Genomic DNA, 57,671 nt, shown 5'->3' with positions numbered 1-57,671 from the left:
GCGCTCACCGCGCTGCGCCGAGGGGACACCGTGGTCGTCGTGGGACGCGACGAGCGGAAGGGGCAGGTGTTCCTCGACGCCGCGGCGTCCTCCGGGGCGGAGGGCAGGGCGTTCTTCCTCGGGGCGGACCTGAGCCTGGTCAGCGAGAACCGGCGGGTCGTCCGGCGGATCACGGAAGGGTTTCCCGTGGTGGACGCGCTGGTGCTGTGCGCGCGCCACTTCCGCTCCACGCGGCTGGTCACCGCCGAGGGACTGGAGAACACCTTCGCGTTGGAGTACCTGAGCCGCTTCCTGCTCAGCCACGGGCTGGTTCCGTCACTGCGCCGCGCGGACGCGCCGGTCGTCGTGAACGTCGCCGGCCCCGGCGTGCCCAAGCCCGAGATCCACTGGGATGACCCGGGGCTCGGCGGGAACTACCACGGCGTGACGGCGCAGCTCCAGGCCGGCAGGGCCAACGACCTGCTCGGTGTGGCCTTCGCCGGGGAGCACGCGTCGTCCGGCATCCGCTACGTGCTGCTCAACCCCGGCGGCGTGGCCACCAGCTTCTCCGGGGAGTACGACGCGGAGACCGCGGCGCACGTGGAGTCGCTGAAGCGGTTCGGCAAGCCGGTGGAGGAGGGCATCCGGCCGATCGTCGCGCGCGTCGACGACCCGCCCGCCGAACCGCTGAGCGCGTTCGTGGAGGACCGGCGGATCACCTTGGCGGACCACGGTTTCGACCCGGAGCCCGCCGCCAGGCTCCTCGCGCTGACCCGAACCCTGCTCGACGGCCGCTGAGGAACCCCGGGTCGCGCCGCGAGGGCTCACGGCGGCGGGATCATCGACATCAGACAGTCCCTTCAGGTCATACCCTTCAGAGCAGTCCCTTCAGGACAGTCGGTTGAGGACAGTCGGTTGAGGACAGTCGCGTGAGGGCAGGGCCTTCCGGGCGGTCCGCTTCGGGGAGTCGACGTCAGCGCGTGTCGGCGTTCGGGGCGAGCAGGTCCCGCAGCATCGCCTCGAACTCGTCGACCGTGGGTGGCTCGTCGGTCAGCAGCGCCTGGAGCAGCAGGCCGTCGAAGGCGCCCACGAAGACCTGGACCCGCACGGGGTCGTCGACGTAGCACCGCGCGAACGCGGCCAGCGCGTCCCGCCAGCGCCGGGTGGGCTCGCGCAACGCCGGGGAGCGGGCGGCGAGCAGGTACAGCTCGTACTCGGCGAGGAGTCGGCTCGGGTGCGGGGTGACGATCTCGCCCATCAGCTCGGCCAGGGCGCGCAGGCCGGCCTCGGTGCCGTCCGCGTTGGCCGCGATGACGCGCAGCCGGTCGGCGTCCTCGTCCATGCAGGTGCTGAGGGCCGCGGTGAGGAGGTCGTCGATGCCCTGGAAGTAGTAGGCGGCGGCGGTGGCGGGCAGGCCGGCCTCGCGGGCGACGGTGCGGTGGCTCACGCCGGAGACGCCCTGGCGGGCGACGACGCGGACCGTGGCGTCGATGAGTTCCTGTCGCCGGCGCTCCCCCTTCAGTCGACGACCGTCCGTCGTCACGTCGTGGGCCATGGGTCTCCCGTCTGTGTTCTCCGTGTTCTTCGTGTTTTCCGTGTTCTTCCGTCGTGCCCCAGAACGTTCCGCCCGCTGTCCCGCATCCGGTTCCGGGCACCGGAAGACGGTACCCGGTGGTCGCGCCCCGCCCGTTGCCACGAGGAGGGGCGCGACCACCGGGACCGCGTCGGCGTGCGAGGACCGCTCATCCCCGGTCCGCGACGGCCACCTCCTGCCGGCTGGCCTCGGCGCCCCGCATCGACCTGGCCAACACCCCCTGGCCGACCAGGGCGAGGGCCAGGGCGAGCGCGCCGGCGGCCACGGCCACGACGAACCCGCCGCGCGGGCCGAACGCGTCCACGGCCCGGCCGGAGACCGCCGCGCCCAGCGCGACGCCCGCGCTCAGCCCGGTGATGACCCAGGTCATGCCCTCGGTGAGCCGCGCGGCGGGGACGATCCGTTCGACCAGCCCCATGATGGTGATCATGGTGGGGGCGAAGAAGACCCCGGCGAGGAACACGGTGGCCGACAGGCCGACGACGCCGGTCACGAGCAGGAGCGGGAGCGTGGTCACGGCGGTTCCCGCGACGAACAGGACGAGCAGCCGGGGCAGCGGCACGCTGATCCGGAGCGCGCCGACGACCAGCCCGGACAGCGCCGAGCCGACCGCGTAGACGGACACGACCACGCCGGCCGAGGCGGTGTTGCCGAGGTGGTCGGCGAAGGCGACGCTGACCACGTCCACCGTGCCCACGATGACCCCGCCGGCGAGGAGGGTCGACACGAGCAGCACGAGCGCGCCGACCCGCATCGTCGCCCCGTCGCGGCTCTCCCGGTGGTCGCGGACCTCGGGCTCGGTGCTCCGCTGGAACGAGAACAGCACGACGCCGACGGCGAGCAGCGCCGCCGCCACCATCGGCCCCGCCTCGGGGAAGGCCATGGTGGACAGTGAGACGGCGAGGGCGGGGCCGATGACGAACGTGAGTTCGTCCACGACAGACTCGAAGGAGTACGCCGTGTGCAGGCGCGGCGACTCGCGGTAGATCTCGGTCCAGCGGGCGCGGACCATGGCGGACATGTTGGGCAGGCACCCCGCGACGGCCGCGAGCACGAACAAAGTCCACAGTGGAGCGTCAGCGCGGACGCAGAGCAGGAGCGCCACCAGGGCCGCCGCGCTGACCAGGGCGGTCGGCAGGATCACCCGCCGCTGGCCGACCCGATCGACCAGCCGGGAGACCTGCGGGCCGAGCAGGGCCGTGGACACCGTGAACGTGGCCGAGACCGCGCCGGCCAGACCGTAGGAGCCGTGCGACTGGGACACCATCGTGATGAGCCCGATGCCGGCCATGGCAGCCGGTAACCGGGCGACGAAGCCGGTGAGCGTGAAGGCGAGCGATCCCGGGGCGGAGAACAGCTCGCGGTACGGGTTAGCCATGGCGGGCGCCCCCGCCCGCCTCGACCAGGGGAACGTGGAACACGAGAAGCCTCCGGTGGGGCGACAACTTCTTGAACACTCGTAACAAATTGAACACTCGTTAGAGTTTCTAGGGCGAAGCCTCCCCGCATGCAAGATCGCGTAAGGCGGATCACAGGACGTTCAGGGCCGTTCGGCGCGCGCGACATGCCGTCGGCGGCGGGCGACTCACCGCGTTCGCGCTGGTCAGAGGCAGCGACGATCCGTGGGAACCAGAGCGAGGCGTCGGACAGGGCCTCCAGGGACCTCACCGTCCGACCCGGGGGCGGAGGGCGTGGATGGTGCCGGCGGTGGTGACGGTGATGGTGCCGGCGGAGTCAGGCGCGCCATCCGCTCCACGAGCCGGTCGACCCGAGCGCGGGTCGCGTGCCCGGCGAGGTTGAGGCAGGCGTACTCCTCGGCGACACCGCCCCTGTTCAGCCTGGTGGAGAGCAGGAGGCACTCGTCCATGACGTCCTGCGGCGGTTTCCTGAACCAGACGGCCAGGGACCACGGGGCGCGGTGGACCTCCCAGCCCGCCCCGAGCGCCCCGAGGCGGCGCTCGGCCTCCACGGCCAGCTCCCGCGCCACGAGGACCTCGTCGATCTGTTCCCGCTCGGACCGCCCCGCCAGGAAGTCCCACAGGACCAGGGGCGCCAGGGCGCTGCGGGAGCCGCCGAACGTCGTGTCGCCGACGCTGGTGGCGTCGGGGTGGCCGGGCGGAGTCATGTGCAGGTCGCGTCGGGTCACCAGGACCCCGCACGGGCACGGCGAACCGATGCGCTTGTGCACACTGGTGACGATCGAACAGACCTCGGGCACCGCGAAGTCGAACCTCGGGAGCGGGACGGGTGTTCCCGCGTCGTCCCGCTCCAGGACGCGGCCCTGGCTGATCGCCGTGTGGAGGAACGGGGCGTAGGTCGCGCCGAGCGCGCCGTCGACGTTGACCCAGCACCCCCGTCGCTGCGCGGTCAGCGGCCTCCCGCGCGCGTCCCGCCCGTACCGGACCGGCCGCCGGTCGAGGCCGTGGCGGGCGAGGACCGGCCGCAGCCGCGCGCAGATCCCCTCGACGTCGTCGTAGGCGCCCTTGAAGGCGGTGCAGTAGTTGAGGTTGAGCAGGATCGGGTGTCCCCTGCTGGCGAAGAACTCCACGAGGGTGAGCAGCGCGTCGACGTCGACGGCTCCGGGGCCGAGGTCGCCGCCCCGGCAGGGCGCCTCCTCCGGCCACGGCCGTCCCGGCCGGAGCGGGTTGTCCCGGGGGTAGCGCTGGGACCCGATCTCGTAGAACGTGGGGATCGCCAGCATGCGCGCGGCCTTGGCGACGGAGTAGTGGGTCTCCGAGGAGTAGAGGACGACCGGCGTGTAAGCGTTCGGGTTCCCGGCGGGCGGCTCGTCCTGGACCCACACCTGACGCGGGACACCTCCGTCCACTTCGGACACAAGAGACCTGCCGGACAGGTAGTCCCTCGCGACCCACAAGGCGTAGAGGAGCCCCTCGCTGGCGCCCAACGACAGGACGTAGCCCCAGTAGGCGTCCTCGGGCATCGGCCGGGATGACCGGGGACGGGCGTGCCACAGGCGGGCGTAGTAGCCCACCACGGCCCGCTCGACGGCCCGGAGGTGCGGGGCGTGCCGGACGTCCTCGAAGGGGTCGCCGACGTAGGCGACCGGGAAGCCGAGCATGGGCGAGAGGTCCGCCTGGTAGTCGACCCGAGGGGCCTCGGCTCCGGCGAGGAGCGCCCGCCACTTGGCCGAGAAGCAGGCCATCAGCGTCCCCAGGATCTCCTGTCCCCTGCCCTTGGGCAGGCCGGAGAGCGGGAGAGCGAAGAGGTCCTCCATCGACTCACCCGGCGCGTCGTCGGGTACGGCCGACGGCCCGTCCTCTCCGGCGCTCACCCGCTCGCCTCTCCCTCCGTCCCTCGGTCGGCCAGGGGCCGGAACTCGGGGGTGGAGGTGTCGACGGCGGCGGGCACGCCGAGCGCGAAGTTGGCCGTGTGCAGGAAGTCCTCGCGGTGCTCCCCGAGGAAGCTCGGGCTCGGGTCGGTCTCGATCGCGGCGGTCGCGCAGGGAGCCAGGCCCAGGTCGGTGGCCACCAGGTAGAGGGTCTGGAGGAGGCACCCCGTGTCCCGGTAGATGATGCTGAGGGTCATCGCCCCGTACTTGCACTGCACCCGCCGGAAGTAGGAGGCGAGGTAGAAGCTGACCGCCGGCGGGGTCTCCACGAGCATCGCCTCGCACAGGAGCCGGCGCTGGAGCCCGTCCAGCTCCGACGTCCACGGCTGGAGCTGTTCCAGCGCGTGGTCGAACGGGTCGTAGTGGTACGCGCCCGGTTCGAGTCCGTCCACGTTCCGCACCACCAGGTACAGCTCCAGGCTGTGCCGGCCGCCACCGGAGGCGCTGGGGCGTCGGGTGGTCTGCCACAGGTCAGGGCCGAGCCAGCCCCTGACCCTGGCCGCGCGGTGCAGGAAGGACGCGAGCTGGTCGAAGGTCAGCGGGGCGGTGTCGAAGTCCCGGATGCTGCGCCGGGCGCGCAGCACCTCGGCCAACGGCCGGCTCGGCAGCGCGGGCACGGGCAACCGGACCGTGCGGATCGCCTCGGGGTGGTTCAGGCGGGCGGGCGGGATGTCCCGCGCCCGCATCTTCGGCTTGCCGCCCCGGGACGCCTGCGCGTGCACGGCGAGTTCGCTGGGCGTCCACTCGTTCCGCCGCGCCGGGTCGTCGCCGTCCCCGTCCCCGTCGCCGTTCCCGGTGGTGACGGGTCGCACGACGCCGGCGTCGGCCATCTTGCGCAGCAGGTCGGCGAGCTGGTCCCGCGTGTAGCCGGGGACGTCGAGGTCGCCGAGCGACGCGGGCCGGGAGATCTGGTTGAGCATGGCCAGCAGGGCGGGGTCGATGCGGAACCTGCGCTGGGACCGGGAGTCCACGACAACGACCCGCTCCCCCTCGTCCCACTCCACGAGCAGCCAGGGGTTCCGTCGGTACCGGGTGGTGGACATGGCGACCTCCGACTCGTGGTTCGCGACGAACAGGCACCCCCGCAGCAGCACGGCCTCGGGCGGCCGGACCGGGAACGAGGGTCCATCCACTGTGGACAGAGGAAGGACGGCGAGCGGCTCGGAGCCGGCCTCGCCCAGCCCCCTGGCCACCGCGGCGGTCCGGTAGACCTCCATCCGGTCCAGTCCCGCCGCGACGAGCAGGTTCATCTCCTCCCACATGCTCAGCCCCGCGCGCAGGCCGGGATTGGGCGTGTCGCTGCCGATCACCCACCGCACGCCCGCGCGGTCCAGCTCCCCCACCGCCGCCGTCATCGCGGCGACGGCCCGGTGGCACCGCGCGATCTCCTCCTCGGTCCACGGCGTGGCCACGACGGGGACCTCGCGCCAGTACCGGACCATCGCGGGGTCGTGCCCGGGGAAGGCCCAGCCGCGTTCCGCCTCCTCGACGAGCCGGTGGTGGACTACCAGGGTGGGGCACAGCGCCGTGCCGGGTGGAGGCAGCGGCCACGTCTCGCCGGGCTCGCGCTCGGACCACCGCCGGTGCGCGGCGTGCGTGCCGTCGGCTCCCTCACCGGGAGGGACGAGGCAGGCGAGGTGTTCGAGTTCGTCCACGCCCGCGCGCACGGCCTCGGCCCACTCCCCCAGTCGTGGGTGGATGGCGACGCGCAGGCCACGAGCGTGGGCCTGCTCGACCGTCGTCCGGAACAGCGCGGGGGGAAACCGGGTGTACAGCTTGACCCACCGCGCTCCCCTGGCGACGGCGGCGTCGAGCAGCGCGGGAACGTCGTCCGGGTCGTTCCACTCCGACGCGATCGGCAGCCGGGGCCGTCCCGGCTGGTCCAGCAGCGGACCGCCCAGGACGATCTCGGGGACGGGGTCGGCGCAGTCCCGTGGGGTCGGGAGCGGTTGCCCGGCCCCGACCTGGGACCCGAGGTCGCGGACCTCGACGACGCCGTACGCGACGTAGTCGGCGACGTCGACGAAGGGGTGGAGGTGCACGTGGGCGTCGCGGAGCGCCGGAGCGACGAACGCGTCCGGGAAGCGCGCGGACGGCGGCTCCCCGGTCGACGGGGCGAGCGTCCACGAGGCGTCGGGGAGCACGGTGAGGGTGTGCGGCGCGCGCCGGAGTTCGGTCGGTGTCAGGACTCCGCCGACCTCGATCCGGTACGGCGCGTTCCTCCGGCACAGCCGGTGCGCGGCGCGCGGCGGCTCCATCGTCGCTATCCCATCGGGATCGGGTGGGGTGTCAGCTCGTCCTCACGGAGCGCCCTGTCCCGCAGCCCCATCCGGACGGGAGCCTCGAACAGCCTGCGACCGCCGAGGCGCCGGAACGTCGTGGAGAACCCGACAGGTTGGAGGCCGGGCACGACGCAGCGCACGACCACGACGCCGCACTCGGCGACGTCGACCGGGGTGAGGTCCACGACGACCGGGTGGTGGCCGGCGGCGGAGAGACGCCCGACCAGGAGGTCCACCGCCTCGGCGTCCGACACCGGGGCCGGAGGCGGTGGAGGGAGCGGGCGCACCGGCCCGTCCCGCACGAAGTCGAGGAGCGAGACCCGGCTCTCGTGGCAGTAGTACGTGGTGAAGTCCCAGATGTCCCGTGGCTCGTCCAGCGACGGCGCACCGCCGAGTTCGACCGAACGCCAGTACATGCGGAAGACGTGCTCCAGTTCCTCGGCCGCGCCCAACAGGCACCGGTGCGGGTCGACGTCGGCGCGGTAGCCGAACAGCGACACGGGCCGTTCCGGCGTGTCGAGACGGCCGAGCACCGCCATGGCGGGGACGCCGACGTCCGTGGTGACGTCCTTGACGAACAGCTCGATCCCGTCCTGCCGCATCCGGTCCAGGATGGCGCGCGTCGGGCAGGGAGGAAGCCCTGACCAGTCCACTGTGGGCAGAACGAGCTGGTTGTACCAGAAGATCGCGGCCGCGTCCCGCTCGACGACCTCCTGGAGGCCGCCGCGCACGGCCTGCGCCCACGTGCTCCCCGCCGCCAGTCCCGTGGAGTTGGGGTTGAGCAGCCACTCCCGCGCGTGCGGCGGCCGGTACGGGATGTGGACGGCGATCGCGGGGAGGTGGCGGCGCCGCCCGGTGTCGAGTTCCGCGCCCTCGACCCAGTCGATCACCAGATCGTCCTCGTAGGGCGAGACCTTCTCCTTCGTGGTTCGGTACTCGGTCGGCGAGCCGAGGGGGAGGTCCCTGGGGTCGACGGCCTCCGGGCCGAGATCGGACAGCGAGGCGCGCAGGAACCGGTCCGGCGAGTAGATCCCCGCCGCGTAGCGCTCCAGGATCTCCCCGACGGCGCTCACTTTGGCCGCCAACGGGTCGTGCTTGGTCGATCCGCCCACACAGGACGCGCGGACGGGAGAGAACCACGTGGTGTCGGTTCCGCCGCGCCCCCAGGCGACGGTGGCGTCGGCGGTGGAGCCGGGCTCGCCCGGCTCGTACACGCGGACACCGGACACGATGCCGGTGAGCGGGTCCACGGCCCGGCTCATCCGGTGCCAGCTCTCGGCGATCGTGACGGTGGTCGCGTCGTGGGCGACCGACCGCGCGGAGGGGACCAGGTTCGCGCAGACCGCGCAGTACGGGAGGTGGAGCACCGGGTGGCTGGTGCGGTCTCCCGTGTCGAGGTTGATGTCGATGAGGTCGGCGAGGTCGGCGCCCGCCGCCGCGGCAGCGCCACGGGACGGAGCGCTCGCGGCGCGGATGACGTGGTGGGCGACCAGGCCGGCGGCCGCCGTGGCGCTCGGCCAGTGCTCCTCGGACCACGCGCCCAGCAACATCTCCATCGGCATCCGGGCCAACGCCCGGTCCGGGCGGGTGGCCCTGATCCTGCGCTCCAGACACAGTGGACAGGCCGTCGCCGGCGGGCGCAGCAGTCCGAAGTAGACACGAGCGCCGGCGTGCGCGAAGACCATGACGGGTCTTCCTCCGTGCGCCGCCCAGCGCGCCACGTCGACGAGGCGTTCCTCGTCGGCGGTCAGGGGAAGCGCGACCAGCTCGGCCCGCAACGGGGTGTCGGGCTCGACGGGCACACCGGCGCGCTCCAACGCCGACATGACCGCCCGGCACAGGCCGTCCTCCCCCGCCACGTGGACGGGGCCGGCCGAGCCGGCGTGGAACGAGGGGTGGCGCCGCAACGGCTGGTCGGCCGGCACGAGCAGGCCCCTGGCGACCAGGCTCGCCACGGCGTCGGCCGGCAGGTCCCGCCACCCCGTGTCCCCGTTCCCCGGGACGGGTGACCGCAGGCGCAGCGGGGGGCCGTCGCTGCTGCACACGAACAGGACGTCCCCTGACCTCCGGAAACGCACATCGGCCCTGGGAACCAACGAGGACGGTTCGGTCATGTGTCCTCCAGAGCCCCGGCGGATCCGGGGACGGGAGCCATGCCCTTCGACGGCCGAGCGCCGAGGGCGCCGAGGGCACGGCGATGCGGGTCAGCTCAGGCTTCGCCCCCAGGCTTGTCCTCGGAGCGGCCAGGAAAACCGCCAGTCACACGAACGTGCCGGGCGACCGCACGACAGGGCGACACTCGGCTGTTGACACCACTGGTGACACCACGGCGCGGGCGGAGCTCGTCGGGTGTCGACACCACGGACGCGCGACAAGCCCCGCCCCTCCGTTGCGTGTCGAGCCACCACGACGCCGTGGCTCACTCCTCGGCCGAATCCTCGGCTCGCTCCTCGTCCACCTCGGCGGCGACCAGGCTCAGGCTCAGGCACACGGTCAGCGGCACGGTTTCCGGCTCACACGGCACGATCTCCTCGAAGGGCTCCACGGGACACACCTCCCCCCACCACTGCGAAAGCACCAGAAATGCCGTCACCGCCACACTGTCCGCGGTCCGCGGCCACCGTTGGACGGCCTACGGACTCCATTCTCCGGAGTGAAGCCACAGCGACGTCGCGGCTAACTCCTTTCCCGCGTCAGCCGTGACGAAGGACAACGCGCACAGGGACTCCGACACGAAGTCCGGCACGGTTTCCGGCTCACACCGGACGGTCTCCTCGAACGGCTCCACGGGACACACCTCCCCCACCGGGGGGAATTCAGGGAAAAGCGACATGGCCGAAAAGGCCGAGGGTCCGCAGGCCACCGTTCGGTGGCCTGCGGACCCCACTGTCGGTTGACGTCTGCCGCAACCGGACCTCAATCCTCGACGTCGGCGTCGACGAACGACACCGTCAACGACAGAGGCGCCTGTTCCGGCTCGAACGGAGTGATCTCCTCGAACGGCTCGAACGTGTCCATGACCTCATCCTTCCTCTGGTTTCACCTGAGGCTCCGCGCCTGTCTCCCGACTGGGGTTGACGGGAGCCTGGAGGCCCGTAGCTCACCCGCGGGGCGAGCTACGGACCTCGCCCGCCGCCCTCGGGGGCGGCGTGCCCTGGTCACTCGTCGTCCTCCACGTCGGCGGCAACGAAGCTGATGGTGAACGTCAGAGGCGTTGCCTCCGGCTCACGGGGCACAACCTCTTCGAACGGCTCGAACATGATGTGGAACCTCCTCATGAAGTGACGATCGAACATCGCACCGCCACGTCCAGAAAACCTGTCGCGTAAAAAACAACCCCGTCCCCAGCTTCCACATTCGGGGCACAGAAGGATCACCCTCGCATCGAGGACCAGGCCTGGCGCCGTACGCGGAAACGATGTGCCGAGGATCCGCGGAACATGCTCAAGTGACCTCAAAGCCTCTTCATCGCGGAGCGATCGCGCTCGACGTCACTCCTCGCCCTCGTCCTCGACGTCCACCGCGACCAGGGAGAGGGACAGCGACAGAGGCACCGTCTCCGGCTCGCGCGGGGTGATCTCGGTGATCTCGGTGAAAGGCTCAACCATGACGTGAACCTCCTCGTGCGGATGGCGATCATGTCGAGCACCGCCACGCCCAAAGTCTTTGCCCTGACGCGGCCGAGGGAACCACCCATCACACGAACGGGTTTCCCGAATCGCACGACCGAGGGACAGAACGCGGGCAAATGTCGACACCTCGCGTCTCACCCACCCGTTTTCGATCATCTGTCCGAGTGAGCGTCCCACGAACCGGGAGGTTGACGGAAGGTAGCCCGAGACAACTTTTTCCCTGCTCACCAACCTGGCGGCCACGCGGGGTGCAGGCTGAATCCCGGCGGTGGCACGGAAAGGACGACGCGATGGCGCACGCAGAGCACAGCACCGACTGCCCTTCGTCACTGATCCGGTTCGACCTGCACTTCCCACCCCGAACTCCGTTCACGAACGCGAAGAGCCAGGAGGAGGCGGGCCAGGGTTGGGAGCAGTTCCTGAACCTGGTGCGGCGACAGGGAATCCTCGACCCGCACCACCCGACGTTGCCGCTGGCGCCCACGCTGACCGGACTCGACCCCGTGGCCGAACGGACCCTGCTGGAACACCTCACCCACGTTCTGCGCGCCGTCGACCGCCTCGCCCGGCATTACGCGGAAAGCCGGGAACTCCAGCGTTTCCTTGGCCTGCCACCGTTCCTGCACGAGTGCGCGCTCAGCGAGCCGCCCCGCCGACGCCACGTCGACCACTGCCGGTTCGACCTGGGCGGGGCGCGGTTGGACCAGATGCGGGTGTTCGAGGTGGGCGGGGACTACCCCATCTCCAACCTCAGCGGCCTGCTCAACCGCTACTGGCGGCAGGCGGACGCGGTGCGGTGGCTGACCGACCAGTACCGGCCCGCGCGCTGTGAGGAGCCGGGATGGATGATGGCCGAGCTGCTGGACCTGGCCGCCGCGCGGGGGATCGACCCCGCCGACGCGCGCCGCGTCGCGGTGCTCTGCCCCGAGGAACTCCGTTCCACCAGCGAGATACGCCTGCTCGAAGCGCACGTGCGCCACCACCGGCGCACTCCGGTGTACGTCCTGCCGGAGCACTTCCAGGACGACGACGTGGTGCTCGGATTCCTGCCCCACATCACCCAACCGTTCGTCGAGGACCCCGACCGGTACGCCCCGATGCTCAAGCGCGTCGCGTCAGGGAACCTGGTCGTGTTCAACGGTGTTCTGGGCCGGTTGGTCGCGGGCAACAAGCTCGTCTCGGCGATGCTGTCGGACCCCCGGTTCCGGCACGTGTTCACTCCTGAGCAGAGGGCCAGCATCGACGCGCTCATCCCGTGGAGCCGGAAACTCGGCGACGGCATCACCGCCGACGAGGCGCTCGCGGCACGGGCCGACCTGGTCGTCAAGGCCCCGTTCGACGTGCTCAGCCGAAGCGTGTTCGTCGGCAGGGACCAGGAACCCGCCGCGTGGCGCGAGGTCGTGGAGACGGGGGCGCGGCAGGGCTGGCTGGCGCAGGAGTTCGCGCCCTCCCAGTACGTCAGCACCAGGGTCGGCCGGCGACGGCGGACGCTGGGGGTCGTCTTCTGCGGCGGGCGGCCGGTCGGGTACAACGGCCGCCTCACCACGTCGCTGGTGGACTTCCTGTCCGACGGCGGTTTGCACGCGGTGTTCGGCGACCACACCACCGGGACCGACGACGCGCTCACCGCATGAGAAGGGCGGTCACTCGCACGTGACGACGTCACGCTCACCCCGGCGGGTGTGAAGCCGACAAGGCGCGGGATCAGACCTGGCTGGGGTCGCCGAACTCGTAACGGAGGTACATCCCGAGGTCGCGCAGCGAACGAACGGGGCGGACGAGCCGGGCGAAGATCCTCGCTCCGAGGGGCAACCCGGCGGCGCTGGGCGCGAACAGCGCGCTCACGGCGTCGACACGGCGCAGCTTCGGATTGGCGCACTCCAGTTCGCGCGCGTCGTCGACGCCCCACCGCAGGAGCGGACTGCCCACGATCCGCGTGAGCCGCCGGTTCACCAGGCGGATCGCGAGCCGGTTGTGGACGTCGAAGGCGAGCACTCCCCACGGGAACCGGTCGGTGATCCGCCGGAACAGCTCGTGCCCCTCGGCCGGCCGCAGGTACATCGTGAGCCCCTCGGCCAGGACCAGGGTGGGGCGGTCGGCGGGAACCTGGTCCAACCACTCCGGCGAGGTCACGGGGCAGCCGATCATGCGGTAGTCCTCCCGTGGGGGGAAGAGCTTGCCCCGCACGTCGACCACCTCGGGGTAGTCGACGTCGAGCCAGGTCACCCCGGGGCCGGGGTCCACCCGCCACGGACGGGTGTCCAGCCCCGCCCCCAGGTGCACCACGGTGGCCCGCTCGTGCCCGCGGAGGAACTCCCTCGTCCAGTCGTCGAAGTGCTTCGCCCTGGCCGCCACGCTCGGCGCGAACCTCGCCGACATCGCCAGCCGCGCCTCGTCGTAGTCGATCCGGTCGAGGATCTCGGAGGACATGGTGTCGCCCAGGATGGACGGACTGCGCCGGGCGTCGACCGCCTTGCCACTCAGGGTGATCAGCGACGTCTCCATCGCCTCGCGCAGTTGGACCCTGACCTGAGCCATGCCACCGCTCCCTCGCCCCGCGCCGGTCACACCCGCGCTCGACGCCCGACGGGATGGACGCGTGCTGACCGTCTCGACGGGTTCTCGCCAGGGTGGCGCGCACTCCGGCGAGCCGTCAATGATCACGGCCTGGCTCCGACAGGGACTCGCGCCGAACTCCCCGACGCGTTGCCCATCCCGCAGGTGCGTCGCGACGTGCGTGACCCGGCTGGTGAGCAGGGCGGCGTCGACGAGCAGGCGCCCCTCGGGGTCCTTGGCGTTGTTCAGGATCTCCACCAGGGCGCGCAGGTGCGCGGGGTGGGCCTCGACCAGCTCGATGGTGGACTCGACGAAGGCGCGCGGTTTCGCCGCGTACCCGCTCACGGCCTCGATCCTGGGGCGCAGGAACGCCGCCAGGACCCGCGATGTCTCCTCGGCGCAGGCCCTGACCAGGTCGTCCTTGCCGGCGAAGTGGTAGGAGATCATGCCGGTGCCGCTCAGCCCCGCGCGCTTCGTGATCTTGGCGAAGGAGGTGCGGGCGTAGCCCAGCTCGGCGATGGTCGCGATCGCCGCCTCCACGATCTGCGCCCGCCGGGCAGTCTCGGTGAACGTCCGTTCCGCCCTGCCCGATGCTTTTGCTCCCACAAGGGGAAATGACCAGAGGCGAGCAGGAACGCCCTGGTCACGCCCGCTGTCCAGCCACGGCGCCCTACCACGGCGCCCTGTCACGGCGACCGGCCACCGGTGTCCGGTGCGGCCGAGGGAGTCGGCCACACCGGACACCCGGAAGCCGAGGCGTCAGGCCGGATCGCGCGTGTCGTCCGGGTCGAGGCCGAGCGCGCGGCGCAGGTGGGTGGCGGTGTGGGAGTCGGGCACGTCGAGCAGGGCGGACGGCGTGCCCTGGAACAGGAGCCGGCCGCCCGCGCTGCCCCCCTCCGGCCCGAGGTCGACCACCCAGTCCGCGTGGGCGACGACGTCCAGGTCGTGCTCGATCACGATGACCGTGCTCCCGCGCTCGTCGACCAGGTGGTCCAGCACCTCCAGCAGGCGCGCGACGTCGGACATGTGCAGACCCGTGGTCGGCTCGTCCATGACGTAGACCGCGCCCCTCCGGTGCAGGTGGGAGGCCAGCTTGATCCGTTGACACTCGCCGCCGGACAGGCTGGTGAGCGGCTGGCCGAGCTGGAGGTAGTCCAGCCCCACGTCCGCGAGCGCGCGCAGGATCGGCGCGACCGACCGGTTGCCGGCGAAGAACTCCAGCGCCCTGCCGACCGTCATCTCCAGCACGTCGCTGATCGACGCCCCGTCCAGCCGGTGGGCGAGCACGTCCTGGGTGAACCGCCGGCCCTCGCAGGTCTCGCAGGTCGAGGTCATGTCGTCCAGGAACGCCAGGTCCGTGACGACGACGCCGGTGCCCTCGCAGGCCGGGCACGCGCCGGCCGAGTTCGCGCTGAACAGCGCGGGGCTCACCCCGTTGGCCCTGGCGAACGCCCTGCGGATGGGGTCGAGCGCCCCGGTGTAGGTCGCGGCCGTCGACCGCCGGTTCGCGGTCGGGGCCGACTGGTCGACCACGACGACGTCCGGGTGCTGGGCGCGGAGGGCGCCGTGCACGAGGGAGGACTTGCCGGACCCCGCCACGCCGGAGACCACGGTGAGCACGCCGGTGGGGAACTCCACGCTGAGGTCGCGCAGGTTGTGCAGGGTCGCGCCGACCACCGGCAGCCACCCGGTCGGGCGGCGCACCTGGCCCTTGAGCCTGGTCCTCGCCCGCAGGTGCCGCCCGGTGAGCGTTCCCGACGAGGCCAGGGCCTCGACCTCCCCCGCGAACACGACCGTGCCGCCGTCGACGCCCGCCCCAGGGCCGATGTCGATGACGTGGTCCGCCGCGGCGATCACGTCCCTGTCGTGTTCGACGACCAGCACGGTGTTGCCGTTGTCCCGCAACCGGAACAGGAGGTCGGTGAGCCGCCGCACGTCCCTGGCGTGCAGGCCGGTGCTGGGCTCGTCGAAGACGTAGAGCAGGTCGGTGAGGGTGCTGGCCAGATGCCGGACGATCTTGACCCGCTGGGACTCCCCTCCGGAGAGGGTGTCCGTGGGGCGGTCCAGGCTCAGGTACCCGAGGCCGATGTCGACGAGGTGCCCGACCCTGGCCCTGAGCGCCTCGACGATGGGCGCGACGGCCGGCAGGTCGAACGTGGCCAGCACGTCGAGCAGGTGGGTCGCCTCCATCGCCGACAGCTCGGCGATGCCGTGGCCGAGGACCCGGCAGTCCAGCGCCGCGCGGGAGAGCCGGGCGCCCCCGCAGTCCGGGCAGGGCAGCGAGGTGGTGAACCGGGCGGCCGTCCGCCGGGCCCGGTCGCTCAGCTCCCCGCCGTCCTTGTGGACGTGGAGGCGCAGGAACTTGTCGACCGCGCCCTCGTAGGTCGCGTTGACCCGCTGTCCCCTGACCTCCAACGACACCGGGCCGGCGGTTCCGCGCAACAGGGTGTGGCGTTCCTCCTCGGAATAGTCGCGAATTGGTTTGTCGGGGTCGAACAACCCGGATTCGGCGTAGATCTGCCAGTGCCATGTGCCGACCTTGAACGTCGGCGCGAGCAGCGCGCCCTCGTTCAAGGAGCGGGAGTCGTCGAGAAAGGCGTCCATGTCGACGTCGGTGACGACGCCGATCCCCTCGCACGCCGGGCACATCCCCGCCGGCATGTTGAACGAGAACGCGTCGGAGGCCCCGATGTGCGGCGTCCCCGCCCTGGAGAACAGCAGGCGCAGCAGCGGCGCGATGTCGGTGGCCGTGCCGACCGTGGAGCGCGCGCCGCCGCCGAGACGTCGCTGGTCGATCAGGACCACGGCGGAGAGGTTCTCGATCATGTCGACGTCGGGGTGCCCGAAGCTGGGCAGGAAACCCCGGACGAACGCCGGCAACGTCTCGTGGAGCTGCCGTTGCGCCTCGGCCGCGACCGTGTCGAACACCAGCGAGGACTTGCCGGAGCCGGACACGCCGGTCACCACGGTGAGCCGTCGTTTGGGGATCTCCACGTCGATGTCGGCCAGGTTGTGCTCCCGCGCGCCGACGACGCGGATCCACTCGGTCACCGGGGTGTCGGTGGCCGGGCGCGAGCCCGTCGTCCGCGCGCCGCCTCGGGAGGCCGCGTACGGAAGCGCCATGTACGACAGCACTGTTCTCTTCCCTTCTTCCCGGCCGACCCCTCCCACGGGAAGGGAATCGCCGGAACTGCCTGAGGAAATCCTTCTGAGCCTCGATGGGTCCGGGCGGATCCGGACGCGCCAGAACCGTCGGCCCACCAGGGGCCGACCAGAAACAGTGATCGAAATTCCGGTACGAACTCCGGAAACCGAGAGCCTCAGCCGAGTTCCGGCGGGCTCGCGGTGAAGAGCGGGCCGAGCGCGGCCCTCGGCGTCACCGCCGGGTGGTCACCGGCGCGCCCGGTCCCTGAGCCGACGCGCACGGAGGTGGGTCGCGGCGAGGTCGCGGTTGGCCTGCGCGCGCATGTGGTCGGGCAGGTCGTCGAGGTTGTGGTACAGCACGAGCACGTGTTGGACGTACCCCAGGAGCCCGGCGACGTCGGCGCCGAGGCGGTCGGGCCGGCCGTGGGCGTCCACGGCCAGCGCGACCGGGCACTCCCGCACGGCCTGGTGCAGCGACGCGTGGTGCTCGGCGAGTTCCTCGCGCACCTCGCTCATCGGGTACGCGCCCTGGCCGCGGAGCGGGTGGCGGTCGAGCACGTCGGCGATCCGGGTGGCCGCCTCGACCGCGACGGAGAGGAGGCGGGTTCGGGGATCGGTGGGCGAGTCTGGTTCGTGGTCGCTGTGCCCAGATGTCATAGCTTCAAGTTTATCGTTGAAGTACCGTGTTGAAGCTTTGCGCGATCTGCGCGAGCACATGCTCGGAGAAGGGTCCGCGAACCCTCAAATCGGGGTGCAGACTCAGGACGAGGGGGCGCTGTGGCTGGGAGGGACTCGGGGTACCGCCCCGTCGACCTGGCACGCATGATCGGGGTCTCGGCGCAGCAGATCCGCAACTACGTGGACGCGGGCATCCTGCCGCCGGCCGAGCGCACGCCCGCCGGCTATCGGCGGTTCGACGAGCGGCACCGTGCCGCTCTGCTGGCCTACCGGGCCCTCGCGCGGGGATACGGGTGGAACACCGCCCGCGAGATCCTGCGGGAGGTCCACGCCGGGGACGTTCCCCGGGCGCTCGCGCTCGTCGACGCCAGTCACGCCGCGCTGCACGAGGAACGGCGTTCCCTCCGGTCGGCGGGTGAGGCCGTCGAAGCCGTCGCGCGGCGGGAACCGGACACCTCGGCGGTGCCCAGGACCGGGCTGCGGGTCGGCGAGCTGGCCGCCCTCCTCGGCGTGCGCGCCTCCACCCTGCGGGTCTGGGACGCCGCCGGCCTGTTGACCCCGCGCCGCGAGCCGGGGACCGGGTACCGCCGCTACGGCTCGGCGGACCTGAGGGACGCGCAGATGATCAAGATGCTCCGGCGGGGTCGACACCCCCTCGCCCAGATCAGGACCATCCTCGACGGCCTGCGCCGGACCGGGAGCGTCGAGACCCTGCGCGCGGCGATCGCCCAACGCCAGGCGGCGCTGACCCAGCGGTCGAGGGCGATGCTGGACGGGGCCGGCCATCTGCACCGCTACCTCGACCTCGTCGGGTCGCCCACCAGCGGACCGGGGGACGAACCGGGTCGGGACGACCAGGGCGGCCGCTAGCCGGCCCTGGTCCGCCCCGGCGGCCGTCAGTCGGCGAAGACGAGCAGGAAGGTCTTCAGGTAGGCGAACGAGGCGGGCCTCGGCCAGTCGAGCCGGCGGACCGCGTCGGTGAGGTCCTCGCGCACCGTGCCGTTCACCCGGACCTCGACGATCTCCTCGCCCGCTCCCGCGCCGAAGATGACCTTGACCCCGTTGATCGCCTGGTCGAGGTGGGGCGGCAGGAGCTCCCGCAGCGCGGGCACCAGCGGCCGCTCGACCACCCAGTCCAGCAGCGCCTCCCTGTCGGCCCCCATCGGCAGGACGGGGCCGTGGATGACGTGGAAGCCCGGCATGCCCTCGGGGTCGTCGGACCCGAGGTGGGTGGCCAGCTCACCGCGTTGGACCAGCAGTTCGAGCATGGTCTTCCCGGTGGTCGCCAGCCACATCGCGGCGGCGGTCTCCGCGACCTCGGCCGGCGTGCTCCCGAAACCCACGGCGCAGTCCCACAGCACCGGAGCCTCCGGGTGCTCGGGGTTGAAGGCGAAGCCCACGTCGACGTGCCGGGGGTCCTGGGCTCCCCCGTGCAGGTCCGTCACGAGGATGACCGGGGTCCCCTCGCTGCGGATCACTCCACTGTCGACCGTCCAGGTGCCGGCGATCTCGCTGATCCGCTCGGCGAGCGCGCGCATCATGTGGTCCCGGTCGAGCGCGATGACGTCCATTCCGCAAGCCTAGAGGTTGACCTCCTGAGGTGTGACCGGTTGGCGCGGGAACCCTCTGGTGATCACTGGGCGTGTCGGTGGGCACGTGTCCCACACTGATGTGGACACCCCTTGGTCGCCAGCCGATCTCTCGCCGTGGTCGGCTCCGTCCCTGGGCCGAGTCCCGTGCGGCCCTACGGGGGCGACGAACGTCCTCTTTCTGTCCACTATGGACAGTTTCCTTGCGCGCCACGGGCGTTCTGGGTCCTGCCGGTCGCGGTCCCCAGAGGGCCGAGAGGCCACGGAAGCGGCGAACGATCGTCCACAAGGAACGGACGTGCGGGCCCCACGGCGCTGGCGTGGCCACGCGCGACGCGGCCGAGGCGGCCGAGGCCGGCCGTGCTGAGCCCGACCGGGGGCGCGCAGCACCGGAACGGCGGGACGCGGCGCGAACGACAGCGGACAGCCGGACCGGGAGGTCGATCCACCGGGGGACGGGACTTGTCTGCCATGGTGGCACGTGCTGATGCTGTCGCGGTGAGTTCCGCTGTGATCATCACCTGCCCCGACACCGCTCCCGCCGACCCCGTGTCCCCGCACCCCGCGTCAGCCCCCGAGCACCCCGTCCCGCGCGGACAGGGGTGCGGCAACGGTCCCCTCGTCCCCAGCGGCCTCGCCGTCATCGCGGTGACGGCGTTCTGGGTGGTCCGCCGCCTGTGGCGGCTGGCGGGGCGCCTCGGACGGCGGGCCGCGCGGCGGTGAGGGCCAGCGGCGTCGCGCAGAGCGCCCCGAGGGCCAACAGCGTGAGGGGGAGCCCGTAGCCGCCGGCGAGGGGGCTCGCCAGCACGAGGAGCACGTTGAACGACGTGTGGCCCACGACCACGGGCAGCAGGCACCGGGTCCGCCGGTACAGCGCCACGGTGAGGTACGCCCACGGCACCAACGCGAGCAGGTAGAGGCCGTAGTAGGCGTGGTAGCTCAGCCGCAGGGCGACGAGCACGGCGGTCGCCCAGCCGGTGGCGGCGAAGGTCCGCCCGTCGCGCCAGGGCAGGCGCTCCAGCGCGCGGAACGCCAGCGCCAACACGATGATCTCCTCGGCCACCCCGCCGTACGCGGCGTGCAGGAGCACCATCCACAGCGGGAACGCGGTGGTGCAGGCGTAGGTGACGCCGAAGTGCGCGCCCAGCCACGGCCACACCCGACCGACCGACGCCACGACGTCCTGCGGGATGGTCAGTGCCACCAGCAGGATCACCAGGTAGGCGGCCAGCACCGTCGCCTGCGTGCGCCAGGGGCGGCGCGCCAACCCCACCGCCGCCGGCCCCTCCGCCGCGCGGGCGCAGGACAACGCGCCCACGGCGAGTCCGATCACGACCACCTGCCGCCACGCGACCCGCGCCCGCTCCGCCGGAGAGGTGTCGAGGCGCCGCACTCCCCCGCCATGCCGGCCGTCGACCACCGCCCACACCTCGCCCCACGCGGAGCTGATCCACCACGCCAGGACGCCGCCCGCGACCAGGGCGCTCGTCGCGCGCAACGTCCACTCCACCCAGCTCCGGCGACGCTGCCGCCGAGGCCGTGAGGGCGGTGGAGGCACCAGGGACGACCACGCCGACGTGAGGCGCGTGAACAGTGACCCTCGCTTCACCACGGCGCCCGAGGACCGTTCCCCGCCCCAGGAAGGGCTGACGGCGCCACCGAGCGCGCACCCGAGCGAGGCGAGCCCACGCCCGAGGCGTGCTGGCGGCTGGTCGCCGGTTCCCCGCATCACGACGCTTCCCGGAGGTTGATCACGTGTGGCTGGCGTAGTGGTGCCCGGATCTTCCTCGTCCCGAACGGCCGACGGCGGGGAACCGCACGTTCGAGTGGGGGAGTGACCGTGGCGCGGGTGACGTGCGGGGCCGGAGAGTGCGTCAACCTGTTTGCCACGAACGAAAACCACGCGACAGCGCGCTCGCAGCTCGCACGTCCCGTGCATTCGCCGCGAACATCCCTGGCAAACCAGGCCAAGATCACCCAACCGGCTCATGGTTGGCGTACAACATGCGTGACCACCGACGGGTTCCGACCAGCCTCCCGAAGGGAATCCGGGGTCGCCGCAGGCCGGGGCGCACGCCGTGGGTTCGGCGTGGCTCCGGCACGAGGGGAACGCATGCGCGACGAGGACATCCTGGACGCGGCACGGGCGATCCGGCCGCGCCTATCCGGCGCGCTCGCCGACGAGATCGACCAGTTGCTGGCGCGGGCGGACGGGGGCGAGGACGTCGCCGACGCGCTCCTGGAGGTGTTGACCGGCGACGACGCGCTCCGGGACGAGGCACGGCGGCTGCTCGACCGTCAGGTGGACACCAGTCGTGGCGCGGACTCCGGCGGCTACGGCATGGCGGACTCGGCCGGCTACGCCGCCCTGCCCGGCTACGCGGTGCCCTCCGCGGAGATCATGTACGGATGCGGGGAGTGCGACTACGAGTACCCCGTGTTCGAGGTCGGTGAGCCCGTCCCCCACTGTCCCCACGGGCACGGCGCGCTGGGGCGGGTGGGCGGCCGGTGATCGCCTCGCTGTGGTCGGGACTCGGGGGCAAGGTCGCGGAGCGCTGGGCGACACTGCTGATCTCACCCGCGCTGCTGTTCTGGCTCGGCGGCCTGCTGGCCTGGGTGCACGGCCACGGCGGCCTCACCGGAGCCCGGTCGGGGTGGCAGGCGCTCGACCGGGAGTGGACGCGGGCGTTCGGCTCGCCCACCCCGACGGCGCAGGGCGTGTTCGTGGTGGTCGCGCTGCTGGTCGTGGCCGGGTCGGCGCGGCTGGCGGAGACCTCCACCCTGGGCGTCGTGCGGCTGCTGGAGGGCTACTGGCCGCGCTGGGCGCGACCGCTGCGGGCGGCCATGCTCGCCGCACGGGGGTTCGTCATCGACCGCCGGACGCGGGCCTGGCGCGACCTCGCCCGACGGCGGACGTCGCTGACGGCCCCGGAACGGGCGCGCTACGCGGCGTTGAACGCCTGGCGCTCGACCGTGCCGCCCGCCCGCGAGGACCGGATGCCCACCCGGCTCGGCGACGTGCTGCGCGCCTCGGAGTCCCGGCCCCGGCACCGGTACGGGCTGGACGCCGTGGTGTGCTGGCCGCACCTGTGGCTCGTGCTGCCCGACCAGGCCAGGGCGGAGCTGGCCGTCGTCCGCGCGCGACTGGACGAGGGCGCGCGGTGGTGGCTGTGGGGCCTGCTCTTCTGCGTGTGGACCCCGTTCACCTGGTGGGCGGTCCCGGTGGGACTGGCGGGCATGGTCGCGGGGTCCCGGCTGGCGCTGGCGGCGGCGGTGGTCTACGGCCGGCTGGTGCAGGCCAGTTTCGACCTGTACCGGGGAAGGCTCTACGAGGAGCTGGGGCGTGAGCGGCCCACCGACCCGGACGGGGAACGCGCCGCGGGACGGGAACTGACCAGCTTCCTGGAGCGCGGCCCCGTCCTCGACCACCCGGAGGCCTGAGATGGACCGCGTGAGAGCCGCCGAGGAGTGGCTGGGATGGCGGCCCCTCCCCCCACCGCCGCGGCGGTTCCGTCGGCCGCTGGCCAGGGCTGGCGCGGCGCTGGCCGACTACGTGCTGGACGCCGACCGCTCCGCCCTGCCCAGGATGGCCACGGCCATGGACGCGGTCGTGGGCTCCTCCCGGTTCGACGACAGCCCCGTGGCCTTCCGGATCGCCTGCCTGAACCGGGCGGGCATCGCGCACAACTGGCTGGGCGTCGGCGCCAGCGACAACGCCGAGCTGGTCACCGCGCACGACCTGTTGGCGGAGGGCCTGCGCCTCGCGCCGCCCGGGAGTCACGACCAGGCCAGGCTGGACTACAACCTCGGCAACACGCTGCTCAACCTCTACCAGCGCACCGGGACGACCGAGCTGCTCACCCGCGCGGAGTGGCACTGTCGCCGCGCGGTCCGGCGGGCGGTGGGCGACCGGCGGCTGGAGGCGTTGTGCCGCACCGGTCTCGCCTCGGCGCTGCGGACGCGGGTCCGGGTGGACGGTGACGTCTCGGCGCTGCGGGAGGCGATCGACCTCGCGCGGCACGCGGTGGACATCGCCGGGGAAACCCCGATGGGCCACCGGTTCAAGTACGTCCTGGCCGAGCTGCTGAGCGCGCGCAACGAGATGCACGGCGGACTCGACGATCTTGACGAGGCCATCGCCGTGCTGTCCGAGGCGGCCCAGGCGCGCGACCACATGATGTCGCCGGGCACGGCCGACCCGATCACCGGCACGCTCGGGGCGCTGCTGCGGCGCCGGTTCCTGCGGACCCGCGACCCTCGGGACCTGGACGTCGCGATCCAGCTCATGCGCGGGATGGTGGAGGGCGTGCCCGACCCGGTCGCCGCCGCCCTGACCAACCTGGGCAACGCGCTGCTGACGCGGTTCGAGCACGGCGGCGACCCCGAGGACCTCCGGCAGGCCCTCGACATGCAGTTGCGCGCCGTCGCCGCCACCCGCCCCGGCGACTGGCAGGCCGCGTCGCGGCACAACAACGCGGGCAACTCGTTGACGGCGATGTGGCGCGTCACCGGCGACTCCCGCTTCGGGGAGCTGGCCGTGCGGGAGTACCGGGCGGCGCTCGACCTCACGGCGGAGGACGCGCCGGAGCGGGCCTCCCGCGAGTACAACCTGGCCCGCACCCTGCACGCGCGCGGCGAGGAGACCGGTGATCCCGCGCTCGTCCCCCAGGCCGTCGACGCGTACGCGCGGGCCGTGCGCCACGGCCTGGACGCCGCGCACGAGTGGGCGCTGGCCGCCGCCCAGCACTGGGGGGCGTGGGCGTCGACCCGGGGAGAGTGGGCCGAGGCCTGCACGGCCTACGCCGGAGCCACCGAGGCCACGCGGCGGCTGTTCCGCACCCAGCTCCTGCGCAGGAACAAGGAACTCTGGCTCACCGAGTCGCAGGGCCTGCCCGCGGCGGCGGCCTACGCGCTGTTCCGCACCGGGGCGCTGGAGGACGCGGTCGTGACCCTGGAGGCCGGTCGGGGCATGCTGCTGTCCGAGGCGCTGGACCAGGACCGCGCGCGGCTGGACGACCTCGCCGGGACCGAGCACGGGCCACTGCTCGAGCGGTACCGCGCGGCCGTCGCCGCACTGGACGAGGCCACCCTCGGGAGCGCGCCGACCGAGGCGCGACGTGCCCGACGGGAGGCCGTGGACCGGGCGATCGAGGACATCCGGGGGATACCGGGCTACGAGCGTTTCCTGCACCGGCCCGACATCGCCGACGTCCGCCGCGCGGTGCCGCCCGACACGGTGGTGCTGTACCTGGTGGCGGCCGAGGACAGCGGGGTGGCGTTCGCCGTGGACGCCGAGGGGGAGGTGCGGGCCGCGCCCGTCCCGGCCACCGTGGCGGCCGTGGGGCAGCGGGTGTGGAGCCTGCTCACCCGGGGCGAACGGTGGGAGGGGACGCTGGACGCGGTCACGCGGTGGGCGTGGTCGGCCGTGGTGGAGCCCGCCCTGTCCGTGGCGGGGACCGCGCGCCGGGTCGTGCTGATCCCGTTCGGCTTCCTGGCGATGGTGCCGCTGCACGCGGCGTGGCGGCCGGGCGCGGACGGCACGCGGCGCTACCTGCTGGACGACCGGGTCGTCGGGTACGCGCCGAACATCCGCGCGCTGGAGGTCGCCACGCGCGCCGCCGGCCGGGTGCCGGCGGACCGGCTCTCGGTCGTGGCGAACCCGGACGCCGCGGCGTGGCCGTCGATCGGGTACGCCGACGAGGAGGCCGCGTGGGTGCGGCGCTGGTTCGTCAACCCCGGGGTGCTGCGCGGGGCGGCGGCCGACCGGCCGGCGGTGCTCGCGGCCCTGGCCGACGCCCGGGTGCACCACTTCATCTGCCACGGGGTCGCCCGGCCCGACGACCCGACGCGGAGCGCGTTGGTCCTCTCCGGACACGACGAGCTGACCCTGGCCGAGATCCTGTCCCTGCGCCTGACCGGGTTGAGCGTGCGGCTGGCGGTGTTGTCGGCGTGCGACACCGACCGGCCGGGGACGGCGCTGCCCGACGAGGTGATCTCCTTCCCCAGCGGGCTGATCCAGGCCGGGTTCCCCGGGGTGGTCGCCACCCAGTGGACGATCAGGGGCGAGGCGACCAGCCTGGTGATGGCCCGCTTCTACCAGCTCTGGCGGGTCGGGGGCGTGCCGCCGCACGAGGCGTTGGGCGCCGCCCAGCGCTGGTTGCGGGACACCACCAACGCGGAGAAGGTCAGGGACCTCTCCCCCGACGCGGACACCCCCGGCACCCGCGCCCTGGTGCGGGCGCTCCGCCTGCGTGATCCCAACGCCCGCTCGTACGTCCATCCCGTGCACTGGGCGGCCTTCAGCTTCCACGGGTGTTGAGCGGCCCGGCGCGCGCGATGGCGCCGCGAGGTGGTCGTTCCGGACACCCGGTCGGACGCGACCACCTCGTGGAGCGCCATCCTCGCGACGGCGCGGCCGAGGGGAGGTGTCGTCAGCCATCGCGGTCATACTCCGGCCCGAACAGCACGACCTCATCCAGCCTGCGCCGCAGGGACGCCCGCTCCGGGTCGGTGCCCGCGAGGCCGAGCGCGACGCGGTAGGCCGCCGCGGCCTCCGCCGGACGGCCCGCCCGCCGCAGCAGGTCGCCCCGCGCCGCGTGGTACGGCCGGTGAGCGCGCAGCTTCGGCTCGTCGGCCATCGCGTCGAGCAGCGCCAGGCCCGCCTCCGGCGTGTCCCGCATCGCCACCGCGACGGCCCGGTTCATCGCGACGACGGGCGAGGGCGCGAGGGCGAGCAGCACGTCGTAGAGCGCGACGATCTGCGGCCAGTCGGTGCTGGCGGCGTCCGGGGCCTCGTCGTGCAGCGCGGCGATCGCGGCCTGCACCCCGTAGGGGCCGGGCGGGCCGCCGGTCAACGCGCGGACCACCAGGTCCCGGCCCTCCGCGATCATCTCGTGGTCCCACCGCCCCCGGTCCTGCTCGTCCAGCGGCACCGGCTCCCCGGTCGGCCCGACGCGGGCCGCGCGGCGGGCGTGGGTCAGCAGCATCAGCGCGAGCAGGCCGGCGACCTCGCGCCCGGCGGGCATCAGCCGGCGCAGCACCCGCGCCAGCCGGATGGCCTCCTCGGCGAGGTCCAGCCGCTGCGCGTGCGGCCCCGAGCTGGCCGCGTAGCCCTCGGTGAAGATCGAGTAGAGGACCTGGAGCACCCCGGGCAGGCGTTCCGGCAGCTCGTCGGACCCCGGCACGCGGAACGGGACGCGGGCCTGACTGATCTTCTTCTTCGCCCGCACGATCCGCTGCGCCATCGTCGCGGTCGGCACGAGGAAGGCCCGCGCGACCTCGGGCGTCGTCAGGCCGGCCAGGCACCGCAGCGTCAGCGCCACCCGGTCCTCGGCGGCCAGCGCCGGGTGCGCGCAGGTGAAGAACAGGGCCAGCCGCTCGTCCGGCAGGTCGCCGTCGGCGTCGGCGGGCGGAGCGGGCAGGGCCCGCTCCGCCTCCACCTGGAGGACGGCCAGCCGGGCGGCGTACGCCTGGTCCCGTCGCAGCCGGCCCACGGCCCTCCGCCGGGCCGTGGTCAGCAGCCACGCCCCCGGCCTGGCCGGCACACCGTCGACCGGCCAGCGGGCCAGCGCCGCCTCGACCGCCTCGGACGTGACCTCCTCGGCCAGGTCGAGATCGCCGAACCGGCGGACGAGGGCGGCGAGCAGCCGTCCGCGTTCCTCGCGGAACACCGCCTCCACCAGCGCCGCCGCCGTCTTCCACTCCCTCGGCCCTCCGGACCCGCCGGCCGCCGGGGAGGCCACGTCCCCCATGGTCAGGCCCCGAAGTCCGCGACCGGGCGCACCACGACGGAGCCGCCGCCCCGCGCCCCCGGGCAGCGGGCGGCCCAGTCGATCGCGACGTCCAGGTCGGGCACGTCGATCACGTAGAAGCCGCCGAGGACCTCGCGCGTCTCGGCGAACGGCCCGTCGGTGACGATCCGCTCGCCGTCCCGGCCCACGCGCACCCTGGTGGCCGCCACCAGGTCCGCCAGCGACTCGCCGGACACCAGGATCCCCGCCTCCCGCACCTCCTTGTCGTAGGCCATCCACTCCGTGACGTCGCAGCCCTCGGCCGCCCCGTTCTCGTCAACGGCACCGGCGTTGATCAGCAGCAGGTACTTCATGTGCCACCCCAGTCAGCTCGTCGTCCTCGTACGGCGGGTCGCCGTACAGCATGACGACGATCGGGACGGCTCCGGATCGACACGCACCCCGAACATTTTTTGCCCCAGGGTCTGCCGACCCTCTCCGTCCACCGAGAACCACGCTCTGATCAGCCCAGAACGAGCTGGGGTGCCGGCTCCACCGGGGCCGCACGGCATCCGAAGGTCATGATGTCTGGGAGGAGGTCCTGATCAACGAGCTGTGGGCACGACGGGAATCGCTGACCCGGCACGTCCGAGTCGCTGCTGCCCGCCTCCCACGCGAAAGGACACCCACGGGAGGACGAGGCATCGCGTGATCAACGAGACGCTTGCGCCCACCAGCACGCCGCGCAGGCCTGGCACCGTGAGCCAGGTGATCACGCCACCGGCCGCCCCCGGCTTTCGACCCCGTCGCCTCCCCATGCCACAACGCGGTCGAACCCTGCTTCACCGGCTCACGCAGCACCGCGCGACCGCCACCCGCCACGACAAAACCGCCATCCCCTACCGAGAGATGACCGACCTGGCAACCCTGCTCATCCGGCTTCGAGGACAGAACCTAGCTAGGCGGCGTCCTGTAAGTCGGTGATCAGGGTGTCTGCTAGTTCTGGCGCAGGGTTGGCCGTGGTGAACTGACCGACCGGGCGTGGGCGGCGATCCAGCCGCTGTGACCGGTGTCGGGGCGTGGCCGCGGATGGCGGGATCACCGACAGGTGATCACCGCGATCCTGGGGAAGCCGCGCACCGGCGCTCCGTGGCGGAACCTGCCCAACCAGTACGGACCGTGGAAGATTGCGCACGAGCGGCTTTCGGTTGTGGGGCCGCGGACGACGCCGGGCAGCGCGTCCTCGATCGGTGGTCGTCAAGGCCGACGCGGTTGGCGGGTTGGAGTGGATCGTCAGCGTCGGCTCCAGCATCGTCCGTGGCCCACCATCACGCCGCCGGCGCCCGGAGAAAACGGGGGATGCGCAGCCGGGATCGAAGTCCTCGCTGCCGGCGGGGAAGGACTCGGCCGGTCCCGGGGCGCGCTGCACCACGATCCACCTCGTGGTGATGGGGCGCGGACTGGCGATGCGGCGTGCTGATCACACCCGGTCAGCCGGTGCCCGGGCTGAGGTGGTGATCGCGGACAAGGCGTACTCGCATCCGTCAACCCGCACAGCGCTGCGTGGGCGGCGCGTCACGTTCCTTCGTCCGGAACGCGGTGACCAGATCACCCGCCGCACGAGCCTCGGGGGTCGTGTGGCGGGCGGCTACCAGCCTTCGAGGACCAACGCGACAAGCAGCGCAGCGCGTTGAGCGTTGTTTCGACCGGCTCAAGCAGTTTGGTGGTCTGGCTACCCGTGACGCGCAGCGAGCCGCCTACAACCAAGCACTCGTCATCGCCGCCATTGTCCTGTGGCTGCGATAACGAATCACAGGACACCGCCTAGACGGGTGCGGGACCCCCTCGACGTGTCGGGCTCCCCTGCGGCACGACGGTCCCGTGGCGAGGGATGTCGCGGTTCGTGACGATGGCCTTGCCCGACGTCGTGGCACCTCGCCGACCTGGTGCAGCGACCACGCGGCGCCGGGCAGCACCAGGGCGGCACCGTGCTCGGCGAGCCGCGAGCCGCGAGCCGGTCAGCAGCCCGTAGCCGCACGGGTCCGACCGCCGCTTCCCCGGTCGACCTCCAGGCGACCACCCCGAGGCAACCGTCCTTAGTGGACAATATCGGGAAGCCTGGCCGACATGACGCGGAAAGTGGCTCAGGAGAGGGGTTTTCGGGCGACGTACAGGGTGGTCTGCTGGTCCTCGGCGTGGGGGCGGTCGTTCAGGTGGCCGTGGTCGCTCAGCCCGTGGACGGCCACGCACGGCAGCCCGGCGTCCCGGAGGAGGCGACGGATCAGCGACTCACCCCGGTGCCGCAGGAAGTGCTGGTGGGTGATCTGCCGCTGCCGTTCCCCCTCGCCGGCCCAGAGGTGGCGGGTGATGCGCATGCCGAACACGGCGACTCCGTCCGATGTGGACTGTTCGAGCACGTCCCACGTCATCAGTTGGTCCCGGCTCCTGGCGACCAGCGTGCGTCCGGACAGGCGGCGGTAGGCGTGCTCGTTGCGCTGGTCGAACACCAGGACCCCGCCGGGGACCAGCGACCTGGCCACCCCGGCCAGCGCCGCGGCGAACTCGTCGTCGGTCAGCAGATGGCTGAGGGGGTCGGTCATGGCCGTGGCGACGTCGAAGCGCCCGAGGTCGGGGAGGGCACGGAGGTCGGCCTCGACGAACGTGATCCGGTCGGCTCCTGGTTTGCCGCGCGCGACGTCCAGCATCGCCGGAGACAGGTCGCACCCCGTGACCCGGTAGCCGAGCGAGGCGAACGCCAACGCGCTCGCGCCGGTGCCGCAGCCGAGGTCCACCAGACGGCATCTGCCCTGCCCCTCCTGCCCGTCGTGTTCGGCACTGCCGTGGCGGACCGCCAGGTCGTGGAACGCCCTGGCGACGCGGTCGAACCGCACGTGCGCGTAGTCGGCGTCGTAGAAGGGCGCCCACTCGCGGTAGGCGTCGGCGGTCCCGAGGGTTTGCCGTTCCTCGTCCGGGCGCGTCACGACCCCATCCAAGCCCGCCCCGCGCCGGCGTCGCCATAACCTACTCGTGTTACGCGCGCTGGTCCGTCGGCGCGATTCCGTACCAGATCACCCCTTCAGCGGTTCCGTTTCCACGGCGGGTCCGCGCACTCGAACACCCGCGAACGGGCGTCGTTCGCCAGGACAATCACCGGAGGTCCGACGGCGAACGCGTGGCGGTTTCACCGTTTCGGACCTTCCCTCTGTCAGGCCCCGCTCCTACGGTCGTCAGTGATCACGAGAGATCACGCGTTTCGCCGCACGAATGGGGTGTCGTGGAGGTTCCCACGCCCCGGCCGCGCCCCGTTCTCGTACCGGTTCCGTCGTCCCAGCACCGCGAAGAGGTATGCCTCGTGGGTTTCCCTGTTCCGAGTTTGCCCCTCTCGCTCGTCCAACCCGACCCGTCCAACGTCACCAAACCGACCCCGGACGGAATCCAGCAGCAGCTCACCGACGTCAGCGTCCGCTGCCCGGAGACGGTCAAGGAAAACCTCCTCCAGTACATCAACAACGTGACCAGCACGTTTCCCGACGACTCCCGGCGCGTGCCCACCTGGCTCATCGCCGAACCGGCCTCCACGCTGAGCTTCAGGGCCGGCGAGCTGGTCGCCGGAGCGCAGGACCTGGTTCCTGCCTTGCGTTCGGCCAACGCCGTGACCCAGAACTTCTTCGGCTGCCTGGCGAGCACGAATCCCGGCACACAGGACTTCGTGCGGGAGATGGCCAGGAACGATCCGGTGGCGCGGGAGCTGGTCGACCACGTCCACGGGTCGCGGTCGGGGGCGCACGACCTCCTGCGCCGCGTCACCGAGGCCGGCAGGGGCGCCCCGGCGCTCCTGACGAGCGTCGCGGAGCTGGGGTCGCCGGCGCTGGACTTCCTCGCCGGCCTCGCCGTGCAGGACATGCAGCCGGCGGCGGTGGGAAGCTGGGTGCCCGACCCGAACCTCGTCGGGCCGTCCACCCAGCTCTTCTCCATCCAGGCGCCCGAGAACTGGCAGCGGCTCAAGTCGCACTTCGGGAACGACTTCGCGGGGCAGGAGAACAATCCCGACGTCGAAAAGAAGCCCTACAGCACGACCGAGGCGTTCGAGCAGCTCTTCCAACAGCTCGGCTACAAGGCGTCCGCCGCCGTGGTGCAGGGTCTGGCCAAGACGGACACCGAGGCGCAGCTCGCGAACCGCATCAAGGGGAACCGCAGCGGCGACAACAGCTACGACTCAGGTCCGCAGAGTCTGGTTCTCCTGCTGGCCAACGGCTACGACCCGGTGAAGCAGGAGGTGGCCGGCGTGGGCGTCCTCACGGTCGACTACCAGATCCAGATCAACGACTACCGCAACAAGTCGAAGGACGACCACGACCGCTGGGCCACGATCTCCATTCACACCAGGGCTGTCACGTACTCCGACTGCACGCTCTGCCGGGACTACAACTACATCCGCAAGGACCCGACGCCGGGTTGGTGCGAGCAGTACTGCCGGTAGCGCCGTGAGGCCCCCAAGAACGACCTGAGACCGAACGAGAAGGGCGAGAGATGGGTTTCCCCGTTCCCGGTGTCAAGATCTTCCCGAGCCGCCCGCCCGCCACCGAGGACACGTTCCGCAGCGGCATTCCCCTCCAGGGCAGCGAGGACCAGGCGCGCGCCATCATCCTCTACACCCCGGACCTCCAGATCATCGGCTCGATCGACAACACGAACTCGGACGCGGAGACGGTGTGGTCCCGCTCGGTGACCACCGGTTTCACGTTCCGCGTGGAGACGTCGATCAGCGTGTCCGTCTCCGCCGAGGTGAACGTGGAGTTCGTCAAGGCCGGCCTGACCGTGACCTCCAGCCTCACCTTCAGCAGCGAGTGGTCGAAGTCGGTCACCGACACCATGCAGTTCTCGGTCCCGGCCAAGGCCAGGGTCTTCACCTACCAGGGCTACATCTGGTCGGAGATCCTGACCTTCGACACCCACAGCCAGCAGTACGGCTGGTCCAACGAGGGGCCGGCCCGGTGCCTGACGAACGTGTTGGCGACCTCGCGCGATCCGTTGCCGATCACGTGAGGGGCGGGTGGGGCGCCGCGCCGGCAGGGGGCGCGGCGCCCCGCCGTTTTCCTGACGCCACAACGACATTCCCGAACCGCCAGGACGTGGGGGCCGTGGCGGGGCGTCGGGCGCGAGGAGAGGCAGGCCCCCGTGCGAGGAGCGGGCATGACGACCACGGGTGAGCGGGACCGGATCCGCGAGATCGTGCTGGAGCTGGCGGAGCTGGAGGACGGCGAGCTGACCGAGACCGACCTGTTCGTGGAGGACCTGGGGCTGGAGTCGTTGACCCTGGTGGAGATCCAGGCCGCCATCGAGCGGGAGTTCGACGTGGTGTTCGAGGAGGGGCAGTACCGCAGGATGGTGAGCCTGGCGGCGCTGCGGGAGGTCTTCGCCGAGGTCCGCGCCGCCGCCGCGCCTCAGACCGGGACGAGGTGAGGCGCGGTGCCACCGCGCGTCGTCGTCACCGGGTGCGGCGTGGTCTGCCCCACCGCGCTCGGCGTGGAGGAGTTCGCCCGCGCCCTCAGGGAGGGACGCGAGGGCGCCCGACCCATCAGCCTGTTCGACACCACCGGGTTCGCCCACTCCCACGGCTGCGAGGTCACCGGGTTCGATCCCCGGCGTTGGCTGCGGGAGCTGCCCTCGGACCGGGTGGGGCGCGCGAGCCAGTTCGCGGCGGCGGCCGGGCGGATGGCGGTCGAGGACGCCGGCCTGGACCTCGACGCCCTCCGGGCGCTCCGGGGCGTGGTCGCGGTCGGCACGACCGACGGCGGGTCGCACGAGCTGGACCAGGCCGTCGAGATGGAGATCGCGCGCGGTCCGTCGGGGATGGACCCCGCGCTGGTCCGCCGGATCCCCGCCGGCGCCCTGTCGGTCTCGGTGGCCAGGGAACTGCGGTTGTCCCGCGTGGACGCCGTCACCCTCGGCACGGCGTGCGCCGCCGGGAACTACGCCATCGGCGCGGGACTGGACGCCCTGCGGTCCGGCGAGGTGGACTTCGCCCTCTGCGGCGGCGCGGACGCGTTGTGCCGCCGCAACTTCACCGGCTTCTACCGTCTCGGTCTCGTGGCGCCCCGGCACTGCCAGCCGTTCGACGCCAACCGGCGTGGCATCCTCACCGGGGAGGGGGCGGCGGTGCTGGTGCTGGAGACCGCCGAGTCGGCCGCCCGGCGCGGAGCCCGTGTCCACGCGGAGGTGTTGGGCCTCGGCCTGTCCTGCGACGCGCGTCATCCCATCGCCCCCGACGAGGAGGGCATCGCCCGGTGCATGCGGCTGGCGTTGAAGGATGCCGGCATCACGCCCGGGATGGTCGACGCCATCTCCGCGCACGGCACCGGAACCCGCGCGAACGACGTGACCGAAAGCCGCGCCATCCACGAGGTGTTCGGGCCGCGCCCGCCCCGCACCATCGGGCTGAAGGCCATGCTGGGCCACACCATGGGGGCCGCCACCGCGCTCGGCGCGGTCGCCTGCGCGCTGGCGATCAGCCGGGGATTCCTGCCACCCACCATCAACCACGTCGAGACCGACCCCGAGTGCGCGCTGGACTGCGTGCCCAACCGGGCCGTGCCCGCCGACGTGCGGATCATGCAGAACAACGGGCTCGCGTTCGGCGGCAACAACGCCGTCGTGATCTTCGGCAGGCACGCGCCGGACGCTCCCCCGGCGGCCGGGTGAGGAGGAGTCGCATGGACGTGTCCGCCGCTCGCGAGCCGCTGGTCGTCTCCGCGTGGTCCGCGGTCTCCCCGTTCGGCATCGGCCGCGACGCCTTCGCGGCCGGCGTCCGGTCCGGCGCGGGCACCGCGCGTCGGGTGGCGGAGTCGCACGGCGAGGTGCCGCACGACCACGCCTGCCTCGTGCCCGACTTCGACGTCCGCGCGGTGCTCGGTCGCAAGGGGACGCGCTCGATGGACCGGGTGAGCGGCCTCGCCGTCGCCACGGCCCGCGAACTCCTGGCCGGGGTGGGAGATCTGGGCGACCCGACGCGGACCGGCGTGGTGCTCGGCACCTCCGGCACCGCCCAGCAGATGCGGGACTTCACCCGCGACTCGCTGCTCGGGTCCAGGCCCTTCCACGTGAACCCCGCGATCGTCCCGAACGGGGTCATGAACCACGCCGCGAGCCAGATCGCGATCTGGCACGACCTCAGGGGTCCCAACGCCACGGTCGCCACGGGACGCACCTCGGGGTTGTCCGCGCTCGCGTACGCCCGCGGCCTGCTGAGGAGCGGACGAGCGCGGCGCGTGCTCGTGGGCGCCGCCGAGGAGTACAGCGCGACCCGCGCGTGGCTGGAGCACCACCGCACGTCCGAACGCCTGGCGCTGGGCGAGGGTTGCGCGTTGTTCCTGTTGGAGTCGGGTTCGGCGGCGCGGGACGGCGCGAGGCGCCCGCTGCTGGAGGTCCTCGCGGTGGAGAGCCAGGTGGCGCTGGGCGACGACGTGGGCCCGGCCCTGCGACAGTGCCTGGTCGACGCGCTGGACCGCGCCGCCGTGCGCCCCGAGGAGATCGGGGTGGTCCGCCACTCGGCAGCGCCGGGGGACCTCGGCCGTCAGGAGGTGGAGGCGGTCCGGTCGCTGGTCGGTGCGGAGGCGCTCACCCGGGCGCCGGACGTCGCCTGTCTCGGCGAGACCTCCTCGGTCGTGGCGGCCTTCCAGCTCGCGGCCCTGCTCAGCGTCGCGCCGACGCGGGGCGGGGTGGGCGACGTCGCCGCGATCACGTCGGTGACCGACGAGGGAACAGTCGCGTGTGGCCTGTTCCGTCTCGTCCGTGATCGGGACTGAGTCGTGGCGCGGAAGTTCTTGTCCGGCAAGGTAGGCGCGCGGTAGGCGGGCCGCGGCCAGCGCCCGTGGGCATCCGCCAGCAGCTTGCCCGACGCGCGGGACATTCGTCGATCACGCGCGCCTGGAGCGGCGGCCGACGGGGCGGCTCGCAGCAGTGGAGCGTTTCGCCGCTGGTGACTCAGGAGGCGCGGGCGCGGGGTCAGCCGGTCGTCAGCGTCGTCAACGGTCGTCGGCGCCGTCAGCGCCGTCAGCGTCGTCAGCGGTCGTCGGCGTCGTCGCTCCGCGTGGACGAGCCGGACGGCACCGGGGTCGCCCTGATGATCGAGGTGAGCAGGCCGGGGAACCGCCGCTCCAGGTCGGCGTGGCGCAACCGGCTCGGCCGCGTGTTGCCGTCCACGCGGGTGGAGACCACGCCGCTCTCCCGCAGGACCTTCATGTGGTGGGACACCGTGGAGACCTTGACCGGCAGGTCGAGGGAGGTGCAGGTGGCCTCGCCCACGACGTCCAGCAGGGCGACGATCTGACGTCGCGTCGGGTCGGCGAGGGCCTGGAGCACGGTCCCGATGTCCAGCTCGTCCGGACCAGGCTGCGGCAACCAGGCGCCGCGCTCGTCGTTCATCCCGCCGTCTCCTTCGACCTCGGCCCCCTCCTACCGTACACGTGGATCTCCAATTACGATCGCCATCGTAATGTCCAATGATCATTGGAAGAGTGGGTATGACCAGTCTCTCCACCCCCGTCTCCGCCGCCCGCACCCACTGGCGCGCCCACGCGGCCGTCCTGGCCCTGGGGACCTTCGCGGTCGGGACCGACGCCTTCGTGATCGCCGGCGTCCTGCCCGACATCGCCGGGGAACTGGACGTCAGCGTGGGCGCCGCCGGCCAGCTCGTGTCGGTCTTCTCCCTCGCCTACGCCCTGCTGGCCCCGGTCCTGTCCGCGCTCACCGCCCACTGGTCCCGACGCAGCGTGCTCGTCACCGCCCTGGTGGTCTTCGCCGTCGGCAACGCGGTCACGGCGCTCGCGCCCGGCTACGCGCTGGTGCTGGCCTCGCGCGTGGTGGCGGCGGCAGGAGCCGCCCTGTACACGGGCAACGCCAGCGCCACGGCGGCCACGCTGGCCGGCGACGCCCACCGGGGCCGGGCGATCGCCCTGGTCATCCTCGGGTCGACGTCGTCCCTGGTGCTCGGCGCGCCGTTGGGCACCGCCATCGGCAGCGCGTGGGGCTGGCGGTCCACGATGTGGTTCGTCACCGCCCTGGCGTTGGCGGCCACGCCCTTCATCGCCCTGCGCCTGCCCGAGATCGCGCGCGGTCCGGTCGTCGGCCTGCGGCAGCGGATGGCGCCGCTGGCCGACCGCGGGGTGCTGCGGGCCCTGGTCACCACGGTGGTGGCGTTCGTGGGGATCTACATGCCGTACACGTACCTCAGCTCGATCTTCGAGCCCGCCACCGCCGGCGACGGGGACCGGCTGGCCGTGCTGATCCTGCTGTTCGGCATCGCGGGCACCGCCGGCAACCTGCTGGCCGGGCACCTGGCCGACCGCGTCGGCCCGCGCCGGGTCAGCGTCGCCGCCACGGCGCTGCTCACCGCGGTGTTCCTGGCCACCCCGGCCCTGCGGGAGTCGTTCCTGGTGGCGCTGCCCGTCGTGGTGGTGACCGGCCTGTTCTCCTTCGGCGTCACCACGCCCCAGCAGCACCAGATCATCGCCAGGGCTCCGGGAGCGCAGTCCCTGGTGATCTCGCTGTACCAGTCCGCCCTGTACCTGGCGGTCTCGCTGTCCAGCGTGCTCGGGGCGGCCGCGCTCGGCCTCGCCGACGCCGGCTGGCTGCCCGTGTTCGCCGCGGTGTTCACCCTCGTGGCCGCCCTGACGACCTGGCTCGACCGGCGGGGCGAGTCAGGGTCGTGATCCAGGTCCCCACCGGGACCACGCGCGAGCGAGCCGACGGCGACGAACCCCGTCCGAGGGACGGCGGTCGACGCTCCCCGCGGCGCTCCGGGTCGGGGCGGGGAAACCCGCCCCGACCCGCCGTCGTCTGGACCGCGTGCCGGCCGCACGTCGGTTTCTCCAGGTGGCGCCGGGTGTCGTTCCGCCGACACCGCCCCGCACGGCGCAACGCAACCGAGGCAGACAGAGTCCGGCGCGGGCTGGGACCTCTGGCTCATGTCCACAGTGGCCACGCCGCGGGCACGGGCACCGCCTGCTCCTGGCCGTGTCCCGCGCTTCACGTCGACGGGAGCCGCCACACCTCAGGCCTCGGAACGCCGCCACCCATGCCGCTGCCGCCCTTGCCACGTGCCCCACACCGCCCGCAGCGCGAACGTCGTCACTTATCCCGCCAATGGTGGCTTCTTCGTCCCGCCTTTTCGTCCGATGTGGAACAGGAGGAGCCACCATGCCCAACGCACCCACTGCCGCGCGACAACAGGCGGCGATCCGGTCGTGCCCCCGACGAGGAAATCCGACCGGCGGCGGGTTTTCACACCCTCCCGGCCGAGGCCGCGGGGAAAGGCGTGAGGACCGACCCGTCCCCGTGCCCGGTGTGCCAGGGCGTCCGCATCCTCCCTCCCGGCCCGGCCGGAACCGGGCGCCGGGCATTCCTCGGTCCGCTTCGGGTCCCCGCGTCCCGACCGTCACGACCCCGACCGTCACGACAGAGAAAGGGCGGCACATGCGTCTTGTCGACTCCCGGCGGCTCACCATCCAGGCTCGCCCGCACGACCTCGACACCATCCGCGTCTTCGCCAGGGGCTACCTCGTCGGGAGCTACGCCGAGGGCCGGCGCGACGGGCGTCTCGTCTACCTGCCCGAGGTGGTCGCCCCGCACGGCGAGCACTACCAGCTCCCGCCGTGTGACAGCTCCGTCGAGGCGATCACCGCGGTCCTCACCGCCGCCAGCGAGTACGAGTACCAACCCCACCCCATCACCGTGACCAGTGGCGACCACCTCCCCGACCGGCAGTGTTACGAGGTCTGGTGTCCCACCTGCCACCACGCCGACCTGCCGGCGACCCCGCCCTACCCGAGCCGCGTCGAGGCGTGGGGCCGCGCCGCGCACGACCACTACGAGATCACCGGCCATCCCGCCGTGCTGTGCGAGAACCCGACGCCCCTGCTCACCGTCGGCCCGCCGTCGGACCACCTCTCCCCGCACCCGCACGGAATGGGCTTCTGCCCCGCGAACCGCTGATCCCGCCGCCCGGACTCCCCGACCAGGACAGGGCGCCGGAGGACAGGCGGACGACGTCCTCCCCGCGTCGCGCCGAACCCGCCCGTCACCCCCGAACACCCGTCGTCACCTGCGCGCGAGCGCCTCGACCACCTCCACCGACCTCGCCGGGGAACGACGCGCCCGCGCGGTCAGCGCCAGGACCAGCAGGGCGAGGAGTTGGCAACCGGCTCCGGCCAGGGGCAACGCGGTGAGCAGCCCGGCGCTGGCGAACAGTCCGCCCAGCGCGGCCGCCGCCGTCTGTCCGACGTAGACAGCGCTGTTGTTCAGCGCCAGCAGCATGTCTCCGTGGGACCCGCCGATGTCCAACAGGCGGTGCTGGATGAGCGGGAAGCTCGCCCAGTGCACCAGGCCCCACACGGCCAGTCCGACCGCCGCGCCGGGCACCGACCGCAACGCGAGGACCTGCGCCGCCAGCACGACCGCCAGGACACCGACCGAGACACCCAGACCGGCGGCGGGGTTGACGCGGTCCGCGAGCCGCCCGCCGGCCATGACGCCGGCGAAGCTGCCGACGCCGAACAGCAGGAGCAGCCAGGGGCGCACCCCGCCGGAGGCGTGGGTGACGTCGTCCAACAGCGTGCCGAGGTAGGTGTAGACGACGAAGGTGCCCAGCACCCACAGCGTGGTGACCAGCAGGGCTGAGGGCGCGCGGTGGACGCGGACCGCGCCGAGCCGCTCCCGGATACCCGCGCCCCCGGTTCCCGGGAGGCTGGGCACGCTGGCGAGGAGGCCCACGGCGCTGACCACGGCGAGCAGGGTGACGAACCCGAACGCCCACCGCCACGACAACACCGTCCCGATGGCGTTGCCGATCGGGACGCCCAACGCGATCGCCGAGGTCATGCCCGCGTAGACGATCGCCAGCGCACGCCCGCGCCGGTCGGGGGCGGCGATGCGGGCCGCGACCCCGGAGGCGGTCGCGGCGAACAGGGCCGCGCCCGCGCCGGCGACGAACCGGCTCAGGAGCAGCACCCCGTAGGACGGGGCGACCGCCGAGAGGACGTTGCCCACGGAGAACACCGCGAGGACGGCGACGAGCAGCGCGCGCCGGTCGACCGTCCCCGTGAGGCCGGCCAGGATCGGCGCCGCGACGGCGTAGGTGATCGCGAAGACGGTCACCGTCTGGCCGGCGGCGGCCGTGGACAGGTCCAGATCGCGGCCGAGCGCGGGCAACAGCCCGGACACGATGAACAGGTCGGTGCCGATGGCGAACATGCCCAGGGCCAGCAGCCAGACCTGGACGGCGGTCGAGGGGGCTCCCCCGGGTGCGCTCTGGGGCATCAGGACCCGCCTCTCGACTAACCGGTCATATGGTTACCTCGTTGATCAACCTAACATGGGGTGATGAGCGAGGAGCAGCGCGACTGGGTCTGGTACGGAGGTCGGGTCAGCATCGACTTCGTGAACACGAAGCGTGACCGCTACGCGGCCGGGCGGGAGCTGTTGGCCCGCCCGGCGGACCTGGAGGCGTGGTTCTCCGCCGCCGAGCTCGTGCCGTGCCGGGGGGAGGTCGACGAGGAGCTGCTGGCCGAGGCCCGGCAGCTCAGGGAGGCGATCGACGCCGGGGTGCGCGCGGTGGCGCACGACGACCGGTTCCCCGCCGACGCCCAGCAGGTGATCAACACCTGGCTGGCGCGCACCGCGCAGCACCCCCCGCGTCTGGAGCTGTCGGGCGGTCGGCCGGTGTTGCGGATCGCCACCGCGCCGGTGGACGCGCGCGGCGCGCTGTGCCAGATCGCGCTCGACGCGGCGGAACTCCTCGGCAGCGAGACGAGGAAGCGGGTCCGGATCTGCGCCGGCGCGAATTGCAGCGGCCGGTTCGTCGACCTCTCCGCCGGTGGGCGGCGACGCTGGTGCCAGATGGCGGTGTGCGGCAACCGGGCCAAGGCCGCGCAGCACCGGCGCGCCACCGCGAGGACCTGAGGACGAAGCGATCAGGCGTGGCGGGTTCCCTCCGCATCGGTCCGGTGTGGAGGGACCTCTGTCCTTTCCCGCGCGGGAAAACGAAAAGGAAGACCGGGGTCAAAAAGGTCTATATTTCCGCGTCCTGGTTGTGGCACGGTAGGCCCCTGTTCGTCCCCGGACGTCCTCTGAGCGCGAAGGAACGCCAATGGCACCACCACGCCTGGTTCCGTTGCTGAAGCAGTTCGACTTCGCCAGGGAGCGACTGGTCCGCCGACTGTCCGGACCGGACGTCGACAGCGGCGACGGCGTGCGGGTGCCCGTGACGGCGATGACGGACGAGGAGTACCTGTGGGAGCCGGTCCCCGGGTGCTGGTCGGTCCGCCCCCGCGCCCGCGCCCACGGCCCCGGCCCCGGCCCCGGCCCCGGCGCGAGCCTGCTGGTCGGCGCGGGTGAGTGGGGGCGCGACGGCGGCCGCCCGCACCCGTACCCGCCGCCGATCACCACCATCGCGTGGCGGCTGCACCATCTCGGCGAGATGCTGGCCCTGCGCGCGGATCACGTGATCGGCTCCCACGCGCTCACCGAGAACGAGTACGCCTTCCCCGGCGACGCGGCCGGCGGCGTCGCCGCCTTCGACAGCGCCGCCGAGGCGTGGCGCCGGGCGTTGCTGGCGGCGGACAACACTGCGCTGGACAGGGTCGGGCACAGCACCTATCCCGACGGCAGCGACCCGGACGTCCCCTTCGTCGAGGTCGTGTGGTGGATCAACCAGGAACTGCTGCACCACGGCGCCGAGATCGCCCTGCTGCGCGACCTCTACCGCGCCCGGAGGGGCTGACCCGCTCGCGCGGACCGGGTGTCGCTCAGGCCGACCGGGCGGTGTACCAGCGGGCGAGGTGGGTGGCGAGGCCGTCGACATCATCGACATCGCCGACGTGGCCGGCGTGTCTGTCCGGCCGCACCAGGATGGCGCGGGCCGCGCCGCCGTCCACGAGTCGACGACCGGGCTCGCTGTCGGGATCGACCAGGCGCACGTCGACCGGAACGGCGACGGCGTCGAGAATCCGACGGTAGCGCCGCTGGAGGTCGGCGGACCGGTCGTCGTCAGGGGCGATGACCAGCAGATGATGACGCAGCCCTGCTGGGCTCCCGTCCTCGGGGGCGCCGAGGTCCAGCAGGCCGGTCGGGAGCCGGTCGCCCGCGCGGACACCGCGGGTGTCGCCCAGGTTGTGGGTCACGGTGGGCTGGCCGTGGTAGGTGATCCAGGTCTGGGAGAACAGCCGGAAGATCACGCGTTGGGCGGCACGGGTGCGGGCCAGCGCGCTGACCGCGGCCGGGAGCAGGGTGCGGCGCAGGATCTCCAGCAGCCGGCTGTCGCTGGCCTCCCACGCGAACCCCCGGTCGGCGTTGCGCAGCACGGCCTCCGCGACCGGCCGACGCTCGGCCTGGTAGCTGTCCAGCAGCCGGGGGCGGCCCTGGCCGGTGGCGAGCGCGGCGAGCTTCCAGCCCAGGTTCGCCGCGTCGCCGATCCCGAGGTTCATGCCCTGCCCACCGGCGGGGGCGTGGAGGTGGGCGGCGTCGCCGACCAGCGCGACCCGGCCGTCGACGAACTCCTCGGCCAGCCGGTGGTGGAGGCGGTAGACCGAGGTCCAGCCGACGTCGGTGATCCGGGCGCGGATGCCGAAGTACTCGTCGAACCAGCGTTGGACGTCGGCGACGGGAATCGGGCGGCCCGGCCCGAGCTGCGAGAAGCGCGCCGCGTACGCCGGTGACAGCGCCCCGAACAGCCGGTACCACCCGTCGCCGAGGTGTTGGATGCCAACGAACCCGCCCTGGGCCAGGTTGAGGTGCAGTCCGTCGTCCGCCGGGGCAACGCTCAGGCCGACGTCGGCCAGGAACGCCGTGGGCGCGTAGCTGTCGCCCTCGAACCTGATGCCCGACAGCTCCCGTACGGTGCTGTGCGCTCCGTCCGCGCCGACGACGTAGGACGCGTGGATCTCCCGCTCCTGGTCGCCGACGCGGAGGATGGCCGCTACGCCGGACGGCTCCTGTCGGAGGTCGGTGAGCCGACTGCCCCACTCGACCTCGACCCCGTGGCCGCGCAGCGCCTGCCCCAGCATCCGTTCCGTGCTGCTCTGCGGCAGCGCCAAGGCGTGGTCGAACGCGCCCGCCTCCCTGCCGTCACCGGTCAGGCCGAAGCTGGTCAGCCGACGTCCCGCGACCGACACCGTCACGTGCCGCACGGGGATTCCCTCGGCCAGCGCGGCGTCGGCGAGACCGACGTCGTGCCAGGTCTCCAGGGTCCTGACGTGCACGATCGCCGCCCTGGACTGGTCGGTCGGCCCCTCGCGACGGTCGACCACCCTGACCCTGGCCCCGGCGCGGGCGGCCGTCACGGCGGTCATCAGGCCGGCCGGACCGGCGCCCACCACGAGGACGTCGCACTCTCCGCTCATCGTTCGCTCAAGCTCAAGCTCACTATCCACTTGGATAGTCCTACACTATCCACTCGGACAGCACTATCCGTCCGAACAGCGGAACGCGGACACGAGGAGCGGCGGAATGGCGGACGACGCGCGGCAACGCATCATCGAGGTGGCGGCGGAGCTGTTCGCCGACCACGGGTTCCCCGCCGTCAGCCTGCGCGACATCGCCACGCGCGCCGACGTCACGCACGGGCTGGTGCGCCACCACTTCGGCAGCAAGGAGGGCCTCTGGCAGGCCGTGCTCCACTGGGCCAACACGACCTTCGACGGCGCCCTCGCCGAACACCTCGCCGAGGCGCGGGACGCCGACGACCCGCTCAGCACGGCCACCCGGCTGGTCGAGGCCCTGTCGACGACCGCGGCGGCCCATCCGCACCTCGTGCGCCTGCTGCTCCACGAGAGCTTCACCGACAGTGAGCGGCTCGACGACATCCTCCGTGGCCTCAGCCCCCTGGCCGACACCGTCGAGGCCCTGCTCCCCCGCCTCCAGGCCATGGGCAAGCTGACGCGGTTCACGCCCCGCGCGTTGTTGCTCCACCTGCTGCTGACCACCAGCGCGCCGTTCGCCCTCGCGGGACTCAGCGGACGACTGCTCGGCGGTTCCGTCGGCACGCCGAAAGGCGCGCGGGCGCAGGCTGAACGCGTCGTCGAACTTCTCCTCTGATCCGCTCCGAAATGTTCGATGCGCTCGACGGGTTTCCCCGACCGCGTCGGGCGACCTGTCCGCGCCTCAATTGTTTCCATTGTGGCCTTAATGTTTCCATTGTGGACAGTGAAGAGCAGAGCCGCCTCGGCAGGTGGCGCCGCCACTGGGCACCGCGAGGGAGGATCCGTGTCGAGGATCTGACGGTTCTCGCCCCCGATGCCGTTCGGCCTGGTCTCGCGCTCCCCTGCTTGGACCGGCCCGTTTCGTAGGATGGTCCTAGGTCATAGGGGGCGGACGGGGGAGGAAACGTGGAGTACCGGACGACGGTGCGGCCGCCGCGATGGGCGACGGTGGTCTTCGCGGTGATGTTCCTGGCCGGCGTGGCGTTGTCGGTGTTCCTCTGGGCGACGCGCTCGGAGGAGGTGGTGGCCTGTGTGGTCAGCACCGTCCTGCTCGTCGGTTGTTTCGGCGCGATCCTGTTCTGCCACGGCCGGATCACGGTCGACGACCGCGCCGTTCGCCTGGTGCTCGTCCCGTTCGTCCGCAGGACCGTGGCGCTGCGCGACGTCGAGTCGGTCGAGCTGTCCCAGACCGACGCGATGCGGGAGTTCGGCGGCTGGGGATACCGGTTCGCCGGAGGCGGCAAGGTCGGCTTCGTTCTCGGCTCCGGCCCCGCCGTGCGGATGACGACCAGGAACGGCAGGACGTACGTCATCAGCGAGCCCCACGCCGACCAGCTCCTCACCGCGCTCCGCGCGAACATGGACCCGGGGCGGCGCGAGGTCAACCACGACTGAGAACCGGCACCGGCTCATCGCGGTGTGTCGACTCCGGAGCCAGGCGAGGCAGGGCAACAGCACCACGACCGCCCACGCCCGAACCCGGGAACCTCCCGCTGGAGTAGACGACCACGACGAACACCAGCAGGCCGAGCACCGCGACCAGACCCACCAACAGAACGCGTCGCCCGGACACCCACAGGTGGACCACCAGCGGAGCGCACCAGACCCAGTGGTGGTGCCGCGAGACCGGTGAGACGAGCAGCGCGGTGAGGGCACAGGTCAGCACCGCCGGCAGCTCGGCTCCTCGGCGGTGGAGCCGCACGGTCGCACGCAGCCCCAGGACGACGACAACCAGGACGAGGACCACCAGGACGAGGACCAACCAGGTCGACGCGAGGGCCGGGTCCTCCGTGGTGCTCCCGGTCAGACGGCCGAGGAACGCCCGCAACGACTGGTTGCCGAGGTAGTAGACGTCGTCGCCGATCCGGGACGCCTTCAGGAACTCAGCAGCACGACGTCCGGGCGCCGAGCCAGGACGAGCACGAGCGCGAGGCGGGCCCGCTGCCCGCCCGACAGCTCTCCCACCTTCGCGGACAGCGACAGCCCCGCCTCGTCCACCAGCCGGCGGGCCGTCGCGTCGTCCCAGTCCACATTGGTCACCCGGCCGAACCGGAGCATCTCGGCCACCGTGAACCTCCGGTACAGAGGTTTCGTCTGGGCGACGAAACCCACCCTGCCCCGGACGGTGATCCCACCTTCCGTTGGCCGCGCCAACCCGGCCGCGAGCTTGAGCACCGTGCTCTTGCCCGCCCCGTTCGCGCCGACCACACCGGAGACCGTCTGCCGACAGCCAAGGACGTCGTCGCGCAGACCGGGATCAACCCCAACACGGTGCTGAAGGCGTACCGCGAGCTGGAACGCGAGTGGCTGGTCGAGCCCCGGCCGGGCCGACCACACCGAGCCGCAGCGCCTGCTTCACCTGGTTCACGAGCTGTAGGTAGGTGGCCACCCCGGATCGGCGATCGATCCGGAACTCGATCAACCTCAACCCTTCCACTAGTCAATTAGTGAAACTACAGGTACCAGCACCACACCCCCCTGTCAAACCCCTCCCCTTCCCCACCCCACGCCGTCCACACGACACACCCCGCCCGTCTCGGCGGCAAGCGGGACAGAACGACGAGGAAGACAGACCAGGCATCCCTCGAAGACGTGGCCACACCATTTCCTGACGAACGGGCCCCCGCCACCGCTGACGAACGTGGCCGACTCACCCCCGCCTGCGCGAGGAAAGCACTTCCTCATCAGGTGGTCGTCGGCTCCTTCACCACTCTGTGATCTCTGTGGTCTCGTCAGTCTCCAGTGCCTGTCTGGGCCACGCGATCAGGGTCAGGCCATCGAAGTCGATCGGGACGCGGCGGTACTCACCGAACGTGTCGATCTCGAAGCCCTGTTCGTTCGCAGAGGAGTAGACCAGAACCGCCCATCCGCCCTGCGCGCTGATCGACTGGCAGAGTCCTCGCCAGAGGCTCTCGCGCACCCGTCGGGTCAGGGTGCCCACGTAGACCCCGGCCTTCGGCTCCAGCAACCAGCGCGTGAGCGCACCGCGCGTTCCATCGGTCACCGTGCTCGTCGCGATCACACACAACCCGCTCACCGCATCACCAGTCCGCGTCAACGGCGTAGTCAGCGCGCCGCGTACCCCCCTGACCAACGGGGGCGGGGACAGGGGGTCAGGAAGATTGGACCACTCCCACGGGCACCGGTCCTCTCCCTGCTCCCTCTGCGGAGGAGGCACCATCGAGGCGAGCAGGCTGACGAAGAGTGTGTCTCCCTTGGGGTGATAGGACATGCGTCCGCGAAGCGGCCCCGCGGTGCGGGAGGCACTGGAGACGGACCCAACCTTGCGAGTGGAGCACCTGCCGGCCGCTCCGTAGTACCAGTGCACCAGAAGCCACCACGCTCCTTCGGCCGCGGGAACCGGCTGCTGCCGCCCCTGATGGTGGCGTGTCCACCAGGTCGGGCCGTTCACTCCGACCGGGCGTCCCAGGACCAGCTTGTTGATTCCCGCCGTCTCCGCGCACTGTTGGCGAAGACGCGGGTCCTGCAACCACGGTCGTTCAGGGTGGAACAAATCGAAGCGTCCGCTATAGCCCACGAAGTACTTCTTGATCTCCGCCTCGTCGAACCTCCCATCACGCACCAGCCTCTCCTGCCGGGAGCGCCACTCGTCGGGGTCGACGCCCGATTCACCCAGACCCGTGATCTCGTAAGCGATCGCGCTGAGGACCCGCCACAACGCTGCCTCCGCGGGCGGGAGTGGAAGGTCGAGTTCCGTCAGGTCGTGCGCGTGGACCAATACGTCCTGAAGGCCCATCCGCCGCGGTTTGCCGTCTTTGTCGATCACGGGAATCCAAGGCTGGATGGCGAGGTCGAACGAGGGCGTCACAGGCTCCTCCTGCCTGGCATGCGGATCAGCGGCACTCGACGTCATGCTGTGACCGACAGATTACGGAGCGGGTACGACAAACCCGATCTCGCGGTGCAGGTAGGCCCCCCGCGCGTGGCGCACCGGGAAGGCTTCTGTCATGTCGAGGGCAGGCACGGGCTCCGGGTCAGGAGCCATGGGAACGGCGACCAGACGCGACAGCAACGGATGCTCCGCCCACTCCTCCGGGGAGGGGTGCTTGTCCGCCAGCTCCCGTAGCCATCGCCCTTCGCGGACGGGGATGCTGTGTCGCACGAGCGTCGCCACATCCTCAGCGCGCCACGACCGGCCGCGCTGTGGAACGGGCTTCTGGCACTCGGGGTCGAGGAAGAGCCTGTCGCCGGACTCCCACAGCGGGACGATCCGACTGTTGTCGACGCCGAGACGGGTCGAGAGCTTCGACTCCGGGTCCACGCGCGCTGTCAACTCGTGCAACCCGTGAAGTCCGGTGGGCGGTGGAACAGCGAGGACTTCGGCCGCGCTCTTGGCCGCCTCGTCCTGCGCCCAGGACGAGGCGGCCGCGGCAGCCAGGTCTTCTTCGTCGTCCAGGAGCCAGGTCGCGACCGGGTACACCTGGTCCACCAGATCCTGCACGTCGTCGGGCACCGTAACGGTCAGCCGTCCCATTCCATCGGCCCGGTCCCGCAGTGCTCTCAGAGTCATCATCCGTTGGTCATGCGGGTACGGGTACTGCTCAGCGAGCTGGCCGTCAGCCCTGGTGGCGACGAGGACGTGCAGTTTGGGTCCGCGCTCAGCCCAATACGCCGCGCGGTCCGCCCGAGGATGACGGTGACAGCGCCCGGCCCGTTGGAGAAGCAGGGCGAGCGGGGCCAGCTCGGAAATCACGACATCGAAGTCGAGGTCCAAGGACTGCTCCACGACCTGCGTCGCCACGACGATCGCACGGCGAGGGCGTTGCCCCTTCTTACCGAAAAGATCCTCCAGTCGCGTCGTGCGAGCCGACCGCTCGTACTGCGGAAGCCGAGCATGCAAGAGGAGGAGTTCGCAGTCCGACGGGACCACTTTCCGCAGCGTCAGGTAAGTGAGCTGAGCCGCGCGGACCGTGTTCACCACGACCAGCCCGCAACCTTGACCACCCTCACGCACGATCGGGTCGAGCAGGTCCCGGCAGTTGTTCGCGAACGCATCCTCGTTGTCCGGATGCTCTCTCAGGTTGAGATGCAGGCGGACGACGTCCTTCCTCCCGACCGGACAGGGGACAGCGGTGGTACGCCCGGTTCGGGCATCGTGCAGCACCCAACCCGGATAGCTGATGCCTTCGGTGTCGACCGTCCTGCCACCGAGTGGTTCGGCAATACCTTTCTGCCGACGCCAACGAGCAGCACCGTCCGCGTATGCGCCCACCAGGGACTTCGCCACCGGCACAGGAAGGGTTGCCGACAACAGCACCACTGGGGCGCCGAATGCTCCCAACCAGCTCAGCACTCTGCGGAGGAGGGTCTGCATGTAGCTGTCGTACGCGTGAGCCTCGTCGACGATGACCACCTTGCCGCTCAACGCGAGCGACCGCATGGGTTGGTGGGTGGAGCGCAGCGCCATCGCCAGAAGCTGGTCCACGGTCGCCACGCAGACCGGGGCGTACAGACCGCGTTTTCCTCCCCGTGTCCACTCCGATCCCACCGCCTGGCCCGATGGATCCTCTTCGCCCTCTCCCGTGACGAGCCTGTCGAACTCCACCGAGCCCTTGGCTGGCTTCTCGTCGTTGCCGTCCAAGGCTCCAGCGCCGGAGGGAGACCGTCGCCGGAGGAGGTCATGGAGTTCAGGTGTGTAGGCCGCCATGGAATGGAGGAGGGAGATGACGCCGTCCTCGTCCAGGACACGGTCAAGGTCACCAATCACTCGACGGAACATCGCGTCCGTCGTGGCCATCGTGGGTAGTCCGAAGAACAGACCCTCAGCACCGGAGGCAGCTCCGAGTACCTCTGCGGCGTACAACGCCGCTTCAGTCTTGCCCTGTCCGGTTGGTGTCATCACAACCAGCAACCCAGGGCCTGTGACATGGGCGGACAGGTGCTCCACCAACGACTGCTGCACCCCGCGAGGCGCGAACGAGAACCGCTGCTCGAATCCCAGAACATGTCGACGAAGACGGCGCAGACCGATGTGTTCGAGCTCAGCGGACACCTTCGCCACACCGGAATTCAGGAAGGGACGGACAGTGTCGGGCGTCCACTCGGTCGGCAGCTCAGCGAACCGTCCGTTGATGTACCGCTCCTGCGAGACGATCCAGTCGCCCAGCGGTACGACACCACAGGCTGCCATGGCGAACCGTCGTAGGTGGCTCTGCGACGACATGTCGGGTAGCTGGGGGACATCCACGGCGCGCGCGATCAACTCCGCGATGTCCCGTCGGGAGCCAGTCCACTGTGGGCCATCCGCCAGCGTGCTCTTCATGACGGTCCCGATCCAGCTCCGCGCCAGAGGTGGAGGGATCACCCCGTGATGACCACCAACAACCTGGGCTATGAGCGCCACCCACAACTGGGTTGCGACAGCATCCGCCCCGACGGGCAACAACCCCTCCGTCTGCACGCATGCCTGTCCCGGAGCGGTGTGACCGGAACTGGTGGCTATCGGGCGCGACAGGCCGGGGTACAGCAGGTCCCAGACCTTCGGGTCCTGACTCTGGAAGCCACCACTGCACTTTCCGATGTCGTGCAGACCGGCAACGAACATGAGCCAGCGCAGTCCGGTGCGCACGTCGTCGCCGAGCTGGAACCGCTGACGCACCGCAGGAGCCAGGTAGTCGTCCCACAGAGCGCGCACAGCCGCAGCCGCATCCAACAGGTGGGCTAACAAGGGGTATGGGCGAACGAGTCCACGTGCCTTCCCCCAGACCTGATCAGGGCCGAACGGCTGAAGCCGAGGAGTGCTGTCCGCACGCTCCTTCCCGTCATCTGGCGGATCCACCCTGCGGCGATTGGCTGGTATGGGCACGTGGGCGATCATGTCCAAAGCGGGAGCGCCTGAGCGCGACCTTGGGGGAACAACCACCCAGTCGGCGCAATGACGCTCCGACGCGCCAGCCGCTCATCGCGGGGCGGTCATGACAGGAGCCTCGCTAGCCTTGTGGCCAGTCGACGTCTGAGGAGCGAAGAGTCACGATGGTCGAAGACCAAGCCCCGCTCACGATAGATCAAGAAACGGTAACGCCCCTCTGTTAGCCCAGGTCGCGAAGGGTCCTCCCCGCGCACGCGGGGGTGTGTCCACCTGGATCTGGTCGGCGACACTCAACGGCCGGTCCTCCCCGCGCACGCGGGGGTGTGTCGCTGGGCGATCGACGCGAGATCGCTCGCCAGCGGTCCTCCCCGCGCACGCGGGGGTGTGTCGGCCAGGTCAGCGGGCATCACCCTGGTGTTGAGGTCCTCCCCGCGCACGCGGGGGTGCCCAGCTTGCCCTCACCACAAGCGAGGCGAGGTCAAGTGATCCCCACGTATGGGGGTGGGCCAGGGGCTGGCCGAACCTACGACGTGAGACCGGCACAAGTGGCGAGTCCGAGCGCAAGCCGAGAGAGACCGGCGGGAGGTGGGGCAAGGTGAGGTGTGCCGGCAGGGCTGAGGAAGGGGGTGGTGTGGGCGGCCCTGGGGGCTGAGCCGCCCACACCGGACAGGTGGTCTGTCAGATCAGGGGTAGGCCGACGTAGTTCTCGGCCAGCGAGGTGGCGGCGGCCGTGGAGGAGACGGTGTACCGGAGCTGCGAGAGCTGGAGGCGGTGACCGAAGGCGTCCTCGCGAGGGTCGCGGTGAAGCATGGTGGTCATGAGGTAGGAGAAGTGCTCGGCGCGCCAGACCCGACGAAGGGCGGTGTCGGAGTAGGAGTCGAGGGCGGTCTCGTTGCCGTGCGCGAACCAGTCGACCAGCGCCGAGGCGAGCACGGTGACGTCGGCGACGGCGAGGTTGAGGCCCTTGGCCCCGGTCGGGGGGACGATGTGGGCGGCGTCGCCGGCGAGGAAGAGCCGGCCGTGACGCAGCGGCTCGGCGACGAAGCTGCGCATGGGCGTGATGCCCTTGTCGGTGATCGGCCCCCAGCGCAGCGCCCAGTCGTCGTCGACGGCGAAGCGCGTGGCCAGCTCGTCCCAGATCCGGTCGTCGGACCAGGCGTCGACGGTCTCGTCGCGGTCGACCTGGAGGTAGAGGCGGCTGACCTTGGGCGAGCGCATGCTGTGCAGGGCGAACCCGCGCTCGTGGTGGGCGTAGATCAGCTCGTCGCAGGAGGGCGGGACGTCGGCGAGGATGCCCAGCCAGGAGAAGGGGTACTCGCGTTCGAAGACGCGGAGGGCGTCGGCGGGCAGCGACCGGCGGCCGATGCCGTGGAACCCGTCGCAGGCCACGACGACGTCGCACTCCAGGACGTGCTCGGCGTCCTCGTGCCGGTAGCGGACGCGCGGGGCGGTGCTGTGGAAGTCCTCCACGGCCAACGCCTCGGCCTCGAACAGGAGCGGGGCTCCGGCCTCCAGCCGCAGGGCGATGAGGTCCTTCACGACCTCGGTCTGGGCGTAGACCATCACGGAGCGGCCGCCGGTGAGCGAGGGGAAGTCGATGCGGTGCCCCTGCCGGTCGAACCGCAGCTCGATCCCGTCGTGGCGCAGGCCCTCCTGGTCCATGCGGGCCCCGGCTCCGCACTCGCGCAGGACGTCGATGGTCCCCTGCTCCAGGATGCCGGCGCGCTGGCGTCGCTCGACGTAGTCGCGGGTGCGCGCCTCCAGCACGACGGTGTCGATGCCCTGGCGGTGCAACAGGTGGCCGAGGAGCAGACCAGCGGGGCCGGCGCCGATGATGCCCACGCGGGTCCTGCGAGGACGCGACATGCTCAATTCTCCTTGGGAGGCGGTGGAACTCAGTCGGCCTTGGCGTCCAGATCGGCGAGCACCCGCTGGGCGACGGCGAACGCGGAGTTGGCCGCGGGCACCCCGCAGTAGATCGCGGTCTGGAGCAGCACTTCCTTGATCTCGTCGCGGGTGAGGCCGTTGGTCAGCGCGGCCCTGACGTGCATCGCCAGTTCGTCGTGGTGACCGCGAGCGACCAGGGCGGTGAGGGTGACGCAGCTCCTGGTCCGCCGGTCCAGTCCGGGCCGGGTCCAGATCTCGCCCCACGCGTAGCGGGTGATGAGGTCCTGGAAGTCCGCGGTGAACGGGGTGGTCCTGGCCTGGGCGGCGTCGACGTGGGCGTCGCCGAGGACGGCACGCCGCACCCGCATCCCCGCCGCGAACCGTTCGACGTCGGAACCGAGGGAGACGACATCGGAACCCGGGACATCGACACCGGAACCACGAACATCGACACCAGAGCCGTCGGACACCACGCCGGCACCTCGGACATCGACGCCAGAACCACCGACATCGACACCGGAATCCTCGGACACCACACCCGAACCCCGGACATCGACACCGGAACCACGAACATCGACACGAGAGTTCCCGGAGACGACATCCGAACCCTGGACATCGACACCAGAACCACCGACGCCGACACCAGAGCCCTCGGACACCACACCCGAACCCCGGACATCGACACCAGAGCTGTCGGACACCACGCCGGCACCCCGGGCACCGACGCCAGAACCACCGACGCCGACACCGGAACCCTCGGGCACCACGCCGGCACCCCGGCCATCGACACCGGAACCCTCGGACACCGCGCCCGAACCCTGGGCACCGACACCAGAACTGCGAACACCGACGCCAGGACCATCGGAGACCACGCCGGGACCGGCGGGGTCGAAGTGGGTGAGGAGGGCCGCGGTCACGGCGGCGGGGCGTTCGATGCCCGCGAGGTGGCCGGCGCTGGTCAATTCGATGAGCCGCGCGCCCGGAATGCCCGAGGCCAACTCGCGGGCGTGCGCGGGTGGGGTGGCGGAGTCCTGCTGGCCGGCGACGACCAGGGTGCGGCCGGTGATGCGGTGGAGGTCGCCGCGCAGGTCGTAGGTGGCCAACGCGTCGCAGCAGGCGGCGTAGCCGGCCGGGTCGGTGGCGGCCAGGTCGGCGAGCAGGGCGGCGCCCCGCGGGCTCTCGGCGGTGGCGAGGTCGGAGAACCAGCGGCCGGGGGCGGTGGGCACGAGGGGCGCGGTGCCCTGTTGCCGCACGAGCGCGGCGCGCTCGTGCCAGGCGGCGGGGTCGCCGAAGTGGGCGGAGGAGCAGATCAGGGCCAGGTGCACGACCCGGTCGGGGTGGTGGACCGCCAGGTACGCGCCGATCGCGCCGCCGAGGGAGATGCCGGCGTAGTGGAAGCGCTCCCAGCCCTGCTGGTCGGCGAGGTCGAGGACCAGGCGGGCGAGGTCGGCGACGGTGGTGTGCCCGGGCTCGGGGTGCGGCAGCGCGGAGGCGGGTGAGCCGCCGTGGCCGGGGAGGTCGTAACGCAGCACGGCGTGGTGTTCGGCGAGCGCGGCGACGTGGGGGTCCCACACGGCGAGGGAGGTGCCGAGGGAGGGTCCGAGGATCAGGGGCGTCCCGTCCGGCTGCCCGTCGAGACGGTGGTGGAGCGGCGTGGTCACGGGTTCTCCTGGCGGGCGGTGGGGTGCGGCGCGTCCGCTCGGTCGGCGGCGAGGGCGCGGTCGACGAGGGCGCCGGCCGAGCCGAGGTACGCGGCGGGGTCGGTGAACTCGGCGAGGCGGTCCGGGGGCAGGTCGGCCAGTTCGGGCGCGGACGCCAGGACGGAGGCGAGGCTGGTCCCCTCGGTGGCGGCACGGAGGGCCGCGTCGGTGACCAGCTTCTTCGCGGCGGCCGCGCCGAGGAGCGGGGTCAGGGCGAGGCGGACGCGTTCGGAGACGATCAGTCCCTGGGTGCGGTCCAGGTGCGCGCGCATGGGTTCGGGTCGGACGACGAGCCCGGCCACCAGCTCGGCGGCGTCGCGGGCGGCGCCCCCGGTGAGTCGCAGGGCCTCCCGCAGGGTCTGCCACTCGGCGTGCCAGGCGCCGGCGGGGCGTTCGTCCTCGGCGGCCAGCGAGCCGAACAGCACGGCCGCCAGCGCGGGGACCTGGCGCGCGGTGGCGGCCAGCAGGGTGGCGCGCACGGGGTTGCTCTTGTGTGGCATGGCCGACGAGCCGCCGCCGCTGCCCTCGGCGATCTCGCCGATCTCGGTGCGGGAGAGCACGAGCACGTCGGCGGCGATCTTGCCGAGCGCGCCGGCGGTGTGGGCGAGGGCCGCGCCGAGGTCGGCGACGGGCGTGCGCAGGGTGTGCCAGGGCAGGACCGGCTCGGCCAGGCCGGTCTCTTCGGCGTAGGCGGCGAGGAGCCGCAGGCCGGGGTCGGTCCCGGCCGGGTCCCCAGGTGCCAGTTTCCCGGGTGCCAGTTCGTGGAACGCGGCGAGGGTGCCGCCGGCGCCGCCGAGCTGGGCGGGCAGCGCGTCACGCGCGGCGGCGAGGCGGCGCCGCGCGTCGAGGGCCAACGAACGCCAGCCGGCGGCCTTGAGGCCGAAGGTGGTGGGAACGGCGTGCTGGGTGAGGGTCCGGCCCGGCAACGGGGTGTCCCGGTGCGCGGCGGCGAGCCGGGTGAGGTCGTCGACCACGTGGTCGAGGTCGGCCAGCACCAGGTCCAGGGCCCGGCGGGCCACGAGCATGGCCGCCGTGTCGAGGATGTCCTGGCTGGTCGCGCCGAGGTGGACGGCGCCGGCGGCGGCCGGGTCCCGTTCCCGCACCGCTGCCGTGAGATCGGCGACCAGCGGGATGACCGGGTTTCCGCCGGAGCGGGCGCGCAGGGCCAGCCCCGGCAGGTCGTAGGCGTCGGCGCGGGCGGCCGCCGCGACGGCGGGCACGGCCGAGCCCGGGACGAGCCCCAGCCGGGCCTGCGCGCGGGTCAGCGCCAGCTCGGCGTCCAGCATCGCCTGGAGGAAGGCGACGTCGCCGGTGGCGGCCTCCACCGCCGACCCGGCCCGCACCGGGGAGAGCAGGCCGAGGTCGGCGCCCGGCGGCAGCGCTGGCGCCGGGTCGGTGGGGTCAGGGGAAGGCAAGGAACACCGTCTCCTCGTGCGGCCCGTCCCCGCCCTGGAGACGGATGTCGAACCGGTACGTCCGGTCATGTTCCCGCGTGGCGAGCAGGGTCGCGCGGCGCTCGGGCGGCAGCGCGCCGAGCACCGGGTCGGCGGCCAGCGCGTCGGCGTGCTCGGGCAGGTAGATCCGGGTGAACAGGTGGTGCAGCAGCCCTCGGGCGAAGACGCACACCGACAGGTACGGGGTGGCGCCGGGACGGTGCGGCCCCGGCGGGAGGGTGCGGACCACCCATCCGCCGTCGGCGTCGGTGGGCACCCGGCCGAAGCCGGTGAAGTCCACGCCGTTGCGGCCGAGGTGGCCGCCGGTGACCGGGTCGCGCCGCATCGAGCCGGGACGGCCGGTGAGGTCGCCGTCGGGTCCGGCCTGCCAGATCTCCAGCAGGGCGTCGGGGATGGGCTGGCCGGCCCCGTCGAGGACCACGCCCCGGATGGTGATCGTGTCGGGGTGGCCGGCGGGCGCGATGTCGCCGCCGCCGGGGAACGGCAGCGCGTAGCCGTAGAACGGTCCGACCGTCTGGGACGGGGTGGGGGGCAGCGTGCTCACAGGCGTCCTTCCTCCATCCACGTGGCGGCGGGGCCGTCGAGGACGATGTCCCAGCGGTAGCCCAGGGACCACTCGGGCACGGACAGGTCGTGGTCGTAGGTGGCCACCAGTCGCTGGCGGGCGGCGTCGTCGGTCACCGACTGGAGGATCGGGTCGTACGGGAACAGCGGGTCGCCCGGGAAGTACATCTGGGTGACCAGGCGCTGGGTGAAGGCCGTGCCGAACAGCGAGAAGTGGATGTGCGCGGGCCGCCAGGCGTTGCGGTGGTTGCGCCACGGGTAGGGGCCGGGCTTGATCGTGGTGAACTGGTAGCGGCCCTCGTCGTCGGTGAGGCAGCGGCCGACGCCGGTGAAGTTCGGGTCGAGCGGCGCGGGGTGGTCGTCGCGCTGGTGGGCGTAGCGGCCGGCGGCGTTGGCCTGCCAGATCTCCACGAGCTGGCCGCGCACCGGCCGGCCGTCGCGGTCCAGGACCCGCCCGGTGACCGTCAGGCGCTCCCCCAGCGGCTCCCCGGCGTGCTGCCGCGTGAGGTCGTTGTCCAGCGCGGTGACGTCGGTGACGCCGAAGACCGGGCCGGTCAGCTCCATGACCTCGGGGTCCTCGATCGCGACCAGCGGCTGCTTGGGGTGGCGCAGGGCGCTGCTGCGGTAGGGGAGGTAGTCGCGGTCGGGGTGGAGCCGCTCGGGCGCTCCCCCGGCCCGCAGGTCCACATAGGACTGTCGGAGCGCGGCGATCTCGCGGTCGATCTCCCGCTGGCTGGCCAGCGACGGGGCGGCCCCCGGCGGCGGGGTGGGTGGGGTGCTCATGGGTGGGAGCTCCTGTGGGGTGACGGGGCTGGGTCAGCGTTCGAGGAGCAGCGCGAGCCCCTGGCCCACGCCGATGCACAACGTGGCCAGGCCGGTGCCGCTCCCGGCCCGCGCGAGCTGGTGGGCGACCGCGCCGGCGATGCGGGCGCCGGAGGCGCCGAGCGGGTGGCCCAGCGCCACCGCGCCGCCCCTGGGGTTGACGATCGCGGGGTCCAGTTCGGGCAGGGCGGCCAGGCAGCCCAGGGCCTGGGCGGCGAACGCCTCGTTGAGTTCGACGACGTCGAGGTCGCCGAAGGAGCGGCCGGCCCTGGCGAGGGCGCGCTGGGTGGCCTCGACGGGGCCGAGGCCGAAGTACTGCGGTTCGATGCCGGTCACCGCGCTGGTCACCACGCGGGCCAACGGCTCGCGGCCGATCGCGCGGAGCCCGGCCTCGTCGGCCAGGATCAGCGCGGCGGCGCCGTCGTTGAGCGGCGAGGAGTTGCCGGCGGTGACGGTGCCGTCGGGGCGGAACACGGTCTTGAGCCGGGCCAGCGCGGCCAGCGAGGTGTCGTGGCGGATGCTCTCGTCGCGGCTGGCCTCGACGCCGTCGACGGCCACGACCTCCGCGTCGTAGTCGCCCTCCCGCCACGCCCTGGCGGCGCGCTGGTGGCTGGCGAGGGCGAACTCGTCCTGCGCCTCGCGCGTGATGCCGTACTTGTCGGCGATCAGCTCGGCGCCCTCGCCCAGCGCGACGGTCCACTCCGCGGGCATGCGCGGGTTGACCAGCCGCCAGCCCAGCGTGGTGGAGACCAGCCGCTGGTCGCCGGCGGGGAAGGCGCGCTCGGGCTTGGGCAGCACCCACGGCGCGCGGCTCATCGACTCGACGCCGCCGGCGATCACGATCGAGGCGTCGCCCAGCGCGACGGCGCGGGCGGCCTGGATGACGGCCTCCATGCCCGATCCGCACAGCCGGTTGACGGTGGCGCCGGGGACGGTGACCGGGAGGCCGGCCAGCAGCGCGGCCATGCGCGCGACGTTGCGGTTCTCCTCGCCGGCGCCGTTGGCGTTGCCGAGGATGACGTCACCGACGCGGGCGGGGTCCAGGTCGGGAGAGCGGTCGAGCAGCGCGCGCAGCACGCCCGCGGCGAGGTCGTCGGGGCGGACCCCGGCGAGCACCCCACCGTAACGGCCGATCGGCGTGCGGACGGCGTCGACGACGTAGACGTCGCGGGGGCGCTCGATCATCACATCTCCCTGGACTCGTGGGCTGGGGAGGCCGCGCCGGCGCGTAGGTCGGGCGGGATCCGGACCGGGGCGGCGGTGCGGGCGACGATCTCCTCCGGCGACACGCCCTCGGCGGTCTCCACCAGGACCAGACCGTCGTCGGTGACGTCGAGGACGCCGAGGTTGGTGATCACCCGGTGGACGCAGCGCCGGCCGGTGAGCGGCAGCGTGCACTCCTCGACGATCTTCGAGGTCCCGTCCTTGGCGGTGTGCTCCATGACGACGATCAGCCGGCGGACGCCGTGGACGAGGTCCATGGCCCCGCCCATGCCCTTGACCAGCTTGCCCGGGACCATCCAGTTCGCCAGGTCGCCGCGCGCGGAGACCTGCATGGCCCCGAGGATCGCGGTGTCGACGTGGCCGCCCCGGATCATGCCGAAGGACAGGGCGGAGTCGAAGAAGGCCGCGCCGGGCAGGACGGTCACCGTCTCCTTGCCCGCGTTGATCAGGTCGGGGTCGACCTCGTCCTCGCGCGGGTAGGGGCCGACGCCGAGGATGCCGTTCTCGGACTGCAACACGACGTGCACGCCGGCCGGCAGGTGGTTGGACACCAGGGTCGGCAGCCCGATGCCGAGGTTGACGTAGGAGCCGTCGGTCAGCTCGGCGGCCGCGCGCGCGGCGATCTGTTCCCTGCTCCAGCCCATCAGCCGCGCACCGTCCTCTTCTCCACCTGCTTGTCGGCCGCCTGCTCGGGGGTGAGGGGCAGCACGCGCTGGACGAAGACACCGGGCAGGTGGATCGCGTCGGGGTCCAGCTCACCCGGCTCGACCAGTTCCTCCACCTCGGCCACGGTCACCCGGCCCGCCATGGCGGCGAGCGGGTTGAAGTTGCGCGCGGCCCTGTTGAACACCAGGTTGCCGTGCCGGTCGCCGCGCGCGGCGCGGACCAGCGCGAAGTCGGTCCTGATCCCGCGTTCCATGACGTGCTCGACGCCGTCGAACTCGCGCACCTCCTTGCGCGGGGAGGCCACGGCCACGGTCCCGTCGGGCGCGTAGCGCCAGGGCAGGCCGCCCTCGGCCACGGCGGTGCCCACGCCGGCGGGGGTGAAGAACGCGGGGATGCCGCAGCCGCCGGCGCGCAGCCGTTCGGCGAGCGTGCCCTGCGGGACCAGCTCAACCTCCAGCTCGCCGCCGAGGTACTGGCGGGCGAACTCCTTGTTCTCGCCGATGTAGGAGGCGGTGACCC

At 72.2% G+C, this 57,671-nt stretch carries 46 protein-coding genes and 3 pseudogenes (2 of these 49 running past the window's edge); 19 read left to right on the top strand and 30 right to left on the bottom strand.

All coding sequences use genetic code 11. The annotated features are described in order from the left end of the window. Window positions 1-777, top strand: partial view of an SDR family NAD(P)-dependent oxidoreductase gene (locus LX15_RS01125; protein ID WP_253667533.1) — the 3' portion only. Its footprint begins 39 nt before the window's first position; the window shows 777 of its 816 coding nt (coding positions 40-816); the start codon falls outside the window, past its left edge; its stop codon occupies window positions 775-777. Window positions 778-952: 175 nt separating this feature from the next. Here the strand turns inward: LX15_RS01125 and LX15_RS01120 are convergent, their stop codons facing one another. From LX15_RS01120 to LX15_RS32130, 6 genes are all read right to left on the bottom strand, one after another. After that, the gene (locus LX15_RS01120) at window positions 953-1,534 is read right to left on the bottom strand and encodes a TetR/AcrR family transcriptional regulator (protein WP_253667532.1); all 582 of its coding nucleotides are present in this window, start codon (window positions 1,532-1,534) and stop codon (window positions 953-955) included. 187 nt (window positions 1,535-1,721) lie between these two features. After that, on the bottom strand, window positions 1,722-2,951 hold the full coding sequence (locus tag LX15_RS01115; protein ID WP_253667531.1) for an MFS transporter: 1,230 nt from the start codon (window positions 2,949-2,951) through the stop codon (window positions 1,722-1,724). Between the two features lie 225 nt (window positions 2,952-3,176). After that, a complete protein-coding gene (locus LX15_RS01110; protein WP_253667530.1) occupies window positions 3,177-4,865 on the bottom strand; it encodes a PLP-dependent aminotransferase family protein in 1,689 nt (562 codons plus the stop codon). Further along, window positions 4,862-7,180 carry a SagB family peptide dehydrogenase gene (locus LX15_RS01105; RefSeq protein ID WP_253667529.1) on the bottom strand — a complete coding sequence of 773 codons (2,319 nt, stop codon included), beginning with the start codon at window positions 7,178-7,180 and terminating at the stop codon, window positions 4,862-4,864. The genes LX15_RS01110 and LX15_RS01105 overlap by 4 nt, the downstream gene beginning before the upstream one ends. Window positions 7,181-7,185: 5 nt before the next feature. Then, window positions 7,186-9,318, bottom strand: coding sequence for a TOMM precursor leader peptide-binding protein (locus LX15_RS01100; RefSeq protein WP_253667528.1), 2,133 nt, complete (start codon window positions 9,316-9,318; stop codon window positions 7,186-7,188). A 305-nt stretch (window positions 9,319-9,623) separates the two neighbouring features. Continuing rightward, the gene (locus tag LX15_RS32130; RefSeq protein WP_301303790.1) at window positions 9,624-9,749 is read right to left on the bottom strand and encodes a hypothetical protein; all 126 of its coding nucleotides are present in this window, start codon (window positions 9,747-9,749) and stop codon (window positions 9,624-9,626) included. Between the two features lie 1,377 nt (window positions 9,750-11,126). Between LX15_RS32130 and LX15_RS01095 the strand changes: the two genes are divergently transcribed. Next, window positions 11,127-12,470 carry an ATP-grasp domain-containing protein gene (locus LX15_RS01095; RefSeq protein WP_253667527.1) on the top strand — a complete coding sequence of 448 codons (1,344 nt, stop codon included), beginning with the start codon at window positions 11,127-11,129 and terminating at the stop codon, window positions 12,468-12,470. Window positions 12,471-12,540: 70 nt separating this feature from the next. On the opposite strand, the gene LX15_RS01090 is transcribed toward LX15_RS01095, so the two are convergent. From LX15_RS01090 to LX15_RS01080, 3 genes are all read right to left on the bottom strand, one after another. Further along, window positions 12,541-13,998 (bottom strand): class I SAM-dependent methyltransferase, encoded by a 1,458-nt coding sequence (locus tag LX15_RS01090; protein WP_253667526.1) that lies wholly within the window; start codon window positions 13,996-13,998, stop codon window positions 12,541-12,543. Window positions 13,999-14,151: 153 nt separating this feature from the next. Then, window positions 14,152-16,515, bottom strand: coding sequence for an ATP-binding cassette domain-containing protein (locus LX15_RS01085; protein WP_372502080.1), 2,364 nt, complete (start codon window positions 16,513-16,515; stop codon window positions 14,152-14,154). A 267-nt stretch (window positions 16,516-16,782) separates the two neighbouring features. Further along, the gene (locus LX15_RS01080; RefSeq protein WP_253667524.1) at window positions 16,783-17,193 is read right to left on the bottom strand and encodes a hypothetical protein; all 411 of its coding nucleotides are present in this window, start codon (window positions 17,191-17,193) and stop codon (window positions 16,783-16,785) included. A 120-nt stretch (window positions 17,194-17,313) separates the two neighbouring features. Between LX15_RS01080 and LX15_RS01075 the strand changes: the two genes are divergently transcribed. Continuing rightward, window positions 17,314-18,084 carry a MerR family transcriptional regulator gene (locus tag LX15_RS01075; protein ID WP_253667523.1) on the top strand — a complete coding sequence of 257 codons (771 nt, stop codon included), beginning with the start codon at window positions 17,314-17,316 and terminating at the stop codon, window positions 18,082-18,084. Between the two features lie 26 nt (window positions 18,085-18,110). Here LX15_RS01075 and LX15_RS01070 read toward each other — a convergent pair whose 3' ends face one another. Beyond that, window positions 18,111-18,785 carry a DUF6348 family protein gene (locus LX15_RS01070; RefSeq protein ID WP_253667522.1) on the bottom strand — a complete coding sequence of 225 codons (675 nt, stop codon included), beginning with the start codon at window positions 18,783-18,785 and terminating at the stop codon, window positions 18,111-18,113. Window positions 18,786-19,443: 658 nt separating this feature from the next. Next, entirely contained in the window at window positions 19,444-20,301 is an 858-nt protein-coding gene (locus LX15_RS32125) for a CPBP family glutamic-type intramembrane protease (protein ID WP_301303789.1), read from the bottom strand. A gap of 615 nt (window positions 20,302-20,916) precedes the next feature. Here LX15_RS32125 and LX15_RS01060 point away from each other — a divergent pair. Genes LX15_RS01060 through LX15_RS01050 form a run of 3 tightly spaced genes read left to right on the top strand, consistent with a single transcriptional unit; the run spans window position 20,917 to window position 25,122 of the window. After that, window positions 20,917-21,315: a hypothetical protein gene (locus LX15_RS01060; protein WP_253667521.1), complete on the top strand. Its 399-nt coding sequence runs from the start codon at window positions 20,917-20,919 to the stop codon at window positions 21,313-21,315. Beyond that, window positions 21,312-22,244 (top strand): hypothetical protein, encoded by a 933-nt coding sequence (locus LX15_RS01055; RefSeq protein ID WP_253667520.1) that lies wholly within the window; start codon window positions 21,312-21,314, stop codon window positions 22,242-22,244. The genes LX15_RS01060 and LX15_RS01055 overlap by 4 nt, the downstream gene beginning before the upstream one ends. 1 nt (window position 22,245) lies before the next feature. Beyond that, window positions 22,246-25,122, top strand: a complete 2,877-nt coding sequence (locus LX15_RS01050) for a CHAT domain-containing protein (protein WP_253667519.1) — start codon at window positions 22,246-22,248, stop codon at window positions 25,120-25,122. Between the two features lie 112 nt (window positions 25,123-25,234). Here the strand turns inward: LX15_RS01050 and LX15_RS01045 are convergent, their stop codons facing one another. Together LX15_RS01045 and LX15_RS01040 are read right to left on the bottom strand one after the other, a co-directional pair. Then, window positions 25,235-26,473 carry an RNA polymerase sigma factor gene (locus LX15_RS01045; protein WP_253667653.1) on the bottom strand — a complete coding sequence of 413 codons (1,239 nt, stop codon included), beginning with the start codon at window positions 26,471-26,473 and terminating at the stop codon, window positions 25,235-25,237. Between the two features lie 83 nt (window positions 26,474-26,556). Continuing rightward, window positions 26,557-26,907 carry a YciI family protein gene (locus tag LX15_RS01040; protein WP_253667518.1) on the bottom strand — a complete coding sequence of 117 codons (351 nt, stop codon included), beginning with the start codon at window positions 26,905-26,907 and terminating at the stop codon, window positions 26,557-26,559. Window positions 26,908-27,602: 695 nt separating this feature from the next. Here LX15_RS01040 and LX15_RS33410 point away from each other — a divergent pair. Next, on the top strand, window positions 27,603-28,013 hold the full coding sequence (locus tag LX15_RS33410; RefSeq protein WP_372502077.1) for a transposase: 411 nt from the start codon (window positions 27,603-27,605) through the stop codon (window positions 28,011-28,013). A gap of 664 nt (window positions 28,014-28,677) precedes the next feature. On the opposite strand, the gene LX15_RS01035 is transcribed toward LX15_RS33410, so the two are convergent. Then, window positions 28,678-29,514 carry a class I SAM-dependent DNA methyltransferase gene (locus tag LX15_RS01035; RefSeq protein ID WP_253667517.1) on the bottom strand — a complete coding sequence of 279 codons (837 nt, stop codon included), beginning with the start codon at window positions 29,512-29,514 and terminating at the stop codon, window positions 28,678-28,680. Window positions 29,515-29,885: 371 nt separating this feature from the next. On the opposite strand from LX15_RS01035, the gene LX15_RS01030 reads away from it, so the two are divergent. The 5 genes from LX15_RS01030 (at window position 29,886) to LX15_RS01010 (ending at window position 34,338) form a co-directional block, all read left to right on the top strand. Beyond that, a complete protein-coding gene (locus LX15_RS01030; protein WP_253667516.1) occupies window positions 29,886-31,013 on the top strand; it encodes a hypothetical protein in 1,128 nt (375 codons plus the stop codon). Between the two features lie 50 nt (window positions 31,014-31,063). Then, window positions 31,064-31,579 carry a hypothetical protein gene (locus tag LX15_RS01025; protein ID WP_253667515.1) on the top strand — a complete coding sequence of 172 codons (516 nt, stop codon included), beginning with the start codon at window positions 31,064-31,066 and terminating at the stop codon, window positions 31,577-31,579. Window positions 31,580-31,726: 147 nt separating this feature from the next. Beyond that, the gene (locus LX15_RS01020; protein ID WP_253667514.1) at window positions 31,727-31,996 is read left to right on the top strand and encodes an acyl carrier protein; all 270 of its coding nucleotides are present in this window, start codon (window positions 31,727-31,729) and stop codon (window positions 31,994-31,996) included. Window positions 31,997-32,002: 6 nt separating this feature from the next. Continuing rightward, window positions 32,003-33,235 carry a beta-ketoacyl-[acyl-carrier-protein] synthase family protein gene (locus LX15_RS01015; protein ID WP_253667513.1) on the top strand — a complete coding sequence of 411 codons (1,233 nt, stop codon included), beginning with the start codon at window positions 32,003-32,005 and terminating at the stop codon, window positions 33,233-33,235. 11 nt (window positions 33,236-33,246) lie between these two features. Next, entirely contained in the window at window positions 33,247-34,338 is a 1,092-nt protein-coding gene (locus LX15_RS01010; RefSeq protein ID WP_253667512.1) for a beta-ketoacyl synthase N-terminal-like domain-containing protein, read from the top strand. 256 nt (window positions 34,339-34,594) lie between these two features. Here the strand turns inward: LX15_RS01010 and LX15_RS01005 are convergent, their stop codons facing one another. Beyond that, complete coding sequence (locus tag LX15_RS01005) at window positions 34,595-34,957, bottom strand: ArsR/SmtB family transcription factor (RefSeq protein ID WP_253667511.1); 363 nt, start codon at window positions 34,955-34,957, stop codon at window positions 34,595-34,597. 98 nt (window positions 34,958-35,055) lie between these two features. On the opposite strand from LX15_RS01005, the gene LX15_RS01000 reads away from it, so the two are divergent. Together LX15_RS01000 and LX15_RS00995 are read left to right on the top strand one after the other, a co-directional pair. Continuing rightward, complete coding sequence (locus LX15_RS01000; protein WP_253667510.1) at window positions 35,056-36,243, top strand: MFS transporter; 1,188 nt, start codon at window positions 35,056-35,058, stop codon at window positions 36,241-36,243. Window positions 36,244-37,006: 763 nt separating this feature from the next. After that, window positions 37,007-37,525, top strand: coding sequence for a hypothetical protein (locus LX15_RS00995; protein WP_253667509.1), 519 nt, complete (start codon window positions 37,007-37,009; stop codon window positions 37,523-37,525). Between the two features lie 105 nt (window positions 37,526-37,630). On the opposite strand, the gene LX15_RS00990 is transcribed toward LX15_RS00995, so the two are convergent. After that, complete coding sequence (locus LX15_RS00990; protein WP_253667508.1) at window positions 37,631-38,848, bottom strand: MFS transporter; 1,218 nt, start codon at window positions 38,846-38,848, stop codon at window positions 37,631-37,633. A gap of 63 nt (window positions 38,849-38,911) precedes the next feature. Between LX15_RS00990 and LX15_RS00985 the strand changes: the two genes are divergently transcribed. Both LX15_RS00985 and LX15_RS00980 read left to right on the top strand, forming a co-directional pair. Continuing rightward, window positions 38,912-39,490: a CGNR zinc finger domain-containing protein gene (locus tag LX15_RS00985; protein WP_253667507.1), complete on the top strand. Its 579-nt coding sequence runs from the start codon at window positions 38,912-38,914 to the stop codon at window positions 39,488-39,490. Between the two features lie 187 nt (window positions 39,491-39,677). Then, entirely contained in the window at window positions 39,678-40,310 is a 633-nt protein-coding gene (locus tag LX15_RS00980) for a DinB family protein (RefSeq protein WP_253667506.1), read from the top strand. A gap of 25 nt (window positions 40,311-40,335) precedes the next feature. Here the strand turns inward: LX15_RS00980 and LX15_RS00975 are convergent, their stop codons facing one another. Then, window positions 40,336-41,928, bottom strand: a complete 1,593-nt coding sequence (locus tag LX15_RS00975; RefSeq protein WP_253667505.1) for an FAD-dependent monooxygenase — start codon at window positions 41,926-41,928, stop codon at window positions 40,336-40,338. A 106-nt stretch (window positions 41,929-42,034) separates the two neighbouring features. Between LX15_RS00975 and LX15_RS32120 the strand changes: the two genes are divergently transcribed. Further along, window positions 42,035-42,622, top strand: a complete 588-nt coding sequence (locus tag LX15_RS32120; protein ID WP_301303787.1) for a TetR/AcrR family transcriptional regulator — start codon at window positions 42,035-42,037, stop codon at window positions 42,620-42,622. Between the two features lie 290 nt (window positions 42,623-42,912). Continuing rightward, window positions 42,913-43,401, top strand: a complete 489-nt coding sequence (locus tag LX15_RS00965) for a hypothetical protein (RefSeq protein WP_253667504.1) — start codon at window positions 42,913-42,915, stop codon at window positions 43,399-43,401. Here LX15_RS00965 and LX15_RS00960 read toward each other — a convergent pair. Beyond that, complete coding sequence (locus LX15_RS00960; RefSeq protein WP_253667503.1) at window positions 43,388-43,834, bottom strand: hypothetical protein; 447 nt, start codon at window positions 43,832-43,834, stop codon at window positions 43,388-43,390. The two genes, LX15_RS00965 and LX15_RS00960, sit on opposite strands and share 14 nt — an antisense overlap. 47 nt (window positions 43,835-43,881) lie before the next feature. Beyond that, complete coding sequence (locus LX15_RS00955; protein WP_253667502.1) at window positions 43,882-44,214, bottom strand: ATP-binding cassette domain-containing protein; 333 nt, start codon at window positions 44,212-44,214, stop codon at window positions 43,882-43,884. A 3-nt stretch (window positions 44,215-44,217) separates the two neighbouring features. Here LX15_RS00955 and LX15_RS00950 point away from each other — a divergent pair. Next, a pseudogene (locus LX15_RS00950) lies at window positions 44,218-44,334 on the top strand (GntR family transcriptional regulator); the annotation flags it as partial. 376 nt (window positions 44,335-44,710) lie between these two features. On the opposite strand, the gene casA reads toward LX15_RS00950, so the two are convergent. From casA to LX15_RS00890, 11 genes and pseudogenes are all read right to left on the bottom strand, one after another. After that, window positions 44,711-45,835: a type I-E CRISPR-associated protein Cse1/CasA gene (gene casA / locus LX15_RS00940; protein WP_253667501.1), complete on the bottom strand. Its 1,125-nt coding sequence runs from the start codon at window positions 45,833-45,835 to the stop codon at window positions 44,711-44,713. A gap of 60 nt (window positions 45,836-45,895) precedes the next feature. Then, on the bottom strand, window positions 45,896-48,844 hold the full coding sequence (gene cas3 / locus LX15_RS00935; RefSeq protein ID WP_253667500.1) for a CRISPR-associated helicase Cas3': 2,949 nt from the start codon (window positions 48,842-48,844) through the stop codon (window positions 45,896-45,898). A gap of 669 nt (window positions 48,845-49,513) precedes the next feature. Then, window positions 49,514-50,701: a 4-hydroxybenzoate 3-monooxygenase gene (locus LX15_RS00930; protein ID WP_253667499.1), complete on the bottom strand. Its 1,188-nt coding sequence runs from the start codon at window positions 50,699-50,701 to the stop codon at window positions 49,514-49,516. A 29-nt stretch (window positions 50,702-50,730) separates the two neighbouring features. Further along, window positions 50,731-51,102 (bottom strand): annotated as a pseudogene (pcaC, locus tag LX15_RS00925) (4-carboxymuconolactone decarboxylase); the annotation flags it as partial. A gap of 534 nt (window positions 51,103-51,636) precedes the next feature. Next, window positions 51,637-52,383 (bottom strand): annotated as a pseudogene (locus tag LX15_RS00920) (alpha/beta fold hydrolase); the annotation flags it as partial. Beyond that, window positions 52,380-53,837 (bottom strand): 3-carboxy-cis,cis-muconate cycloisomerase, encoded by a 1,458-nt coding sequence (gene pcaB, locus LX15_RS00915; protein ID WP_253667498.1) that lies wholly within the window; start codon window positions 53,835-53,837, stop codon window positions 52,380-52,382. The pseudogene LX15_RS00920 and the gene pcaB, both read right to left, overlap by 4 nt. After that, a complete protein-coding gene (gene pcaG / locus LX15_RS00910) occupies window positions 53,824-54,420 on the bottom strand; it encodes a protocatechuate 3,4-dioxygenase subunit alpha (protein ID WP_253667497.1) in 597 nt (198 codons plus the stop codon). Before pcaG ends, pcaB begins: the two co-directional genes overlap by 14 nt. Then, entirely contained in the window at window positions 54,417-55,223 is an 807-nt protein-coding gene (gene pcaH, locus LX15_RS00905; RefSeq protein WP_253667496.1) for a protocatechuate 3,4-dioxygenase subunit beta, read from the bottom strand. The genes pcaG and pcaH overlap by 4 nt, the downstream gene beginning before the upstream one ends. Before the next feature lie 33 nt (window positions 55,224-55,256). Further along, entirely contained in the window at window positions 55,257-56,447 is a 1,191-nt protein-coding gene (locus LX15_RS00900) for a thiolase family protein (protein WP_253667495.1), read from the bottom strand. Further along, window positions 56,447-57,130, bottom strand: a complete 684-nt coding sequence (locus LX15_RS00895) for a CoA transferase subunit B (RefSeq protein WP_253667494.1) — start codon at window positions 57,128-57,130, stop codon at window positions 56,447-56,449. Before LX15_RS00895 ends, LX15_RS00900 begins: the two co-directional genes overlap by 1 nt. Then, window positions 57,130-57,671, bottom strand: partial view of a CoA transferase subunit A gene (locus tag LX15_RS00890; protein WP_253667493.1) — the 3' portion only. The gene runs 214 nt beyond the window's last position; the window shows 542 of its 756 coding nt (coding positions 215-756); its start codon lies off the right edge, out of view — the gene reads right to left on this strand; the stop codon is at window positions 57,130-57,132. Before LX15_RS00890 ends, LX15_RS00895 begins: the two co-directional genes overlap by 1 nt.

Source organism: Streptoalloteichus tenebrarius (assembly GCF_024171885.1).
Classification (GTDB): Bacteria; Actinomycetota; Actinomycetes; order Mycobacteriales; family Pseudonocardiaceae; genus Streptoalloteichus; species Streptoalloteichus tenebrarius.
Note: the sequence above shows the minus strand (reverse complement) of the source record. Positions and strands in the feature narration are given on the sequence as shown.

Excerpts from the sequence above, each read along its gene's own strand:
- LX15_RS01120 (WP_253667532.1), bottom strand. The coding sequence starts at position 1,534 with ATGGCCCACGACGTGACGACGGACGGTCGTCGACTGAAGGGGGAGCGC.
- LX15_RS01115 (WP_253667531.1), bottom strand. The coding sequence starts at position 2,951 with ATGGCTAACCCGTACCGCGAGCTGTTCTCCGCCCCGGGATCGCTCGCC.
- LX15_RS01105 (WP_253667529.1), bottom strand. The coding sequence starts at position 7,180 with ATGGAGCCGCCGCGCGCCGCGCACCGGCTGTGCCGGAGGAACGCGCCG.
- LX15_RS01100 (WP_253667528.1), bottom strand. The coding sequence starts at position 9,318 with ATGACCGAACCGTCCTCGTTGGTTCCCAGGGCCGATGTGCGTTTCCGG.
- LX15_RS01095 (WP_253667527.1), top strand. The coding sequence starts at position 11,127 with ATGGCGCACGCAGAGCACAGCACCGACTGCCCTTCGTCACTGATCCGG.
- LX15_RS01085 (WP_372502080.1), bottom strand. The coding sequence starts at position 16,515 with ATGGCGCTTCCGTACGCGGCCTCCCGAGGCGGCGCGCGGACGACGGGC.
- LX15_RS01080 (WP_253667524.1), bottom strand. The coding sequence starts at position 17,193 with ATGACATCTGGGCACAGCGACCACGAACCAGACTCGCCCACCGATCCC.
- LX15_RS01070 (WP_253667522.1), bottom strand. The coding sequence starts at position 18,785 with ATGGACGTCATCGCGCTCGACCGGGACCACATGATGCGCGCGCTCGCC.
- LX15_RS01060 (WP_253667521.1), top strand. The coding sequence starts at position 20,917 with ATGCGCGACGAGGACATCCTGGACGCGGCACGGGCGATCCGGCCGCGC.
- LX15_RS01050 (WP_253667519.1), top strand. The coding sequence starts at position 22,246 with ATGGACCGCGTGAGAGCCGCCGAGGAGTGGCTGGGATGGCGGCCCCTC.
- LX15_RS01040 (WP_253667518.1), bottom strand. The coding sequence starts at position 26,907 with ATGAAGTACCTGCTGCTGATCAACGCCGGTGCCGTTGACGAGAACGGG.
- LX15_RS01025 (WP_253667515.1), top strand. The coding sequence starts at position 31,064 with ATGGGTTTCCCCGTTCCCGGTGTCAAGATCTTCCCGAGCCGCCCGCCC.
- LX15_RS01020 (WP_253667514.1), top strand. The coding sequence starts at position 31,727 with ATGACGACCACGGGTGAGCGGGACCGGATCCGCGAGATCGTGCTGGAG.
- LX15_RS01010 (WP_253667512.1), top strand. The coding sequence starts at position 33,247 with ATGGACGTGTCCGCCGCTCGCGAGCCGCTGGTCGTCTCCGCGTGGTCC.
- LX15_RS01005 (WP_253667511.1), bottom strand. The coding sequence starts at position 34,957 with ATGAACGACGAGCGCGGCGCCTGGTTGCCGCAGCCTGGTCCGGACGAG.
- LX15_RS01000 (WP_253667510.1), top strand. The coding sequence starts at position 35,056 with ATGACCAGTCTCTCCACCCCCGTCTCCGCCGCCCGCACCCACTGGCGC.
- LX15_RS00995 (WP_253667509.1), top strand. The coding sequence starts at position 37,007 with ATGCGTCTTGTCGACTCCCGGCGGCTCACCATCCAGGCTCGCCCGCAC.
- LX15_RS00990 (WP_253667508.1), bottom strand. The coding sequence starts at position 38,848 with ATGCCCCAGAGCGCACCCGGGGGAGCCCCCTCGACCGCCGTCCAGGTC.
- LX15_RS00985 (WP_253667507.1), top strand. The coding sequence starts at position 38,912 with ATGAGCGAGGAGCAGCGCGACTGGGTCTGGTACGGAGGTCGGGTCAGC.
- LX15_RS00980 (WP_253667506.1), top strand. The coding sequence starts at position 39,678 with ATGGCACCACCACGCCTGGTTCCGTTGCTGAAGCAGTTCGACTTCGCC.
- LX15_RS00975 (WP_253667505.1), bottom strand. The coding sequence starts at position 41,928 with ATGAGCGGAGAGTGCGACGTCCTCGTGGTGGGCGCCGGTCCGGCCGGC.
- LX15_RS32120 (WP_301303787.1), top strand. The coding sequence starts at position 42,035 with ATGGCGGACGACGCGCGGCAACGCATCATCGAGGTGGCGGCGGAGCTG.
- cas3 (WP_253667500.1), bottom strand. The coding sequence starts at position 48,844 with ATGATCGCCCACGTGCCCATACCAGCCAATCGCCGCAGGGTGGATCCG.
- LX15_RS00930 (WP_253667499.1), bottom strand. The coding sequence starts at position 50,701 with ATGTCGCGTCCTCGCAGGACCCGCGTGGGCATCATCGGCGCCGGCCCC.
- pcaH (WP_253667496.1), bottom strand. The coding sequence starts at position 55,223 with ATGAGCACCCCACCCACCCCGCCGCCGGGGGCCGCCCCGTCGCTGGCC.
- LX15_RS00900 (WP_253667495.1), bottom strand. The coding sequence starts at position 56,447 with ATGATCGAGCGCCCCCGCGACGTCTACGTCGTCGACGCCGTCCGCACG.
- LX15_RS00895 (WP_253667494.1), bottom strand. The coding sequence starts at position 57,130 with ATGGGCTGGAGCAGGGAACAGATCGCCGCGCGCGCGGCCGCCGAGCTG.